Genomic DNA, 55,899 nt, shown 5'->3' with positions numbered 1-55,899 from the left:
CGCCGGGGTGAACTGCGAGTCAATCTGCTGGCCCACCGAGTCGGTGAGGTAGACCGAGAAAATAAACGTCACGAGCACCGCGTTGAAGGCGGCCGAACCCCAGTCCCACAGGGCCCAGGCAGCCACGGTGAGGCGGTCAGTGCGTGTCGAGGCTTGCGTCATGCTTCATTATCGTAGGCAAAAACACCTGCCGAGTGGATGGAGTTGCACTTAACGCGACGTCAACTTTTAGGCTCAACGACATGCGTAACGACTACAGCATCGGCGATGTGGCCGGCATTTTGAAAGTCACCACCCGCACCCTGCGGCACTGGGATGACATCGGCCTGCTTAGCCCCCAGTGGCGCACCGGGGGCGATCACCGCCTCTACACCGAAGATGACGTGCAACGCGGGATGGACATCCTGATTTATCGCAGCGTCGGGATTGAGCTGAAAGACATCGCAGTGCTTCTCGACGCCCCTTCCGCAGCCACCCTGGCCCGCCTCCGCGCCCAACACGAGGCCTTGCAGAAGCGGCGAGCCGACGTCGACGCCATGTTGTACGCAGTGGAAAGACTAATTGAGGAGACTGAAATGGATAAGAACCTAAGCCCCAGCCAAAAAGTGCGGAACCTGGGTGACGCATGGCCCCAACTGCAGGAAGAAGCCCACGAGAAGTGGGGAGACAGCAAAGAATGGGCGGCCAGTGCGGCCGTCGCAGATTCGATGGGAAAGAAGGACTGGGAGGAATTCTCAGTGGACCATGAGAACTTTGCGGCCGAGCTAGAGGAGGCCGCGGACGCAGGACTTGAACCGGGCGGCGAGGAGGCGAAGGTAATCGTCGACAAGCACCGCGCCCTCATCGCCCAGTGGTACCCGGTGTCGAGGTCCAAGCAGGTGATCCTGGCGCGCATGTACTGCGAGGACCCGCGGTTTAACGAGACCTACCGCGGTAATGCCGACTATTTGCGTCAGCTGATTGAGGCGCAAGCGCAGGCGGAAGGGGTGGATCTGGACAATCTCGCCTGGGACTAGTCGGTTCACAGCGCACGTACAGACTCCGCTCAGTACCCTTGGAAGCCAGAGTGCAATACTTCTCACCTTGAATGAGATATCCCTGGCGCCACCAGGCGTTAAGAGAAGCGGAGAAAGGACCAAAGCGGGACCATGGATGATTCGAAGGACGTCAAGGTACTTGTCGTCGATGACGAGCCCAATATCGTTGAGTTGCTCACCGTCTCCCTAAAGTTTCAAGGTTTCGACGTACACAGCGCCAACTCCGGCAACGAGGCCCTGCGCATCGCGCGTGAGATCAATCCAGACGCTTACATCATGGACGTCATGATGCCGGGCATGGACGGCTTTGAGCTGCTGGGCAAGCTACGCGCAGAGGGCCTCGACGGCCCCGTGCTCTACCTGACCGCCAAGGACAGCGTGGACCAGCGCATCCACGGCTTGACCATTGGCGCGGATGATTACGTCACCAAGCCCTTCAGCCTGGAAGAGGTCATCACCCGCCTGCGCGTGATTCTGCGCCGCGGTAACGCGGTGGATGACCAGGACGGCGACGCCACCATGACCTATGCCGACCTCACCCTCAACGATGACACCCACGAGGTCACCAAGGCGGGGGAGATCGTGGAGCTTTCGCCCACCGAGTTCAACCTGCTGCGCTACCTCATGCAGAACCGCGAGGTGGTGCTGTCCAAGTCCAAGATTCTGGATAATGTCTGGCACTACGACTTTGGTGGTGACGGCAACGTGGTCGAGTCCTACATTTCCTACCTACGCCGCAAAATTGATACCGGCGATACCCCGCTTATTCACACCGTCCGCGGTGTCGGTTACGTGCTGCGCATGCCGCGCTCGTAGGCTCATCCACTATGAGCGAACCCACCGCGAGTATTCAGGCCCCACAATCCGGGGTGACGCTGGTGCGGGATAAAGCCCCGCGCCGGCGTATGCAGCGCCCCAAAGCGCTGCCCCTGCGCACGTGGCTACTTGTCCTCATGGTGCTGGTATCGGGGCTTGGCCTGGCCATGTCCTCCCTGGCGGTGTCGTCGATCATGCGCAACGTGCTCTACACCCGAGTGGACACCGAGCTTAACGACGCCCACAGCTCCTGGGCCAGCAACCTCGACGAGTCCTTTTATATGCCGCAGGACGGAAGCCGCCGACCCCCGACGGATTATGTGGCGCTGGCGTACTATCCCGATGGCTCCGTGGTGACCACGCGGCCGATCGCGGCGTTGCCCGATGCACGCAACGTGATCGTCGGTGGGGAACCCACCACCGTGCGCTCGATTCAGGGCGAAACCGAATGGCGGGCCGTGGCCAAACTCCAACGGGATGGTTCCGTGGTGGTCGTCGCCAAAGACATGACGACGGAAAACTCCATCCTGAAAGGGTTGGCGATTGTCCAGGTGATCATCGCGGCCTTGGTCATGCTGATCATCGCGGTGGTGGGCATGTGGCTGATCCACCGGGCGCTGCGGCCGCTGCGCGTGGTCGAGAAAACGGCTTCCCAAATCGCGGCGGGCAACCTGGACAAGCGCGTGCCGGAGTGGCCGCTGCACACTGAAGTGGGGCAGCTTGCCGCAGCGCTCAACGTCATGCTGGGGCAGCTGCAGAATTCCGTCGTCGATGCGCAGGAAAAAGAACAGCAAATGCGCCGCTTCGTCGGCGATGCCTCCCACGAGCTGCGCACGCCGCTGACCAGCCTGCGCGGCTACACGGAGCTGTACCGCTCGGGGGCTACCCAGGACGCGGAGTTTGTCTTCAGCAAGATCGATGCCGAGTCTAAGCGGATGTCGTTGCTCGTGGAGGATCTGCTGGCCCTGACGCGCGCGGAGGGCTCACGCCTGGACATGCGCGAGGTTGACATGCTGGAACTTGTGCTGTCAGTGGGTTCCTCGGCGCGGGCGGCTTTTGCGGGCCGCACCATCAACGTCAACAACGAGGCCTCCGGGATTCCAATGGTCAACGGAGACCCGGATCGCCTACACCAGGTATTGCTTAACCTGGTGTCCAACGGTATCCGCCACGGCGGCGAGGAGGCGTCGGTGACGCTGACCTTGCGCGACGACGAGGAGCACGTGCTTATCGACGTTGCCGATGACGGCAAGGGCATCTCCCCCGAAGACGCGGCCCATATCTTTGAGCGCTTCTACCGTGCAGACACCTCGCGCACCCGCGATACGGGTGGCTCGGGTTTGGGCTTGGCCATCGTGAAATCACTCGTCGAGCAGCACGGCGGTTTAATCTCCGTGGATTCGGAGCTGGGCAGCGGCTCGGTGTTTACCGTCCAGCTGCCCAAGGCGGCAGCTAGTGCCTAGCTGCCGAAAGGTAGCAGTCAGCTCTTAGCTGTCGCGGCGGCCATCCTCGTCCGTGCCGAGGTGCTGGCGGATGCGCGCGGCGGCCTCGTCCATGGCGGCGGGGTCGGTGGCGTCGGCAGCGAAGGCCTTGGCGAAGTCGTAGTCTTCCATCTTCTCGGTGGGGAAGAGGTGGATATGGGTATGGGGAACGTCGAAGCCAGCGATGATGTAGCCCGTACGCGGGGTGTCGAAGGCCGTCTTGATGGCGCCACCGATCTCCAGGGCGATCTCGTTGAGGTGTGCCCAGGTTTCTGAATCGAGGTCAGTCCACTTATCGACCTCCTCGACCGGCACCACCAAGGTGTGGCCATAACGCAGCGGCTCGATGGACAAAAACGCCACGCACTTCTCGTCGCGGTACACAAAGCGAGCAGGCAGCTCGCCCTCGATGATCTTTGTAAATACGGAAGACATGGCCCCTAGGCTACCGCCAGTTAAGATAGACGGCATGCGCATTCTCGTTATTGGCTCGGGCGGCCGCGAACACGCCCTGCTCACCGGCCTGAAAGCTGACCCTTCTGTTACCGATCTGCACATTGCCCCCGGTTCCCCGGCGCATAAGATGCAGGCCACCATCCACCCGGAGTATTCCCAGGTGGACGATCCTGCACGTATGACGGAGCTGGCAGTGGACATCGCAGCGGACCTCGTCGTCATTGGACCGGAGGTGCCGCTGGTGAAAGGCGTGGCGGATGCACTGCGTGAGCGCGGCATTGCGGTCTTCGGGCCGTCGGCAAGCGCGGCACAGATCGAAGGTTCCAAGGCCTTTGCTAAGGACGTGATGGCGGCCGCCGGCGTGCGCACCGCCCGCGCGGAGCAGCTCGCCCCCGGCACCAGCGATGAGGACATCGAGGCCGCCCTCGATCGTTTCGGCCCGCACTTCGTGGTTAAGGACGACGGCTTGGCCGGCGGCAAGGGCGTGGTGGTGACCGAATCCCGCGAGGAAGCCCGCGCGCACGTTGACGCCGTCCATGTAGCCGGCAACCCGGTGCTGCTCGAGTCCTTCCTCGATGGCCCTGAGGTTTCCCTGTTCTGTCTCGTGGATGGTGAGACCGTCGTGCCGCTGCTGCCGGCGCAGGACCACAAGCGTGCCTATGACAACGATGAAGGCCCCAACACCGGCGGCATGGGCGCTTATACGCCGCTGCCGTGGCTGCCTGCCGACGGTACCCAGCGCATCGTCGACGAAGTTTGCGTCCCCGTGGCCAAGGAAATGGTCAAGCGCGGCACGCCGTACACCGGGCTGCTGTATGCAGGACTGGCCTGGGGCAAGGAAGGCCCGGCCGTCGTCGAATTCAATTGCCGTTTCGGTGACCCGGAAACGCAGGCGGTCTTGTCCCTTCTGAAGTCCCCACTGGGAGAGGTCCTGCACGCCACCGCTACCGGACAGCTAGCGGAGCTGGCGCCGCTGGAGTGGGAAGACGGCTATGCCGTCACCGTGGTGCTGGCCGCCGAGGGCTACCCGGCTTCGCCGCGCAAGGGCGATCCGATTGCCTCGCCGGATCTTGATGATCCCACCCGGGTTCTGCACGCCGGTACCACCACGGGGGAGGGCGGCTACGTCTCCAACGGTGGTCGCGTTCTCAACGTTCTCGGTCGCGGTGCCACCCTCGCTGATGCCCGCGCAGCCGCCTACGAGGTTCTCGGCGGCATCGAGCTGGAGGGCAGCTTCTTCCGCACGGACATTGCACTGCCGGCGGAGAAGGGTCAGATTAGCATCTAATCCCCTGATAATGCCTCCTTTGGGGTGCGGCGTGGAATAATGAGCGACGTGGCTGAAAAGAAGAACATTTCCAACGTCCTGTCCGCTCGATACGCCTCCCCAGAGATGGCTGAAATCTGGTCCCCGGAACACAAGATTATTCTGGAGCGCCAGCTGTGGATTGCGGTGATGACGGCGCAGAAGGATCTTGGCGTCGACATCCCTGCCTCGGCTATCGCCGCTTACGAGGCGCAGGTTGAGAACGTCAACCTCGCCTCCATCGCGGAGCGTGAGCGCGTTACGCGCCACGACGTCAAGGCGCGCATCGAGGAGTTCAACGCCCTAGCCGGCTGCGAGCACATCCACAAGGGCATGACCTCGCGTGACCTGACGGAGAACGTGGAGCAGCTGCAGATTCTGCGTTCTTTGGAGCTAACCCGCGATAAGGCCATCGCGGTGGTTTCGCGCATCGGTGAGCGTGCCGCGCAGTACCAAACGCTGGTGATGGCGGGCCGCTCCCACAACGTCGCTGCCCAGGCCACGACCCTGGGCAAGCGTTTCGCCTCCGCTGCCGACGAGCTCCTGCTGGGCATCGAGCGCGTGGAATCGCTGCTGAGCCGCTATCCGCTGCGCGGCATCAAGGGCCCGATGGGCACCTCGCAGGACATGCTCGACCTCATGGGCGGCTCCGAAGACAAGCTCGCCGCGTTGGAGACCCGCATTGCGGATCACCTGGGCTTCTCCCGCGTGTTCAATTCGGTGGGTCAGGTTTACCCGCGCTCCCTCGATTTCGATGCCGTGTCGGCGCTCGTTGAGCTCGGCGCTGGGCCTTCCTCGCTGGCCACGACCATTCGCCTGATGGCCGGCAACGAGACCGTGACCGAAGGTTTCAAGGAAGGCCAGGTCGGCTCCTCAGCCATGCCGCACAAGATGAATGCCCGCTCCTGCGAGCGTGTGGGCGGCTTCCAGGTCATTCTGCGCGGTTACCTGACGATGGTGGCGGATCTGTCCGGCCAGCAGTGGAACGAGGGTGACGTGTTCTGTTCGGTGGTACGCCGCGTGGCGCTGCCCGACGCCTTCTTCGCTATCGACGGCATGTTTGAAACCTTCCTCACCGTGCTCGACGAGTTCGGCGCTTTCCCGGCCATGATTGACCGCGAGCTGGAGCGCTACCTGCCGTTCCTCGCCACCACCCGCATCCTCATGGCGGCGGTGCGCGCGGGCGTGGGCCGTGAGACCGCGCACGAGGTCATCAAGGAAAATGCCGTCGCCGTGGCGCTCAACATGCGTGAGAATGGCGGGGAGCAGGACCTCATTGAGCGCCTGGCTGCCGATGAGCGCCTGCCGCTCGATGCCGCCGCCCTTGAGGCCGCGCTGTCGGACAAGCACGCCTTCATCGGTGCTGCCGAATCGCAGGTAAGCCAGATCCTGGGCCGCATCAAGGCGATTGTTGACCAGCACCCGAAGGCCGCGGCCTACACCCCGGGCGAGATCCTCTAGCCCACGCGGCCAGGGGGGCATCCAGTGATCTGGGGCGACCGGGCGTGGTACGTTTTCGCAGACAATCCCTCTCAAACGCGAGTTTTCGGGGCGCTATTTACGAAAACGTACCTCGTTGGCCCGGTCCATGTACGTTTCGATCAAATAAGGTTGCCCAGATCGAATTTTCTGGCCCTTATTTGATCGAAACGACCATCTAGTCACGTTCTGCTTTATCCGGCGCGTTGTCCGCGCCCTTCGTTGCGGACTCGATGGCGCTGCGGGTTGTACCCCAGGCTTGCCGGGCGCGGTTGGTTACGGTTTCGCGGGCTTCTAAGGTGCGTTGCTGCGCAACACCAGCGGCTTCGCGGGCCATGTTGGTGCCGGTGGCAGTCAGCTCGCGGAAGGCATCGATGCGCCGGACGGGCTCTAAGCCCTCGGTTCCTTCGACAGCAAGGTTGGCAGCGTCGGCGAAGTCACGCAGTTGGGCAAAGAAGTGGTTGACCTCCGCTACGGCGCGGGGAGAGTTCCAGTCGATGGCTTTGCGCAGCGTCGAGAAGCTGCCCAGCTCGTGGGCAATGTGGGCGATGCTGGTGAGGTCTTCCAGCAAACGAGCGGCGCGCCTCTGCCGCGCCCGAGCAACAGCCGCGGCGTAGTCTTTGGCCACCTCGCCCTCCACGGCATTGGCGCGGCTGAGCTGAAGCACATACATCTGGTTCTGCAGCTGCACGGTTCGGGCAAGCTCGTAGAACCACGAGCCTGCGTCGTCGTTAGTCTTCTGGAAGGTCGCGCGCACCTTCCCGGGCGAAGTCTTTGACCTCGCCATCGTCTCCGCCACGGCCCGCAGGTGTCGCAGTACCTGGCCTTGCAGCTTAGCCAGGTCCGCAGTGAGGTGGGCGATGGTTGCCCACTGCGTATCGGTCACCTCAGCGGTGTCCTCGAGGACGAGGGCGGCCTCCGCCAGCATCTCCGCCACGCCATCAATCTCACCAGCCAGCGAATCCTTCTGGAAGCGCAGCACCTCATCGAGCTTGGCGTCGATATGTTCCAGGTAAGCCTGCATCTGCTCCATCTGCTTCTCGACGGCCGCCTGCTGCATCATCGACGCCAGCACCATCGGAGCCGCCGGCGTGAGCAGGCCGGCCTTCTCAAACTGCAGGTGCTTCAGCAGGCTTCCACCGTTGTGCGAAGCAACGCCGCGGCCGACATCCTTGGTGCGGATTACACCGGCGCGGATATCCCCCGGCTTGATGCCCAGGCGCTTGAGGTACGCAGCGGACTCAGCATCGAGCTTGAGCCAACGTCCAGATTCCTTCTGGTAGTCCTCGATACCTGTGAGCACCTGGCTCGCACGGCGGAGGATCTGGGGAGTGACGGGAGAGAGCTCCGCCTGGTCGGAAAGCCGTTTCAGCTCGGATTCGGGGCCGATAACAAGTGCGCCTTCCTCACCGGTAATGACGGTTAGCTCGGCGTCGCTCTCAGCCATTAGGCCATCCCGGGGAGGCGCAGAACCGGCAGCTCAAAGCCGCCGAAAGAGGCGCCGTTGGAGGCGAGGTAGCCGCCGATCACCAGCACGGTGAGCACCGTCATGACGCCGAGGACCGCCGCGCCCGTGGACGAGGTTTGCTGCTGCGTCGTCTTGCCCGGGATGGGTAGCTCTGGCACCGGCTGGATGCCCTCCTGCGCACCGCGGCTGCGCAGCTCTTCCACGCACTCGGCAAAGGACTGCACCTGCGCTGCGTTGAAGGCATCGACGGCCTCTTTTTCCTGCGCCTGGTTTTCTGCCAGAGCGGCGCGCAGCTTAGGGCTGAAATCGCTACCCGTCGACAACAACGGTGCCGGTCCCTTCTCAGTCCGGGACTTCGCCGCATTGATGGAGTATTCGGCATCCCCCGGCAACAGCACCGATTCATCCTCCACCAGGTCCTCCGGGGCGGACGCGCCGACCATGATGATGACCATATCCGCGCCCGTGTAGCCGGCCTTGCCCAGCGCGGCCACCGTCGCCGCGTAGCCCGGAGCCTTGCTGATATCGCGCGAGGTGTACGCGGAGAAGTCCAGCTTCGGGAACTGCGCTTGAATCTTCTCCGAGGTCGCGCGGATGGTGTTGATGTAGCCCGCCCGGACATCGCGGGCTAGTGCGCGATCCGTGGCCGACGCCGACATCGTGCACAGCCACTGTCCGTGGGCGGACTCGCGCACGGAGATGTCGGCTGCGTGCGCAGCGGGCACAGACAGGGCGGCGCCCACCAGCGCAGCGGAGGTCAAAAGGGAGGTCAGGCGAGAGTGCACGGGCTTAGCTCCTCGGGATTGGGACGTATCTTGAAGCAGTCTAGACGGGTCTAGAATGTATGTCATGCGTCCAGAACTTTCTTCCTATGCCCACATCGCCTCCGGCAAGGTGCGCGATATCTACGAAATCGATGACAACACCCTGCTCATGGTGGTCTCCGACCGCATTTCCGCCTATGACCACGCTCTCGAGCCGGCCATCCCCGACAAGGGCCGCGTGCTCACGGCGACGTCGAAGTTCTTCTTCGACGCCATCGACTTCCCCAACCACTTGTCCGGACCGCTCGATGACGAGCGCATCCCCGAGGAAGTCCTTGGCCGCGCAATGGTCGTGCAGAAGCTCGACATGCTTCCTTTCGAGTGCGTCGCCCGCGGCTACCTCACCGGCTCCGGGCTCAAGGAGTACAAGGCATCCGGCAGCGTGTGCGGGGTCGAGCTGCCCGAGGGGTTGACCGAGGCTTCCCGCCTGCCCGAGCCCATCTTCACCCCAGCCACCAAGGCGGAGCAGGGCGAGCACGATGAAAACGTCTCCTTCGATGTCGTCGTGGACAAGCTCGGCCGCGAGCGCGCCGAAGAGCTGCGCGATGCCACCCTGCGCATTTATGCCAAGGCCGCCGCGTTGGCGGAGGAGAAGGGCATTATTTTGGCGGATACGAAGTTCGAGTTTGGCGTCGATAAGCACGGCACTTTGGTCTTGGCCGATGAAGTCCTCACACCGGACTCCTCGCGCTACTGGCCGGCCGATACGTACGAGGAAGGCAAGGTTCAGCCTTCCTTTGATAAGCAGTACGTGCGCGATTGGCTCACCAATTCCGGCTGGGACAAGGAGTCCACGCCGCCGCGGCTGCCAGACGACGTTGTCCAGGCCACCCGCGCGCGTTATGTTGAGGCCTTTGAGCGCCTGTCCGGAACCACTTTTTAAGGAGGCTGAATGAACGCACCGATTGCTGCTAAGCGCCCGGTGACGCGTGAGTTTCACGGCCGCAGCTTCGTCGATGACTACGAGTGGCTGCGCGCGAAAGAAGCCCCGGAAACCCGGGAGTACCTCGAGGCGGAAAACGCCTACACGAAGGAGCGCACCGCACACCTGGAGACCTTGACGGAGAACATCTTTACCGAGGTTAAGTCCCGTATCAAGCAGACGGACATGTCCGTGCCCCAGCGCCGCGGTAAGTACTGGTACTACGGCCGTACCGAGGAGGGCAAGGAGTACGGCTACAGCTGCCGCATCCCGGTGTCGGAAGGCTCCGATCCGTGGACCCCACCGACCATCCCAGAGGAGGGTGCGCCGGAAGGGGAGCAGGTGCTTCTCGACGTCAACGCGCTCGCCGAAGACCACGACTTCTTCGCCCTGGGTGCGTCTACGGTGAGCGATTCCGGGGACTTGCTGGCCTATTCGGTCGACGTGGCCGGCGACGAGCGCTTTGAGCTTTTCATCAAGGACCTGCGTTCAGGCGAGCTGTTGGAGGATCGTCTGGAAGGCATCTTCTATGGTGCGACGTGGGTCGGGGAGGAATTCATCTTCTACACCACCGTGGATGACGCGTGGCGGCCGGACACCGTGTGGCGCCACCGCGTTGGCACCCCACAGTCGGAGGACGTCGTGGTCATGCGCGAGGAGGATTCGCGCTTCGGCATCGGCGTGGGCACGACACGCAGCGAGAAGTACATCATGATTGTCTCCGGCTCGAAGACGACGAATGAGGCGTGGGTGCTCGAGCAGGACAACCCGGAGGGCGATTTCCGCTGCCTGTGGGCGCGCGAGACCGGCGTGGACTACGACGTCGACCACGCCGTGGTGGGCGGCACCGATTATTGGGTGGTCACGCACAATGCCACCGGCCCCAACTTTGCCTTAGGTTACTGTCCTGTCTCCGATGACCTTCCAGCCTTGCGCGAACTCACCGTCCTCATGCCACACGATGACACAGTGCGCATTGAGGGCGTGGATTGTTACCGCGACCAGATTATCGTGGGCTATCGCCGCGGCGGGATCGGCCGTGCAGCGGTGATGGATGTGCGCCAAGGGTGGGCGCGCTTCGACGAGCTTCACTTCAACGAGGAGCTCTACACCGTCGGCGTGGCCGGTAACCCCGAGTGGGACGCGCCGGTGCTGCGCGTGAGCTATACCTCCTTCATCCAGCCGGCCCAGCTCTTTGATTACCGCGTGGCGACCGGCGAGTACACGCTGCTGAAGGAACAGGAAGTCCCTGGCGGCTATGACAAGGATGAGTACGTGGCTTACCGCGTCTGGTCTGAAGCACCTGACGGGACGAAGGTGCCGGTGTCCATCGTGCACCGCGCGGACCTCGACCGCACGCAGCCGAACCCGACGCTGCTGTATGGCTACGGCTCCTATGAGGCGAACATGGACCCGTATTTCTCGGTCTTCCGTTTGTCTCTCATGGACCGCGGCATGATCTTTGCCATGGCGCACGTGCGCGGTGGTGGTGAGATGGGCCGCAACTGGTACGACGACGGCAAAATGCTGGCGAAGAAGAATACGTTTACGGACTTCATCGCGGTGGCCGATGACCTCATCGCGCGCCGGGTGACCACGCCTGACACCTTGGTAGCGGAGGGCGGTTCCGCCGGTGGCCTGCTCATGGGCGCGGTGGCCAACATGGCACCGGATAGGTTCAAGGCCATCGAGGCGAACGTGCCGTTCGTGGATCCGTTGACGTCTATTCTGATGCCGGAGTTGCCGCTCACGGTGGTGGAGTGGGAAGAATGGGGCGACCCGTACCATGACCCGGAGGTCTACGACTACATGGCCTCCTACTCGCCGTATGAAAATATTGCGCCGCAGGAGTATCCCAATATCCTGGCGTTGACCTCGCTCAATGACACCCGCGTGCTCTATGTGGAGCCGGCGAAGTGGGTAGCCAAGCTTCGCGACGTCGCCACCGGCGGCGAGTTCCTCCTCAAGACGGAGATGGCCGCCGGCCATGGTGGTGTGTCTGGCCGCTATGCCAAGTGGCGGCAAGCAGCATTCGAGTATGCGTGGCTGATTAACCAAGCTACGGGGGCGGAGGCTTAAGCATCACCCCCGCTCGGCGCGCGGCGGCGCGGTGGCTATGCGATAATTTTCCTTATGCATGGCCACCTTTTGGTTTCGATTTCCAGTATCTTCGACGACACCCGAAGGCAGGCCGCTGACCTGCTGGAGCAGTTCGATAAAGCGGATATCCCGGTGTCCTTGCTCGTAGCGCCACACATCGATGGCAATTGGCACCTAGCTAAGGATGAGTCGACGCGATCGTGGTTGCGTGATCAAGCGGAGGGCGGCCGCGTGCTCATTCTCAACGGCTTCGACCAAGCAGTTCAGGGCCGCCGCGCGGAGTTCGCGAACTTGGATGCGCACGAGGCACGTCTGCGCCTGAAGGGGGCGACGCGGCAGATGGCAAAGATCGGTTTCGAACCCACTATCTTTGCGCCGCCGCGCTGGCGCATGTCGGAAGGCACGCTCACTGTCCTTCCCGAGTTTGACTTCGACTTCGCCGCCTCTACCCGAGGTATCCATGATTTGCGCTCTGGCGAGCTCCACCAAGCCCGCAACCTGTCCTTTGGTGAGGGTTTTGGTTCTGCGAAGTGGTGGCGCCGCAACATCATCCGCGCCGCGGAGCGCTCCGCCGAGCGCGGCAATACCGTGCGCCTGTCCATTTCGGGACGCAACCTTGATGACCGCAAGGTTGTTTCCGATTTCCTCAAGGCTGCCGAGCGCGCCATGGCAGCAGGTGCCCGCCCCGCCGACTATTCCGTTTTCACGCACGCCGAATAGCCCACCAACCTCTTTTTCTTTGGGGTGTGGCCGAATTAGACGCGGTGTAGGTTTGTGAACCCGTCGGGTGTGCTGGCTGCGTGTTTCACGAGCGCAATCCCCGAATTGCGGTAGCGGACGTAGGTTTCAATTGCCCCACCCGCAATCGGAGCGAGAAAAGCCTCTCTTATGAGGGGCTTGACCTGGCTGAGCAGAGACGAACTTAGCGAGTATTCCGGCGTCGCGGGTCAGTGAGTTAGTGGCAGGAAGCTCCGTCAGTAATGCTGGCGGGTGTCCGGCTGCACTGTTGGCGGCGTCTAGCGCGTACTCGGTACTACATGGGGGTGTTGGAGGCGCCACGACTCGGTGGCGTTGCGTCAACTTCTACTTGGAAAAGCTAGTTCTTGTGGCTAACTTCAAACAGATCATCGCGATGTGCATTGAAGGTGATGGGGTCTTTACAGGTTTACAGCCAACTGCCCGTGTAAACACATGCAGATAAGCGTTTGGCGCTCTTGGGGCAGAGGTTTAAAAGCGTTCATTTGTTTGAAAATGATGTTTTGCTGCTGTCATTAAATGCGCCAGCTTCTCATACGGGCGCGTACGAAAGTACGGTTCCCTCTCGAATTAGGTGTGGTTCATTGAAAAGCGTGTGCCCCCAGGAGGTTTCCCTGGGGGCACACGCGTGTTTCTCTTAGCTCTTTAGAACCAAGAAAGTTAGGGCCAATCTACTTAACAACAATCTTTACCATCACCGGCTCGTCATTCACGGTTACTTCCTGACTACCCTCGAGCGCTCGCGCGGAGGAAAGACTGGAAAGCCCTGAACAAGATGCGTTGATGGTATGCGAACCAGGTTCCAACGCGTAGAAGTACACGCCTTTGGCATTAGTCGTGTGTACCTTTTCCTGCGAAAGGCCAATAAGCTTACATTCGCCTGCCGAGTTACCACTGGAGGTTACAACGCGAATCGTTGATTCTCCTGCATTAGGCTTGGACTGCCCATCGTTGGGGAGGCCTTGGCCGACACTGATTGCAACAACTAGGGAAATAATGCCCAGAACGGTACCAATGAGTCCGAGAAGGTTACTGGGGTTATTAATGAGAGCTTGAACCTGAGCTGGAACCGGGATCTGTGGTTGCATTGTTTTGGATCTCCTTAATGTCATTGAAGGTATTTAGCATGCTTGGGCTGATACGTAGGGCACTGTTTTCAGGGCAGCCGAGATCGCTGATGCCATGCGTGTGAATGCCGATGGCAGCGTTGTCTGTGGTATAGACTGGCGAGCCGCTTTGTCCGCCCGTGGTGTCCAAGTTATAGCAGAGTCGAGTTTGGGTTCCTGGTTGAAGGATTCCGCTCATTGTCCACAGTTGTCCGTAGTCGCGAATCAGGCCCTCGCCTTTTTCTCCTGGAAATCCGGTGACAGTTGCTTTTTGCCCGGAGAAAGCGGAAGAAGTATCGCTCGGTTTAATTCCAAACCAGCTGGAAGAAATCGGCTTTGCAAACTTTACAACTCCCCAGTCGTGATCGGCGGACCCGGTAGTGGGGTATTTGGCGGATACCCACTTTTGGGACGCAAAGGTATAAGACCACTGGCTCCAATCTGATGGACGGAAAATGAGCTTTGGAGTCCATCGCTGCTTATCTTTTTCGTAAAGGCAGTGGGCAGCCGTAATGAGAGTATCTGGTGAAATCATCCAGCCAGTACAATGGTTAAAGCCGTCTCGCTGGATCTGGACGATAGCCGGGTTGGGAGATGCCTTTTGCCGATCATCGGTACCGATAATCGAGTAAGTCCCTACCGTGGTTTCGCGGTCTTGGGAGGTCGCCGTGTTTGGAAATCCGGAAAGTCCAACTGCCTCCGTGCCAGAGTTGAGGTCATCGTTATCAGTTGCAATTGGCAGGAATAGCTCCTCGCCTGTTTCTGACACGCCCACCACAGAGTCGTGAAATGCTTGGGTTTGAGCATTTGCTACGGTGGGGGACAGACAGGTTATTGTAGCCACTATTGCTGCGATAGTAGATTTCCGAAGAGAGAACTTCATGAGTATCCTTTGCAGGTGAGAGATGATGATGTGTGGGGTGAACTGGGGTAATTCCCATTCACCTTGCAGTGAATTATGAGGCATCGAAAAGGGCCGTGCAACCGTCAGGCGGTTTGATGTTGCCTCGTGTTCCCCCAAATAGGGGAGGGGTGGCCTCTTGTTTCATCGGGTCCGACTGGCCGGCTGCGCTGGGGATCCTATATAGGTTGCCAACCTCGTGGGTGGGTTAGTCGGGGTTGGTTTTCTCTGCGGGAGCTATATGGACCTGTTGTCTCCGGGCATGACTTGAAAGCTTATCCATGACGGACAAAACTTGGGACCCTTCAGACTGGTGGCTCGATACCCACACCGAAGAACCTGTAGCGCCACTGGAGTTAGCCAAGTAACAAGACTTCGAACGCCAAGGAGAAAAGCACCACGCGCTACCTGGGCGAAAGAAGAACTCAAACGGCGCGGCCACCCAAACGGCGACCAGCCACATACGACGCCCACATCGACTACGAATGGAACCCCAGCCTAGGCGTAAGAAAAGGCTGGGGCGGGGTTCCTAAATCCACACGAAATGTCCGTTACGCTCGGAGAAAAATGACCTTGAGTCCAAGGCTTACATACAAAACGCACACATTAAACTCGGGAGAGCGCTCTATTCAGACTCGGTTGGGACACAGGCAGCGGCAATGATGCCGAGGACTGCCAGCAGGCCGATACCACCAGCTGCGTACTGAGCCTCGCGTGGGATGTTGCGCGTGACGTTGTACGTCAGCGACTCAATTTGCTTCTGTACCGGCTCAAGGCCCGGGATATTGAACTGCGCGCTGATGTTCCCGAGGAAGGCCAGTGGGATGGCGAGGGCTGCTGGGATGGTGAGGCCGAGGACCGTCGGCAAGCAACGCTCACTCACAGAGGAACCACCTGCCGGGGTCGCCGGCTTGTCGCCGGACTTGACGGTTTCTGAGGTGCCGTCGGTGTAGGTGATGACGAGGTTACCGTCGGCATCCGTGGTCACGGACTTAATACCGCGGCCGTCCTTGCCGTCTTTACCGTTTGCGCCATCGCGGCCATCGGTGCCGTCGCGGCCTGGTGCGCCATCGAAGCCATCGCGGCCCGGCATGCCCTGGTCGCCCTTCGAACCGGCGAGGGTACCGAGAATCTCAGAGGTGCCGTCGGTGTAGGTGACGACCACCTCGCCCTTGTCGTTGGTAGTCACGGACTTGATACCACGGCCGCCTTTACCGTCGGCGCCGTCCTTACCGTCCTGGCCGGCATCGCCCTTGTCGCCCTTGTCGCCGTCTTTACCGTCCTTGCCATCGGAGCCGACGACCTTGCCAGCATCCTCGGTGGTGCCGTCGGTGTAGGTGATGATGAGATGTCCATTGTCGTCAATGGTGACGGACTTGATGCCGCGGGCTTCGTCAGTCGGCGCTGGGTCCTCGGTCTTGTCACAGTCCTTAAGATCGTCAGCAGAGCGGGAAACCTGGGCAAGGTTGAAACCCACCTTGACCGGGTCGTGGTCGGAGGAGCGGTAGGGGTTATCGGCCTCAAAGACATCGCCGCCGGTGTAGTTGCGGCGAGAGTACTCCATGGCAATCGGCTCATCGGAGTTGATGTTCCAGGTCTGTGCAGCCTGGGCATCGACGTGCTCGTTGGCCAGGATGTGGTCCAGGGAGCCAATGCGGCCGGAGAACTGGTAAGAGGCCACTGCCTGCCACTCAGACTCCGGGTTGAGTTCCTCAACCGGGATGGTGTAGCCAGCGTTGCGGAAGATGGAGATGGCGTCTTCCTTGGAGTAAGCGTTCAAGTCACCCATGACGAAGGTGGCCTTCTCCTGCCACTGCGGCTGCTTGGACAAACCATCGAGGACAGCCTGGGCGTGGGCATTGCGCACGTTGGGGTTGTTGCCCTGGCCGTCGCCGGTGTCCTTGTCGCCGTTAGCCACCGAACCCTTGGACTTGAAATGTTTGGTGACCACCACGAAGGAATCTGGGCCCTCAGGAGCGCACTTGTCAGCAACCGGCTTGAACTCCGCAGCGAGCGGGGTGCGGGCGGTGCCCTTGAAACGCTCGTCCTCCAGCAAGGTGGCCTCACCTACTGGCTGGACGCGGTCCTTCTTGTAGATGATCGCAGTGCGGATGACATCCGAGTCCGCCGCGGAGTTCGCCGGGGCCTTGACGTAATCCCACTTTTCGGATTCCGCGCGGGTGTTGAGTTCATCTACGAGGTACTTCACAGCATCGTCGTAGGAGCCACCCACGGTATTCGCGGCGTTCTCAATCTCCGACAAGCCAATGACGTCGGCATCGAGGCCCTCCAGCGCGGTGAGGATCTTGCCCTTCTGGTCGTTGAACGCAGACTCCGACCACGCGCCGCGGAAGGTGCCGCTATCAGAACCCACACCGTTACCGAAACGGTCCTTGTACGCCTTCGCGCCGTTGTCCTCACCTAGGTTGATGAAGAAGTTCAGCACGTTAAACGCCGCCACGGTGTAGTCGCCTTCCACCTGCGGGGCCTCCGGACGGGCCGGGTCCCACGTAATCGGCAGGTCTGCGGTGGCAGAGTCACCGGTAATCATCGTGGTGGGCTGGAAGCGCCATTGGTTGTGGCCGTAGCCCAGGATTACGCCGGAGTCCGCAAACTCCACCTGGTTGGTGGTGCGGATGGTCTTCACATCCGAGCCGTTCTGCATGATGTAGGGCAGCTTCGTCGAGGCGCCATCACGGGAGAAGTCGCGCGTGGAACCGTCGTCCAAGATGACGTACTTTGCCGCGTTAGCGGCTTCCATGTTCTTTTGTTCCTGGGTGCCCGGGGAGACAATATCGGTGGGCTGACGCAGCGCCTCAGTGCCCGGCGCTAGCCCGAGCTCGCCGAAGCGGTTGAGACCGTAGTTATCAGTCACGGTGTGCACGCCAGGCTTGAGCAGCATGGACTCGAGCTTCTCTCGCGCCGCATCGCCTTCCGGCAGGGCATCGATGGCCAGCGGGGTGACGGGGGAGAGGGCGTCGTCAAGCGTGGATCCAGTGCTCAACGAGATTTGAGTCTGCCCGTAGTACTCATCAACGGTGCCGGTGACCTCGACGGAATCCCCAATCTCTGGGTAGAAGCCGGTACCACCGGTGTAGACGAAGACGGCCTCGGAGGCCTCGGTCGGCGCGGTCTTTCCCGTGCCCGGGGTCTGGATGGTGAAGCCGTTGAGGGACTTCTCACCCTTCCACACCGCGGTGACGACGCCCTGCGTGGTGACGTTCTGGCCCTTGAGTGGGGACTCCGCGCCGGTGCCTTGAATCCCCGGGATGGTGACGGTCGCGCCTGGCTCGGTCGGGGTGGGGTCCGGTTGCGGGGCTGCACCGCCGGCCGACTTCGGCGTTGGCGCAGCCGCAGAGAAGTCCGCGGAGTTGTCGTCGGTATCGGTCCCCTCGGTGTCGCGCTGGGCGGAGGTGGAGTTGTTCAAGGCTTTGGTGGGGGAGCCCTCGCTGAGCGACGCCGCCCCGTACCCCACGAGGTCCACCTCGGCCCCGGAGGCGTCGTAAAGCTTCACCGAGCCCTTGGAGCCGGACATGGACAGCTTGCCCTCGTGATCCGGGGTGGGCAGCGGATCGCCTGCGCCGCCGCCACCTTCCTGGATGAGGAAGTAACCCCCGGCCGGGATGGAACCGGACAGGTCGTGCTTGCCGCCCGAGTTGCCGGAGGAGGAAAAATATTCGACGGACCAGCCGGAGAGGTCAATGGCGCTATCCGTCGGGTTGTAGAGCTCGATGAAGTCATGGGTAAAAGCGGCACCCTTGTTGCCGCCGCCACCATAGACCTCCGAGATGACGGCAGTGGAGCCATCCACCGCGGCGCCGGCCTGGGGGACAACGACGCAGGTAGACACTAATGCAGCGATGGCGAGAGAGCCGATGCGTGTGAGGCGCATGAGAGGTTCCTTTAATCAGCGAGAAAATGACAACGCATCTGGTTCTACCTGCCTTCGCCGCCACGGGATACCGGAGGACAACGCGCGAGCTGGGGGTTAAGCCGGGATTCCCCAAGAATTCTTCAGCCGTTTGGTTTGAATTCACCACCCCCAAAGATTCCGAATCTTTCCCGCTGGCGGGATAGACTGGCGGGGCACCTATACTCACGCACAGTAAGGCAGAATTTTCATGGCTCGTGTAGTTGTCAATGTCATGCCCAAGGCCGAGATTTTGGACCCGCAAGGTCAGGCCGTCGTCCGCGCGCTGGGCCGCCTGGGGGTTGCTGGTGTCAGCGACGTGCGCCAGGGCAAGCGCTTTGAAATTGAAGTCGATGATTCGGTCAGCGCCGAGGAACTCGAGAAGGTTGCGTCCACCCTTCTGGCGAACACCGTGATCGAGGACTACGAGGTTATCCAGTAATGAAGATCGGCGTTATTACCTTCCCCGGCACGCTTGACGACGTCGACGCGGCCCGCGCCGCCCGCACCGCCGGCGCCGACGTCGTGTCCCTGTGGCATGCGGACGAGGACCTGCGAGGAGTGGACGCCGTCGTTGTTCCCGGCGGCTTTTCCTACGGTGACTACCTGCGCTCCGGCGCCATCTCTGCGCTGGCCCCGGTCATGCGCGCGGTGGTGGAAGCAGCGAATAAGGGCATGCCGGTGCTCGGCATTTGCAACGGCTTCCAGATTTTGACGGAGGCCGGCCTGCTGCCCGGCGCCTTGACCCGCAACCAGGGGCTGCACTTCCACTGTGTGGATACCTACCTCGAGGTGGCGAACGCGCAGACCTCCTGGACCAGCGAGTTTGAGCAGGGCCAGCGGATCCTGATTCCGGCTAAGCACGGCGAGGGCCGCTTCCAGGCGGACGCGGAGACCGTGGAGCGCCTCGAAGGCGAAGGCCGCGTGGTCTTCCGCTACACGGATAACTTCAATGGCTCCATCAACGACATCGCCGGTATCACCAACGAGGCCGGCAACGTGGTGGGACTCATGCCGCACCCGGAGCACGCCATCGATCTTCTCACCGGCCCGTCCACCGACGGTCTGGGTTTGTTTGTGTCCGCCCTCAAGGTCGTCGCTTAACCCGCGCCGACGGTTATAAGGAGAAACAATGACCGTACACAACGACACCGTCGAGCAGGCGGCCGCGCAGCCCGAGCTGGAGCAGCCCTACCGCGAGTTGGGCCTGAAGGATGACGAGTACGCGCACATCCGCGAGATCCTGGGCCGCCGCCCCACCGACGCCGAGCTGACCATGTACTCGGTGATGTGGTCGGAGCACTGTTCTTATAAGTCCTCCAAGACGCACCTTCGCTACTTCGGCGAGACCATGACCGAGGAGATGGGCTCCAAGATCCTCGCCGGCATCGGTGAGAACGCCGGCGTGGTGGACATCGGAGACGGCAACGCGGTGACCTTCCGCGTGGAGTCCCACAACCACCCGTCCTACGTGGAGCCGCACCAGGGTGCGGCCACGGGTGTCGGCGGCATCGTCCGCGACATCATGGCGATGGGTGCGCGCCCGATTGCCGTGATGGACCAGCTGCGCTTCGGCCCGGCTGATGCCCCCGACACCAAGCGCGTTTTGCCCGGTGTTGTCGGCGGTATTTCGCACTACGGCAACTGCTTGGGCCTGCCCAACATTGGCGGCGAAACCGTTTTTGATGAGTCCTATGCGGGCAACCCGCTGGTCAACGCGCTGTGCGTGGGCACGCTGAAGGTGGAGGACCTCAAGCTCGCTTTTGCCTCCGGTACCGGCAACAAGGTCATGCTCTTCGGTTCGCGCACCGGCCTCGACGGCATCGGTGGCGTGTCCGTGCTGGCTTCTGACACCTTCGAGGACGGCGCCGAGCGCAAGCTGCCGGCCGTGCAGGTGGGTGACCCGTTCGCGGAGAAGGTTCTCATCGAGTGCTGCCTGGAGCTGTACAAGTCCGGCATCGTCGTGGGCATCCAGGACTTGGGCGGTGCGGGCCTGGCCTGCGCCACCTCCGAGCTGGCCGCCGCCGGCGATGGTGGCATGGAGATCAACCTGGACAACGTCCCGCTGCGCGCAATGGATATGACCGCTGCAGAGATCCTCGCCTCCGAGTCCCAGGAGCGCATGTGTGCCGTGGTGACCCCGGAGAACGTGGAGAAGTTCAAGGAGATCTGCGCGCATTGGGATGTCACCTGCGCTGAGATCGGTGAGGTTACCACCGGCAAGCACCTCATTATCCGCCACCAGGGCGAGGTCGTCGTGGACGCCCCGGCCGGCACCATCGCGGACGAGGCCCCGGTCTACGACCGCCCCTATGCCCGCCCGGAGTGGCAGGATGCGCTGCAGGAGTTCCAGGGCGTCGAGAAGCAGGACCTCACCGTGGCGCTGAAGAAGCTCGTGGCCTCCCCGGCGCTGTGCTCGCGTGATTTCATCACCAACCAGTACGACCGCTACGTGCGCGGCAACACCGTGCAGTCCCACCACGCGAACGCTGGTGTGCTGCGCATCGACGAGGAGACCGGCCGCGGTATCGCGGTATCGGCTGATGCTTCTGGGCGCTACACCAAGCTGGATCCGAACATGGGCACCCGCCTGGCGCTGGCGGAGGCCTACCGCAACGTCGCTGTGACCGGTGCACGCCCGGTCGCCATCACCAATTGCCTCAACTATGGTTCCCCGGAAAACCCGGACGTGATGTGGCAGTTCCGCGAGTCCGTGCATGGGCTTGCCGACGGTGCCGTGGAACTCGGCATCCCGGTCTCCGGCGGCAACGTCTCCTTCTACAACCAGACCGGCGAGGAGCCGATCTTGCCGACGCCCGTCGTGGGCGTCCTGGGCGTTATCGACGACGTCCACAAGTCCATCGGCAACGAGCTTGGTCTCGTGGAGGAGCCGGAGGTCCTCGTATTGCTGGGTGAGACCAAGGATGAGTTCGGTGGCTCCATCTGGCAGCAGGTCAGCGCTCGTGAGCAAGGAAATGAGTCGGGGAATGGTTTGAATGGTCTGCCGCCGCAGGTGGACCTGGCCAACGAGCAGCGCCTCGCGGACTTCTTCGTGGGCAACGAAGGCTTGACCGCTGCACACGACATCTCCGAGGGTGGCCTTGCCGTCACCGCATTCGAGATGGCCAAGCGCAGCGGCGTGGGCTTGAGCCTGGACCTGTCCAAGGTCCATGAGGATGCCTTCGTGGCTGCCTTCTCCGAGTCCGCCTCCCGCGTGCTCGTGGCAACGACCGCGGACCGCGTCGACATGCTGCTGCAGCGCGCCGAGGAGTGCGGCGTTCCGGCCGTCGTCGTGGGCCAGACCACCGACAACGGTCAGCTGGAGCTCGGCGGCGAGTCCATCGCCGTTTCTGAGCTGCGTGAGGCCTGGGCAGCAACCCTGCCGGACCTCTTCGGCCACGCGGTCGGGGCCAACTCCGTCGTGGAGTAAACCACACGCACTGCAATCGGGCAGGGTTCTCGCCAAGGCGAGGCCCTGCCCGCGCTGTCTAATTGCTCCAATCAGCGTTGTAGACTATTAGCAATAGCTGCGTACGGGGCTGGGGAATAGAGATGGAAGACGTGAAGAGAGAAAGGACTTTGTATGTTTTTCTCGATGAGTCGGGGGATATGCAGTTTGGTGCAAAAGCCTCCACGCACTTCCTAATCACAGCATTTTGCACTTTCGATCCAGCAGGCACTGCGATGAGACTGCAAGCGCTGAAGTATGAACTTATGGCAGCGGGGAGCGAAGACCTTGAGTTTCATGCAACAGAGAATTCGAAAGGAACGCGAAAGCGGGTAATAGACCGAATTAATGAGCTCGATCGGTGCCGTGTCCACACGATTTGGGTGGATAAGCGAATGACGCATCCGACTTACCAGTCTCCACCGCAGCTTTTAGGGCTTTTTGCTGGTGCAATGGGGAAGTGGATTAATGCGGTGTGGGGAGACTCAGAGGTAGGCGAAGTAATCTTAATTTTCGACTCTGTTCTTACTGGCAAGGAAAGATCGGCGTTTGAAAAGAGGATAAAGCCTCTGTTGAAAGGTTTACAGCTAAAGTTTCGTGTGCTCTTTCATCCAGTAAAACAGGATTTGAACGGTCAGATTGCTGACTACTTTTCTTGGTCATGGTTTCAGAAAATGGAACGAGGCAAGGGACAGTACGTTCAAGCACTTTCGCGGCGGCACAATTGGGATCAATTCAATATGTTTTCGGCGGGAAAGACCTATTATTGGAGTGGTCCGGTCCGAAAATAAGCGACCGCCCCACCTACCGGCGTAAGCCGGAAAGCCTTCAGGGGCTCTTTCGGTGGGGCGGAACCTTTCGCCTTGAGTTTAGACCTTCATCGCGTGGGGAGGCAAGGGGGGTAATTTGGAAATGCCGGAGACGGGAGCGAGGGGCTGATCCCGCAGTGAGGCGGTAATCTCCTAGGAACCAACTACCTACGCGCCGATGGTGCGGGCGATGGTCTGGTCCCAACTCAGCTTCATTTGGCGGGAGAAGAGGCCGAAGGTGTGCGAGCCTTGGGGGCTGAAGTAACGGTTCACGCGCACCCCGGCGTTGCGGGCGTTGCGGGTGAATTCCTCCGAGCAGTGGTTGGCCACCATCTCTATCGCGCGGGGCCCGAGCCACTGGCTGGGCTTGTTCGTGCCATCGATGGGGCCCGGGGTGCCGGAGGCCGAGCCCACGAAGACCTCGACGTCGCGAAGGCGGCCGGGATTAGCGTTGGGGTCGTGGTCGAACCACTGCGGGGAGCCCGGCAGGCCCCACGCGTTGAAGGAGGAGCCGCCGCCGTAGGCCATCATCGCGGTGGAAGTGGGGAAGCCAATCGCGCCGGAGCGCACCGGGCAGCCGGAGTAGGAGGCCGCGGCCTTGTAGCGCTGTGGGGCGTGGCCGGCGATGTCGAGTGCAGCACCGCCGGTGGAGGAAACACCACCAATGGCATCGCGGCCGGTGCCGTGGAATTCGGCGTCGATCAGCGGGGGCAACTCAGTGGTCATGTAGGTGTTCCACTTGTTGACGCCCAAGATGGGATCCTCGTTATCCCAATCGGTGTAGAGAGAATAGGCGCCGCCGAGTGGCATCACCACGTTGACGTTCTTGCCCACGGCCCATTGGCGAATATCGGTGTGCGTCATCCAGTTCATGCCCGCTTGGCCGCCCTCCACGCCGGGCAGCAGGTAGAAGGAGGGGCGCGGCTTATCACTCTCGGGGAGCAGGACGTTATTGGAAATCACCGCACGGTTGGCCGGGGACCACACGTCCACCACCCAGTGGTTGCCGCCCATGTGGCGCTGTGAGGTGATGAAAGGCTCGTCGCCCAGCCAGGGCTGCGGGTTGGTCACGCGCGAGGAAACCTCGCCGATCGTGCTGGACTGAGCGGAGGCGGAGCCGACGCCTGCCGGCGCCGCCCCCAGCGCCACCATGGCGGCTGCGAGCCACGCCGTGGTGCGGCGAGGAACTGAGACATAGGAAAACACAAATAGTGAAGTTTACTTTGTCGGCGCCTTCGAACTGCACATAGCGGCAGAAAACCTTGCGGTAACTTTCGCTTAGCCCTTGTCCGCTGCAGCGCCCCGCCGTATAGTTACGGGTACGTAAGTTTTGAGGGTGAATGCGTTATTCGCATGACCCTCATTTCAGACAAGGCAAGGGCCCTCACTATGAACGCACCCAGTGCTCACATATCCTCCCCGCAAGAGTTTCCAGTTGAAGACAGCTCTATGCGCGAACACAGCACGATGGAGCAGCTCATCCAGCGCACCTATTGGATGGCGGACCGTGGTCCGCGTCCACTGACGCGCGGCTGGGGCCATTTCTTTGCCGCGATTGCTTCCCTCATCGCATCGACCGTCCTCATCACCTTTGGGTGGATGACGCTGCCGTGGTGGCAGGGGCTCGCGGTGACGGTCTACTGCGTGGGAGTGGTGGGGCTCTTTACGGTCTCGGCCCTGTACCACCGCTGGCCGTGGGTATCGATGCGCGCGGTGCAATGGTGGCGGCGTGCTGACCACGCGACGATTTCTGTGTTTATCGCGGCAACGTATACGCCGCTGTGCGCCATCGTGCTGGAGCCGACGCAGGCGCTATGGATGCTAACCGCGGCGTGGGTGGGCGCCATCATGGGCGTGGTCTTGAATTTGGTGTGGATCAATCATCCGCGGTGGTTGGATGTGGTGGTCTACCTCGTCCTAGGCTGGCTCATCCTGCCGCTACTGCCGAACCTGTGGCAGTCCGCGGGACCGGCTGTAGTGTGGCTGCTGTTCGCAGGTGGGGTGGTCTACTCGCTGGGTGCGTTGATGTACGGCTTCAAGTGGCCGGGGCGCAACGCGCGCTGGTATGGCTACCACGAACACTTCCACACCGCGACGATTGCCGCGGCGGTGGTGCACATGGTAGCCATCTGGATGGTTGTGGTGGGCTAGCCCTATACAGGGCTAGCGTTGCGGGGCCATTTACTCGGCATCGGTGAGATCTTCGGCGAGGGGGAATTCGAGAGCGACGTCCTGGCACAGAACGCGCGCTGTCGTCGAGCCATTCCACTCGGGATCGAAGCCCACGGCGCGTAGGGCCTCGACGAGTTGCTCGCCGACCTTGATGGTTGCTTCTTCGTTTTCCTCCATCGCGGAGAAACCGAAGTACAGCTCGCCGTCGTAAATAACTCGGCTGATGTCCTGTCGGTGGCAGTAGGCATAGCCGCTGCGGCCTTCCTTCTCAGCGAGCTTGGAGCCTACCCAGACGCCGTCTGAGAGATCCCAGGCCTCGTTGAACGTGAAGGAGATATCGCGCTGAGCAAGCTCCTCGCGCAGGGCTTCGAGGCGCTTAACATCCTCCGACTTTTCTGTGACCAACCGGCCGTATTCTGCGGCAACTTCGTCGATGATGGTGTCAAAATCCTCTGGATAAGGTTCCTCGTAGCTGGCCTCCCATTCGGAGGGGTCATCGAGGACTTCAATGTAGTCGTTGTGGATGTCCTGGCGAGATTCGCCGTGGCAGAGGCGCAATGCGATGTCATTGCGAAGCGGGCTTGGCTCAAGGAGATCATCGGAGGGTGGGAAGGAACTGGAGAACATCGGATGCTGTGTGGTCATAGCTCAGAGAGTAAACAGTCCCTATCGCTACTGGCAGAAAACTAGGGAGAGCACCCCGCCGGATGGCGGAAGTGCCCTCCCTATGCGTGGAGTGACTAGACGTGGAGCGGATCCACTCCAGCCTCGGTGAGCATCGGGATGTTGTGTACCTCAGGCGGAACGCCGAAGGCATCGACGAGCACGACGGACCACGGTGCCAGCGAATCCACGAGGTCGTTGATGGCGGCGCGGGCGGCCTTGATGCGGCCTGCCGGGATCAGGTTGTGTTCCTGGTACCAGCCCGCGTGCTGGACCAAGGTGTCGAAGACGAAGAGGTGGCGCAGCTGCTCAAAGACCTGGCGTGCCAGCGAACCTTCCTCAAGGCGCTCCTCGGCCTCAATCATGGCCTGGACCAACAAGGTATCCACGCGGGCCCAGCCGGCGGCGATGAGGTGATCCTGGCACTGGTCCATGATGGCGGCAGCCTGCACCTTATCAGCCTTGCGGGCCGGCTGGATGCGGCGCACGAGGGAGAAGAGGATGGACTGGGCGCGGTCGTCGATGAGCTTGGCCTGGTAGGTGGCGTCGAAAAGCGAAGCTTCTGAAGGATTCACGCGGTCCACGAGGCTTTGCAGGCGGGTGGTGAATCCATAGCGGCGACGAACCACATCGGTGGCGGTGGAGGCCGCGTATTTCACGGTGTCCCACGGGCTCATGTCATTCATCGCGCGGCCATAGGCGGTGAGCAGGTTCTTGCCCACCATCTGGATGAGCACGGTGTTATCGCCCTCGAAGGTGGCGAAGACATCGGAGTCGGCACGGTAGGTAGTCAGGCGGTTCTCCGACATGTAGCCAGCGCCGCCGCAAGCCTCGCGGCATTCCTGGATGGTGCGGGTGGCGTGCTGGGTCTGCGCAGTTTTGATGGCCGCGGCCAGGGATTCCATCTCGCGGGAGGCGAACTTCTGCTCCTCGGTCGGCTCCGTCACTGACCAGGTGCCAGCCTCGTGCTGATCGTTTTGCTCCTGGTAGCGCTCCAGAATCTGGTTGTAGAGCAGGTGCAGCGCATAAGTGCGGGCCAACGGAATGAGCAGACGGCGGCGGTGCTGGCGGTGCTCGATGAGGCGCTTCTCAGCGCCGGTCGCGCCCTCAAACTGGCGGCGGCGGTTGGCGTAGCGGATGGCGATGTCCAGGGATGCCTCGGTGGCCGCGCCCGCCGCACCGGAGACGCCGATGCGGCCGCGGATGAGAGTGCCCAGCATGGTGAAGAAGCGGGCATTCTTGGACTCGATGGGGGAGGTGTACTTACCCTTCTCATCGACATCGGCGAAGCGGTTGAGGAGGTTCTCGCGCGGCACGCGGACATTGTCGAAGCGCAGGGTGCCATTGTCGACGCCCACCAAACCACCCTTGTGGCCATGATCGCCCAAGGTCACGCCCGGCAGCTCGTTGCCTTCTTCATCGCGGATCGGGACGATGATGGCGTGCACGCCGTGGGAGCGGCCATCGCTGTCAGGGGTGATCAGCTGGGTGAAGACGACGGCCGCACGGCCGTCCTTGGCGGCGTTGCCGATGTAGTTCTTCACCGCGGAATCGGAGGGGGTGTTGATGACGAACTCGTTGGTCTCTGGGTCGAAGGTGGCGGTGGTTTCCAGGGACTGCACGTCAGAGCCGTGGCCGCGCTCGGTCATAGCGAAGCAGCCTGGCAGCTCCAGGCTGGCGGCTTTCTTGACCCACTCGAGGTGGCGTTCAGTGCCGAGCTGATCCAGGGCGCCGCCCCACAGGCCCCACTGCACGCCGGACTTAATAGCCAGTGAACCATCAACCCAGGCTAGGCCCTCCAGGGTGAAGGTGGACAGGTTCGGCTTACCGGAACCGCCGTTGGCGCGGCGCAGGCCGTGGTTGAAACCGCCGAAATCGCGGACCTTGGAGAGGTTGTCAAAGGTGTGCTGGCGCTGCTCTGCCATCGGCAGGTCCGGCTTCGGGAAGAGCGAAGGGTCGTTGAGGAAGGTGCGCAGCTCCTGGCGGAAGGCGGCGTGGGGGCCGTCGAGAAGCGCAGCCAGTTCTGTGGCCACTGAGGGCTTCGGGGTGGTGGGCAGGCGGTGCGGGCTGCGGGCCTCGGCCTTGGGGGCGTCGGTCGTGGCTTGATTGTTGAGTTCTGGTGAGACGGGTTTCGTGTCCGAGGAGGACTTGGTGAGTGCCATGGTGGGGTTCCTTTCTGGGGAGGGAAGTTTCTTAACGCTCGACGATGGCTGCAACACCCTGTCCACCGGCCGCACAGATGGAGACGAGGGCGCGCCCGCCACCGTTTTCTTCGAGAATCTTGGCGGTGGTGGCGAGGATGCGGGTGCCGGTGGCGGCGAAGGGGTGCCCAGCGGCAAGGGAGGAGCCCTTGACGTTGAGCTTGGCGCGGTCGATGGGGCCCAGCGCAGACTGCAGGCCGAGGCGCTCGCGGCAGTAGGTCTCGTCCTCCCATGCGGACAGGGTGGCGAGTACCTGGGAGGCGAAGGCCTCGTGGACTTCGTAAAAGTCGAAGTCCTGTAGCGACAGGTTGTTGCGCTCCAGCAGGCGCGGGACCGCGTATGTGGGGGCCATGAGAAGCCCGTCGGGGCCGTGGACAAAATCGACCGCCGCGGTCTCGGAATCGACGAGGAAGGCGCGGGGCTCGATATTGTGCTCGGCTGCCCACTCCTCGGAGCTCAGCAAGGCGACGGAGGCGCCGTCGGTCAGCGGTGTGGAATTGCCCGCGGTCATGGTGGCCTGCGTGCCGTGCTGCTCGGCATCCCGCTTGCCGAAGACCGGCTTGAGCTTGGCCAGGGCCTCCAGGGAGGAATCCGGGCGCAGGTTGGTATCGCGGTTGACGCCGAGGAATCCGGTGGTGAGGTCATCGAAGAATCCCTCTTCCCAGGCCTGATGGAGGTTCTGGTGGGAGGCGAGCGCCAGCTCGTCCTGGGCTTCGCGGCTGATGTTCAATTCGCGGGCGGTGATGGCGGCGTGATCACCCATGGAGAGTCCGGTGCGCGGCTCACCGTTCTGTGGCTGTTCCGGGGCCAGCTGCGAGGGACGGATAGAGCCGATGAGCTGGGCGCGCTGCGCAGCGGTCTTGGCGCGGGTGAGGTTGAGCAGCGTGCGGCGCAGCGTGTCATTGACGGCCAGCGGGGCATCCGAGGTGGTGTCCGTGCCTCCTGCGATGCCGGCGGAGATTCGGCCCTGGGCAATGGCATCACCGACGTGGATAGCTGCCGCCAGGGAGGTGCAGCAAGCCTGCTGCATGTCGAGTGCTGGAGTGGTCGAGTCGAGCGCGGAACCGAGGACCGACTCGCGGGTGAGGTTGAAATCGCGGGAGTGCTTGAGCACGGCACCGGCGGCGACGAGTCCGAGGCGTTCGTCGTGAAGCCCGTAGCGCGCCACGAGGCCGTCGAGCGCACTGGTGAGCATATCTTGGTTGGACGCGTGAGCGTACTGCTTATTGGAGCGAGCAAAGGGAATGCGGTTGCCACCCAGGATGGCTACGCGGTGCGGGGGGTTGGTCATCAAAAACTCCTTCGCGAGTGGTCTGGTGCGAATCGCCCCAGTGGGAGGGGGTGGAAATCCCACCGAGCGTTTCGCATCACAACTAAGGTGATATTGTTAGTTCTATCACTCAATTAACGGGCCTTGCAACTAGCAAAATAATGCTCGCAAGGTTGTGAAGATCTCAGAAAGGAATGCGTCACCTTATGCCGCACGTCACCATTGCCGAGAAGCTCATCAACTCTCCGCTTGCCGCCAAAGCGGGTGTACCCCAGGGCCACCCCCTGCGTCGTCATAAAGTAGGCGAACCGGCGCTCGATGGCCCCATCGTCATTGGCGGCCAGGGACGCATCGCCGACTTTCTTCGCTCCCAGCTAGCCGTGGATTACCAGATCATCAACGCCTCTGCGGAGGCCCCGCGCGCCGCCCTCGTCTTCGATGCCACCGGCCTAGAGACCCCCGAGCAGTTGCGCGAGCTGTATGACTTCTTCAACCCACAGATGCGCAACCTCCTGCCGTGCGCGCGCCTCGTGGTTGTCGGCACCACCCCGGAGGCTGCAGATACTATCGACGCCCGGATTACCGCGCGCGCACTCGAAGGCTTTACGCGCTCCTTGGCCAAGGAGATGCGCAAGGGCGGCACCGTGAACCTGGTGTGGGTAGATCCTGCGGCCACCGCGGAGGTGGAGTCCACCCTCCGCTTCTTCCTCTCCGGGAAGTCGGCCTTCGTGGATGGCCAGGTGGTCCGCGTGGGCGCGGTGAGTGAGGGCTCCCCCGCACGCGGAGGTGAGTCAGCGAAGTGGGAGAAGCCGCTCGACGGGCGCCTCGCGGTGGTCACCGGTGCTGCTCGCGGTATTGGCGCTACCATCGCCGAGGTGCTGGCCCGCGACGGTGCCAGCGTCATCTGCATCGACGTCCCGCAAGCTAGCGAACACCTGGCGAAGACCGCGAACAAGGTCAAAGGCACCGCGCTGCCTCTCGATGTCACTGACCCTCAGGCCGCGGACAAGATTGCCCAGCACGCCCAGGAGCGTCATGGTCGAGCTATTGACGTCATCGTCCACAACGCTGGAATCACCCGCGACAAGCTGCTGGCCAACATGAACGAGGGGCAGTGGGACGCTGTCCTTGCTGTTAACCTGCTGGCACCGGTACGCATTACCGAAAACCTCCTCGAATCCGGAGCCCTCGCGCCGGGGGCGGCCGTGGTTGGTGTGTCCTCCATGGCCGGCATTTCCGGCAACCGCGGCCAGACCAACTACGCCACGACGAAGGCAGGCATCATCGGGCTCGTTGATTCCTTGCGCTCCGTCTTGGCGGAGAATGGCTCCACCATCAACGCTGTTGCCCCCGGATTCATCGAAACCGCCATGACTGCGGCGATGCCCACTGGGCCGCGCGAAATCGGCCGGCGCCTGAACTCACTGCAGCAAGGTGGTTTGCCTGTCGACGTCGCGGAGACCGTCGCCTTTTTCGCTGCCTCGGCCTCCGCCGCGGTGAGCGGCAACACGGTCCGCGTGTGCGGCCAGAACCTCATGGGAGCATAAATGAACGTCACCACACTCAACGAGATTCCTGACCTTCCCGCCCTTTACCGCTCACTCATGGTAGGCGCGGTGCCCATCCCCGGGCTGGGGGCCGGCAAGCGCAAGGTCGACGACCCGCAGACCGCCTACCGCGTCGAGGGAGTGCGCGTCGATACCGCGCACCTGGCTCGCTACTGCCAAGCCACGGGCCTGCGCCTGGGCAATGAGTTGCCCGCCACCTACCTGTATGCGCTGGCCTTCCCACTCGCAATCAAGGTGATGGCGGCACAGGACTTTCCTTTTCCCGCAGTCGGCGTGGTGCACCTGTCGAACCGCATCGAGCAGACCCGCCCGCTACGCGTCGACGAAAGCTGCGACATCTCCGTGCACGCGGAAAACCTCCGCCCGCACCGCAAGGGGCTGGTCATCGATATGGTGACCACGTACAGCGTGGGTGGTGAGGAGATCTGGCGCCAGACTTCGGTTTTCCTAGGCCAGGGCGCGAAATTCACCAAGGACACCCCGCGGCAGGTGCGAACGCGCCCTGAAGCCGAGCGCTTCCTCGACTTCCCTGATGATGAGGCGGGAACGCCCACGGCAACGCTGCGCTTTAGCCCCGAGAGCACCCGCGTTTATGCCGCGGCATCCGGCGATAAGAACCCCATCCACGTCTCCACCGTGGGCGCCAAGCTCTTCGGTTTTCCCGGGCCCATCGCGCACGGCATGTATACGCACGCCCGGATGTTGTCGGTGCTCGACGGCACCCTTTCAAGTGCTGTACGCATCAGCGCGGACTTCTACAAGCCGGTTATTCTTCCGGCGACGACGGGCGTGTTTGTGGCTCCGAGTGTCGCCACAAACACTGAGGCCGGAGCGCGCGTCGCTACAAACACTGAGGTCGGAGCGCGCGACGTCACGTTGCGCAAAGCCAAGGATCCGAGCACCCTCCACGTGGCGTGCCGGGTTGAGCCTCTGAACTAGCTGCGTGGTGCTGGATTAGCCATAGGCTAATCCAGCGGCTAATCCACGTGCTGATGCTGTGGCGCCACCACCAGCGGCTTCGGGGAGTACTTGCCGCGCAGGCCGCGGAGAATACCGGCGTGCTCCCACAGGCGCTTGTCTTCTTCGGTGCGGGGGACAAACTGGCGGGCGGCGAGCGGCTGCCAGTCAGCGTCCATGCCCATGTAGGCCACAGTGGCGTGGATGGCGGTTTCTAGTTTCTCGCGGCCACCGCGCGGGTTACCCGCGCGGACGTGGATCGACATTTGCATCGAGCGGGTATCCGTGCGCATCATGCGGGCATCGACCTCGATGAGGTCTCCGATATGGATAGGCCGGTAGAAGCGAATGCCGCCGGCATAGACCGCCACTGTGTGCTCGCCTGACCACTCCATGGTGCAGGCAGCGCCGGCCTCATCAATCCATTCCATGGCCGTACCACCGTGGACATTGCCGCCCCAGTTGACGTCAGTGGGCTTAGCCAAGAAGCGGGTGACCATTCGAGGGGCATCGGAAGGGCCATCATAAGTCTGCTTTTCCATCTCCGCTTCGATGGCTTGGCGCAGCTCGATGCGGGATTCCGCGGCTTCCCACACACGCTGGTGCTCTACGGTGTCCGGAACCAGCGGCGGCACGGCGACCGACTTACCTGTTTCCGTGTCCTTGGCCACGAAGATGACGAGGCAGTCGCACGCGCGGGTAAAAATGCCATCGCGCGGGTCGGCGGAAAGCACCTCGTTGACGATGTGCATGGAGGAGCGCCCCGTCATCGCAATGCGCGAGCGCACCTCCACGAGGTGGCCTGAGGGGATGGGGCGCGTGAAGTGAATGTGGCCCACATAGGCCGTCACGCAGTACGTACCCGACCATTGGACCGCACAAGCATAGGCGGCCTTATCAATCCATTCCAGGACGCGGCCGCCGCCGATGCCTTGGGCGCCGGCGATGGTGAGATCGGTGGGGGCGGCCATAAACCGCAGGGTGATGGAAGGGGACTTCTCGTGGGGAACGGACTTCTTTTCTTCCGACGAGCTTGATGGCATGGTTGGTGACATGGATAACAAAGTATCAGGGAGCGTGGTTACCGTATGAAGAAGGCCGTTGACGCCGCCACGACCCGCGCCGCCGTCGAGGCAGTGGCGGAGTGGATCCGTGACCCTGAAGGCGTGGAAAAACCAGGTCGCCCCGCGCTTGCGGCCGCTACACGCACCACCGCCCGCCTGCTGGAGGCGGACGCGCCGGGGCACTCCGTGGAGCTGCGGGTCCCCCCATTCGTGGCAGTGCAGTGCATCGACGGGCCTCGCCATACCCGGGGCACCCCTCCGAACGTGGTGGAGATGGATCCCCTGACGTGGCTGCAGCTGGCTACCGGTGTAGTGGGGTGGGAGCAGGCGCTTGGCGACGGCCGCGTGGACGCCTCCGGCTCCCGTGCCCACGAGATTGCTGCCTGTTTGCCCGTGATTCCGTTAGTTTTCACTGGCCGGAACGGCTAGGATTAGCGCCGTGGTAGCTGAACACGTCCAGAGCATGACTAAGCCCCTGTCGACGGATCCCAGCCTGGATCCGGAGCCCCGCGAAGAATGCGGAGTTTTCGGTGTTTGGGCACCAGGCGAAGAGGTTTCCAAGCTAACCTACTTCGGCCTCTTTGCCCTCCAACACCGCGGCCAAGAGGCCGCGGGCATCGCGGTGGGGGATGATGACCGCATCGTGGTCTTCAAAGACATGGGCTTGGTGTCCAATGTCTTCGATGAATCCATCCTGACCTCTCTGCACGGAAACGTGGCTGTTGGCCACACGCGGTACTCCACCGCGGGCGGCAAGGAATGGTCGAATGTGCAGCCGATGTTTGGGACGTCACCCAGCGGCGTTGACATTGCACTCGGCCACAATGGCAACTTGGTGAATTACGTGGAGCTGCGCGCCGAGGCCGTGGAACGCGGGCTCATCAAGCCGCACGAAGAATCCGTCTCTGACTCCATGTGCCTGTCCATCTTGTTGGCGGATGGCGTCAGCGAGAATAATTCAGTCTTCGACTCGGCACTGCAGCTGTTGCCCAGGGTTAAGGGGGCATACTGCCTGACCTTTACCGACGGGCACACGCTGTATGCCGCTCGCGATCCGCACGGCGTGCGCCCGCTTGCCCTCGGCCGCCTCACCACCGGCTGGGTGGTGGCGAGCGAAACCTGCGCCCTCGATATCGTGGGCGCGCAGTTCATCCGGGAAATTGAACCTGGCGAGCTCGTCGCTATTGATGAGACCGGTATTCGCTCCGAGCGCTTCGCGGAACCCAAGCGCCACGGCTGCGTCTTCGAATACGTCTACCTGGCGCGGCCGGATACGAACATCAAAGGCCGCTCCGTCAATGCCACGCGTGTGGAAATTGGGCGTCGCCTAGCGCGCCAGTACCCAGCGCCCGACGCGGACATGGTGATCCCCGTTCCCGAGTCCGGCAACCCGGCCGCCGTGGGCTATGCCCGCGAATCTGGGCTGACCTTTGCACATGGCTTGGTCAAGAATTCCTACGTGGGCCGCACCTTTATCCAGCCCACGCAGTCTCAACGCCAGATGGGCATCCGCCTCAAGCTCAACCCGTTGCGGGAGGTCATTGACGGCAAGTCCATCGTGGTGGTGGATGATTCGATCGTCCGCGGCAACACGCAGCGCGCCCTGATCCGGATGTTGCGGGAAGCCGGCGCTGCCGAGGTCCACGTGCGCATCGCCTCCCCGCCGGTAAAGTGGCCGTGCTTCTACGGCATCGACTTCGCCTCCCCGGGTGAACTGATTGCTAATGCCAACCCCTCCGATGACCCGGAGGAAGTGGCGCAGACCATCTGCACGGCAATCGGTGCAGATTCGCTGGGCTTCGTCTCCACCGATGAGATGGTGGCGGCCACCGAGCAGCCCCGCAGCGAATTGTGCTGTGCCTGCTTCGATGGCGAGTACCCGCTTGGACTGCCCGCCGGAAACCCCAATGCTGAGGCCGTGCGTACCCTGCAGGGCTCGACGACAACTAACGATTAAGGACTAAGTCACTCATGAGCGAGAACACGTATGCTGCCGCCGGCGTCAACATTGAGGAAGGCGACCGCGCAGTTGAGCTAATCACCCCGCACGCCAAGCGTGCCTCCCGCCCGGAGGTCATGGGCGGGCTGGGCGGTTTCGCCGGCCTGTTTAAGCTGGGCGAGTACAAGGAGCCGGTCCTCGCGGCCGGGTCAGACGGCGTGGGCACCAAGCTGGCCGTGGCTCAAGTCATGGATAAGCACGACACCATCGGCATTGACCTGGTTGCCATGTGTGTTGATGACCTCGTCGTGTGCGGCGCCGAGCCGCTCTTCCTCCAGGACTACATCGCCGTGGGCGAGGTTGTTCCGGAAAAGGTCGCGGACATTGTCAAGGGCATTGCTGAGGGCTGCGTGCAGGCAGGTGCAGCGCTGCTGGGCGGCGAGACCGCTGAGCACCCGGGCGTCATGGGCAAGGATGAGTACGATGTTTCCGCCACCGCGGTCGGTGTGGTGGAGGCCGATGAGCTCCTCGGCCCCGACAAGGTACGTGACGGCGACGTCCTTATCGCTATGAAGTCCTCTGGCCTGCACTCCAATGGCTATTCCTTGGCGCGCTACGTGCTGCTGGAGCAGGCCGGCCTGCCGCTGGACGGCTACATGGAAGACTTGGGCCGCACCCTCGGTGAGGAGCTTTTGGAGCCTACCCGCATCTACGCCAAGGACTGTTTGGCGCTGGTATCGGAGTGCGCGGTGTCGACCTTCTGCCACGTCACCGGCGGTGGCCTCGCGGGCAACCTCGAGCGCGTGATCCCGGAGGGCCTGACCGCTGAGGTTAATCGCTCGACGTGGACTCCGGGCCAGATCTTCAAGACCATCTCCTCCGTGGGCAAGGTCGCCCTCGAGGAAATGGAGAAGACGTTCAACATGGGCGTTGGCATGATCGCCGTCGTTGCGCCGGAGGATCGCGAGCGCGCGTTGGCCATGATGACCGCCCGCCACGTTGAGGCATGGGAGCTGGGCACCGTCCGTGTCGCCGAAGAAGGCGAGCCGCGCGTCCTCATGACCGGCGAGCACCCAGGGTTCTAGGTTCTGAAGAAAAGGAACAGGGCCGGAGGCGCCCCTCACTAAGAGGGGAGGCATCTCCGGCCCTTCGCTTACGTGCTGTGCATGTACAGAATGGGGAAGTGATTCGCGCGCTTAGCGCTCCTCGGAATCATCCTCATCCCACTCGTCCGAGTCCCAGCGATCCGCATAGTCCTCGTAATCCGCGTACTCCGAGTATTGATCCTCGTCCTCATCGCTGGAGCGCTTGGAGTTCTGTGAGGCGAGTTCACGCTGGAGCGAATCCAGATCCATCTCGGGCGAATTGTACTTCAGCTGGCGTGCAACTTTGGTCTGCTTTGCCTTGGCGCGTCCGCGTCCCATGTGCATGACCCCCTTGAGGTGTGTAGGGCGGTCCAGGGATTCTTGGCCGCCCCATCGTCTTAGTCAGATATGTGTATGTTCCTGTAAGACACCATAGCCTGTGTGACGAAAAAATTCCGAACTACCCCCTAGCGGTGTGCTGAAAAGTGCTCCACCCTGCGGCAAATAGTCCATTGTGTAATGTGCCACTATTTTCCGCGCAGGCGATCCACAGCGGCACGGCCGGCCTTCGGGCCTTCATCGGCAGGGATGGAATCCGGCTCGATCGATGCTGCTACCGGACCAATGGCCAGCTCTCCATGGTCGAGGGCGCTGCGCTTTACTAGACCAAGCGCGATGGGGCCATACTCACAGTCCTCCACCACGGTGCCGAGCCTGCCCACGCGACGCCCGCCCGACGTGATGTCCGCTCCGCTCTTCGGTTGCTCCGGGGCGGAGCCGTCGAGGTAGAGCAGCACCAATAAACGGGGAGAGCGCCCAAGGTTTTCTACGCGCGCGACGGTCTCCTGCCCGCGGTAGCAGCCCTTGTCCAAGTGAACGAACGCGGGCTGCTCCTCGCTGCGCCGGATCCAATGCGGAACCTCGTGGGCGATAGTCTTTGCATCGAGATCTGCGGCTAGTTCGGGCTCGCGTGCCCGCACGCGCTCGGCGGTAAAAGCCATGAGCCCCGCTAAGCTTCCGCCCTGGGCCTCCAACTCTTGCACCGCTGCGTCTAGTTTGTCCCGCGGCACGAGGAAGTCCTGGCGCGGGCAGCCCGGCCAGTGCACGGGCCTTTCCACCAGAGCTGTGGAAGGTTTGTCCAGCGCTTGACCGAGCACGCTGATGACCGCCACGTCCGCTTCCTCTACGGTGACCTGGGACCAGAACACCATGGCGGTGAGGAAATCTCGCAAAGACTCGAACTGCGCCGCCGGCACATCGAGGTAGAAGGTTTCCCCGTCGAAAGATAGATCCATGTGGTGCAGGACGTGGCCCTGAATATTGAGGTCAAGGGCACCTGCGGAAAAGCCGGCGTCCACGTCATCGAGCTTTTGGCTCAGGAGGTTATGCAGGAAGGCCTGGGCATCGGGCCCAGAAACCGCGATGACGTGGCGATGGGAGCGGTCGATGATGGCTGAACCTGTTTCCACCGCGCGCTGTTCGACGAGGGGGGTGCCGTAGTGCCAGGGGACCCCGGAGACATCGACGAGCGTGGTGCCCTGGAACTCAGCGGCTCCGGGCCGGGAAAGAAGTGGCGAAGAGTAACTCACGCCCTCCGATGGTAGGGCATAATCGGGGCTATGAGCCTTCAGTGCAGAAAAGAGCCGGTCATCTACGTCGTGGAGCCGTTTGGGGGATCGGTGCGGCGCCACATGCCGAACCTACCGTTGGTCTACTGGGATGATGCCGCGGTCACGCGCGGAGACGGGATTTTTGAATCCCTTCTAGTGCGTGATGGCAAGGCGGCGAACCTTCACCGCCACGCGGAGCGCTTCCGACACTCCGCCCAGGCTCTGAATTTGCCGGAGCCGCCGATGCACAAGTGGGAGGAAGCCACCGCGCTGGCTATCGCCGATTTTTATGGCCCCGCCGGCGCGGGGGACACGGGTGAATCGCCGCTCGAAGCCAAGTGCACGTGGACCTATACCCGCGGCCGGGCCTCCACCGGGGTGCCCACGGCCTGGGTCGCGGTTCAGGAAATCCCGGAGGATGTGGTGGCGCAGCGTGCGAAGGGCGTCAAGGTCATGAGTACGCCGCGATTGTGGCAGGTGGCGGAGGAGCTGCCGGCCAAGACGTTGAACTATGCGGCAACCATGGCCACACTGCGGCTGGCCCGCGAGCGCGGATTTGATGATGTGATCTTTACCGACCCCGACACGGGGCAGGTCTTGGAGGGGGCTACCTCAACCGTGGTGGCGGTTAAGGGAACCAAGCTGCGCACCCCCGCGGGTAAGGGGATACTCCCCGGAACCACGCAGGCCGCGCTGTTTGAATACGCCTCAGAACAGGGATATCGCTGCAAGGCGAAGGAGCTCAACCTGAGCTACCTCGAGGAGGCTGACTCGGTGTGGCTGGTCTCCTCGGTGCGCACAGCGGTGCGGGTGACGCGCCTCGATGACACGAAGCTCAAGGCGCCGGCGAACGCAGAAGAAATACGCGCGCTGATCGACGCCGCCCTGGCCCGCTAGATTCCCTTATGCGGCTAGCTCGCCTGCTAGCTAGCCTGCCACACGGGTGAGCTCGGCGGACATGAAGGGGCGCATTTCGCCGTCGACAAGCCGCTCATCTACCCAGCCCAGGTTGTTGTTCGGCATCAGGCCGTACATGCGCTTGCCGGGGCCGATGTTGGCGGGGCCTGTCTCCGTGACCATGGTGGAGGCGGACTCCAGCTGCCAGGCGCGCTCGTTGAACAGGGAGCCGTAGAAGATCTCGTTGACACCATTGGAGGAGGTGTAGGTCATCTCAATCTCGTCCTTGAGAGAGATGCGCCAGAATCCGGATTCGCGCGCGTCCGGGCCCGCCGGGTTGCCCTCGGAATCGATCCTCCAGGTGCGGGAGGTGTAGGTCAGGTAGTTCTCACCGTCGTGAGCGATGATGAGCTGCTGGCCAAAGGCGTACTGTTCGCCGTCGGTGCTGTGGGCCTGGCCTTCGCCCTGCCAGACACCGACGAGGGGGAGAAGCCCCAGGAGGCCATCGTGCAGTGACGGGCCCTGACGCAGGTTTGCCGTCTCATCGGGCAAAGGGTTCTCTGCTACATCAACGGTGGGGATGTTGCGGGAGGCAGCATCCTTCCATGCTTCCGCGGCTTGGTTGACGGCTGCGTTGCCATCAATCTTGCCGTTCTCCGGCTGGGTGTTTTCCGGGTGATTCTCATTATTCGTCTGTTCGCTCATGCTGCCCCAGCGTAGTCGTGGGGGCGCCGCGGAAACCACTAGGCTCCAGTAGTCTAGGGGGTCATGCGCGCATTGCTGATCTCAAACCCGAACTCCACGAGCCAGAATTCGGCCCTTTTCCGTGAGGTTCTGCCCGTCATTCGGGACGTGGAGGGGCTGCAGCTGCTTGCTCGCTTTACGCATTATCCGGGGCACGCGGAGGATATAGTGCGGGGCATGACCAGGGAAGACTTCGATGTCATCTTGGTTTTCGGGGGAGATGGCACGGTGAACGAAATTGTGAACGGGCTGTTGGGCCCCGCAGATTCCGCGGAACGTCCCAGCCCCCAGGACATTCCGGCTCTCGCGGTGATTCCCACGGGCTCCGCCAACGTCTTCGTCCGCGCCCTCGGCTTCCCCAATACTCCAGTCGAGGCAGCACACGTGCTGGCTCGGATGCTGGAACGCAATACGCGCCGCACCGTGTCCTTGGGAGTGTGGAATGACCGATGGTTCGCGGTTAATGCTGGTTTCGGATTGGATGCCGACGTGCTCGCTCGCGTGGACCGTGCTCGGGAAATGGGCTTTGCAGCTACCCCGTTGCGCTATTTGGCCGTGGCCTTTCAGGCCTATCAGCGCGCCCGCATTCGCCCACCGCGCATTAGCGTGCGTGCGCGCTCCGGCTCGGGAGACACCTTCTCGGCTGATGACGTGCCCGTCATGTTCACCTCGAATACCAACCCGTGGACCTTCCTCGGACCGCTGCCGGTGGTGACGAATCCGCGCAACTCTTTCGACCAAGGCCTTGGCCTCTTCGGGGTGTCAGACCTCGGTGGCATTGATGGTCTTGTGGGCGTGCTCCACCTCTTTGGCGTGGATCACCGCCACTGGCTGAATAAGGTCACGGATGCCCGAACGCTGCACTTTGAGGATGCCGTCGAGGTGGATTTGGTGTGCCCGAAGCCGCACCGCTTCCAGGCAGACGGAGAGTCGGAGGGAACCTTCACGGAGGTGCATCTGGAATCGGAGGCGGACGCGTTGGAAGTCTTCGCTCCTACCGATCCGGCCCCGCCCATACACCGCAACGTCCGCAGGATCCTGCGCGACCTCGTTCGCATCAACTAGTTTTGGCGCCAACTCGGCGGCGTCGTCGGTGCGCTGCCTACTTCGTTGGCGGTGTCCTGTGCCTTTTGCGCTGCATCCTCGACGGCCTTTTCCTCCGATCCATCGATTTCGAGAGGGGAGAGCTGCGCCGTCTTCAAAGTGATGTTGCGGCGCTGCACCTCGAACGTAATGGAACCGCCGTGCAGCTTCACGGAGGTGGCCTGGGCAGGCAACGGTAGTTGACGGGTATCCAAGACCAACCCGAATGCTTTCTTGAGGCGCTCATCATCGGTCCCGTAGACGCTCATGCGAAATTCCGGCCCAACGAGGCGCAACGTTACCGTCGCCGTGGACTTGGTGGTGTCTCCCGGCAGCGTGCCGGTGAGCTCCGCTTCGGCAGACGGGCCGCCGGTGGGGGACATGTCATCTGGGTTGGCGATGGATAGGTCCGTAATGCCCAGCAGGCGGCCGAGGGCTACTCCGTCGATGCTAATGCTGCGCGTGTAAGTGGAGACCGGTGCACCTTCTAGGTCCCCGCTGAAGAGCTGTTCGGGACGAATGGTGATATCGCGCAGCGTCGTGGAGGCGTTGACCATCCCGAGCTTGGGCACCTCCACGTCGGAGGAGTTGACCTCGAGGTAAGGAACCTCTTTGGTCAGAGCGCCGAGGGTAAAAGGAACACCGCCGATGTACACATTGGGGCTGTTTTCCAGCTGGGAACTGGCTTTCGCCTTCTGTGCCACGGTGTGCTCGGCATGCATCGCCACCGCGGAATCTGCCAGCCATGCGGTCAGAACCACTCCCGCGACGGCGGCGAGTCGGACGACGGGGCGGCTGAGGTAGATGACGGTCACCCTTCTATTACTACCGCACGTAAGCTGGGAAACATGAATATTGGGACCCTTACCCTGCCGCAGAATCCGGATTTGGCACAGCGCGTGGAGGAGCTGGCCACACGCGCCGAAACGCACGATGGTTATGCGCCGTTCTCCGAGCAGTTTGTGGTCGGCCTGCGAGATGGTCGCCTTGGGCACCGCCACCTGCTCGCACTTGAAGACGGTGAGATAACAGGTGTGGCTGCCGTCGAAGGGCAGACGGTAGAGCTCGTCGTCGACGTCGAACACCGCGGGCGCGGGGTGGGGCAGGCGCTTGTCGACGCCCTCCCAACCTCCCCCCAGATCTGGGCTCATGGCAACCTCCCGGCCGCCCAGGCGCTGGCGAAGCGCAATGGGATGGACGTCGTCAGGCGCCTGCTCGTCATGGCGATTGAGGGACGGGACCTACGCGCGGCGGAGGAAGCGTCCGCAAAGGTCGAAGGCCTAGAGATCTGCACGTACACGGAGTCGGTCGAGCGTTTCGGGCGCGAGTACGTCGAGGCGGAGTGGTTACGAGCCAACAACGAGGCTTTTTCCTGGCACCCAGAGCAAGGTGGGTGGGACCTGGAGCGTTTACACCGCGGGATGGAAGCCGAATGGTTCGATCCGGCCGACGTGCTCTTCCTGTGGGATTCGCACGGTGGTGAGCACAGTGCCCCAACCATGGCCGGCTTTCACTGGCTGAAATGGCATGAGGAGGACATCCCAGCCTTCGGTGAGGTCTATGTTGTGGGGCTGAGCGAGGACTATCGCGGGCGCGGGCTCGGCGGCCCGTTGCTCACCGCTGGCTTGCAGCGCATGGTCGCTAAAGGAGCGGACAAGGTCATCTTGTACGTCGAGGCGGACAATGAGCCGGCAGTAAAGGCCTATGAGAAGCTCGGCTTTGGTACTGCGGAGGAGCACTGCGTCTGGGCGAAAAGTGACTAGTCTCACCGCCTTTTGGTACAAGTTAACCGATTGTTCACCTCTTGATCCCTGTGGGGTTAACCCTCCGCATATAGCTTTACTTCCCGTGAGTTAATCGCGCTTGCCTTTGGAGAGGGTAGGGGGCGATTTCCTCGAAAAATCATTCTCTTGTATCCGTACCGGAAAGGTTCCCCGTGATTCGCAACTTCAAGCGCACTGCCGCTATCTTCGGCATCGTCGCCGCCACCTCCACCGCTCTCGTTGCCTGCTCCGAGTCCAACGAGTCTGATTCCGCCGATGGCGGCTCCGACTCCGTAGAGGTCTCCGGTGACCTCTCTGGTGAGGGCGCTTCCTCCCAGAAGTCCGCAATGTCCGTCTTCGAGAAGGCCTTCCTGAACGAGTACCCGGATGCTAACTTCTCCTACACCTCCTCCGGTTCCGGCGCTGGTGTGAAGGCCTTCAACGGTGGCACCGTTGACTTCGCTGGTTCCGACTCCGCCCTGAAGGAGGACAAGGGTGAGGTTGAGGCTGCTAAGGAGCGTTGCGACGGCAACGATGCATGGCACCTGCCGACCACCATCGGCCCGGTTGCTATCGCCTACAACCTGGGTGACACCGAGGTCAACCTCTCCACCGACACCCTGGCTAAGATTTTCAAGGGCGAGATCACCAAGTGGAATGATGACGCCATCAAGGCTGAGAACGAGGGCACCGACCTGCCGGACAAGAACATCACCGTTATCTTCCGCTCTGATGAGTCCGGTACCTCCGACAACTTCCAGAAGTTCCTGACCGCCGCTACCGGCAACTGGGACAGCGAGGGCAAGCAGTTCCCGGATGCTGTTGGTGAGGGCGCTAACGGTTCCTCCGGTGTGGCTGACCAGGTCGCTTCCATCGAGGGTGCTATCACCTACGTTGAAGCTGGCTACGCTCACCAGAAGGAAGCCGATGGCGTCAAGATTGCCAAGATTGACTTCGGCAACGGCCCGGTTGAGCTCAACGCTGAGTCCGTCGGTGTTGCTCTGGACCACCTTGCTTTCAAGGACACCGGCTCCGAGCACAACATGGTTGTTGACTCCGACAAGCTCTTTGCTTCCAACGACGAGGGCGCCTACCCGCTCATCCTGACCACTTACAACATCGTCTGCTCTGCTGGCTACGATGAGGAAACCTCCGCTCTGGTGAAGGCATTCTTCAACACCGTTCTGGACAACCAGAATGACGAGCTGGAGAACGCAGGCTTCATCCCGGTTGCTGGTGACCACCTCGAGCGCCTGAAGGCAGCTGTCGACGCTATCCAGTAAGCGCGTTAACTGCGGGCCTTAGTGCCGTAGTTGCCGTTTAAATACACACTTCCGCCCCCAATCCGCCGTTAACGAGCGCTTTGGGGGCGGTAGCGTGTCCCGCATTTTTTATTGATCCCGTTGAAAAGGATTCCCTAGTCTCATGGCAGACAATAATCTCACCACAGCGTCATCCGCGAGGGAGGATGCCGTTTCGGCGATTCGTCCTAGCGTGCATGCATCCGACGCAGGCGCTGCCCCTACCCCAGCCGTTAAGACGGGCGTCAAGCGCCCGGGCGATCGTGTCTTTGAATTCCTGTCCACTGCGTCCGCCACGCTGATCACGGTGATGATCGCTGCCATCGCAGTCTTCCTTGTGTGGCAAGCGGTTCCCTCGCTTGCCGTCAATGAGGGCGGCATCGTAGGTTTCTTCACCTACGGCGAGCGTTGGGAAACCAATGATACCGACGCAATGAAGTTCGGTATTCCGACCATGTTCGGCCATACCGTGCTGATTTCCATCGTGGCACTCATCATCGCGATGCCGGTGGCACTCGGTATTGCTATCTTCTTGTCCAACTACGCACCGGCCAAGCTGGTGAAGCCGCTGGGCTTCCTCGTCGACATGCTCGCTGCCGTGCCGTCCATCGTGTACGGCCTGTGGGGCTGGCAGGTTCTCGGCCCCGCATTGTCCGGCTTCTACACGTGGCTGCACTCCTGGGCAGGTGGCTTCTTCCTGTTCAAGGTCTACGACAACTCCCCGCACTTTGCGACGGGCCGCAACGTCCTCACCGGTGGCATCGTTCTGGCAGTAATGATCCTGCCGATCATCGCCGCTACCGCCCGCGAGGTCTTCGTGCAGACCCCTCCGGGCCAGATCGAGTCTGCCTTGGCACTCGGCGCCACCCGCTGGGAAGTTATTCGCATGACGGTCCTTCCTTTCGGTATGTCCGGCTATATTGCCGGCTCGATGCTGGGCCTGGGCCGCGCGCTGGGTGAGACCATGGCGCTGTACATGGTTGTCTCCCCGTTGGTCGACTTCCGCTTCTCGCTGTTCGATGGCGGTACCACCTTCGCCACCGCCATCGCCTTGGCGGCCGCGGAGTTCGGTAATGAGATGCGTGCCGGCGCCTACATCGCTGCAGGCCTCATGCTGTTCCTTCTGACCTTCGTGGTCAACGCAATTGCCCGTTCCATCGTGAAGAGCAAGTAAGGAGGGAACAGAGATGACTACGACTACAACCTCTAACTCTGTCCCGGCTTCTTCCGGTCCGACCTTCCTGGATATTTCCTCGAGCCGTAAGACCACCAACAACATCGCCACCGCTCTCGTGTGGGCGACGATGATCATCGCCATGATTCCGCTGCTGTGGGTCCTCTTCGAGCTCATTGTTCGCGGTTCCGGGGCTGTCCTGAGCCCCGAGTGGTGGACCGAATCTCAGCGCGGCATCTTGGATACTGAAGCCGGCGGTGGTGCACTGCACGCCATCATCGGTACGTTCGTTCAGACCATCATCGCGACCGTTATTTCGGTTCCGATTGGTATCTTTACCGCGATTTACCTTGTGGAGTACTCCCGCGGTGGCCCCCTGAGCCGCCTCACCACCTTCATGGTGGACATTCTGTCCGGTGTGCCCTCCATCGTGGCCGCACTGTTCATCTTCGCCATGTGGATTACGCTGTTCGGCTTCAAGCGCTCCGGTATGGCTGTGGCGCTGTCCTTGGTACTCCTGATGATTCCGATTGTGGTCCGCAATACGGAGGAGATGCTCCGTGTGGTCCCCATGGACCTGCGTGAGGCTTCCTATGCCCTCGGTGTACCGAAGTGGAAGACCATCGCCCGCATCGTTCTGCCGACCGCTCTCTCCGGCATCGTCACCGGCATCATGCTCGCCGTGGCCCGCATCATGGGTGAGTCCGCGCCGGTGCTGGTGTTGGTGGGCTCTACGTCCTCCATCAACTGGGATGCCCTCAAGGGCGCGCAGTCCTCGCTGCCACTGATGATGCTGGATATGTACAAGTCCGGTGCTGATCCGGCTGTCTTGGACAAGCTGTGGGGCGCCGCCCTCACGTTGGTTGTCCTCATCGCGATTCTCAATATCGGCGCGCGCATCGTTTCGGCGAAGTTCTCCGTCAAGAAGTAACCGTATTCACTTTCCACCTACCCCCAATAGGAGCACTACTCATGTCCAAGCTTGAGCTCAACGACGTGAACATCTACTACGGTGACTTCCACGCCGTACAGAATGTCAACATGCAAATTCCGGCGAAGGCCGTCACCGCCTTCATCGGCCCCTCCGGCTGCGGTAAGTCCACCGTTCTGCGCACCCTCAACCGTATGCACGAGGTCATCCCCGGCGCCTACGTCAAGGGTGAGATCCTCTTGGATGGACAGAACATCTACGGCTCCAAGGTTGACCCGGTGTCTGTCCGCAACACCATCGGCATGGTATTCCAGAAGGCCAACCCGTTCCCGACCATGTCCATCGAGGACAACGTTGTCGCCGGCCTGAAGCTGTCCGGTGAGAAGAACAAGAAGAAGCTCAAGGAAGTCGCCGAGAAGTCCCTGCGCGGCGCTAACCTCTGGGACGAGGTGAAGGACCGTCTGGATAAGCCGGGCGGCGGCTTGTCGGGTGGTCAGCAGCAGCGCCTGTGCATCGCCCGTGCGATTGCCGTGGAGCCGGAGGTTCTCCTCATGGATGAGCCGTGCTCGGCGCTGGACCCGATTTCCACCCTGGCTGTTGAGGACCTCATCCACGAGCTGAAGGAAAACTTCACCATCGTTATCGTGACCCACAACATGCAGCAGGCAGCCCGCGTGTCCGATAAGACTGGTTTCTTCTCTCTAGAGGCCACCGGCAAGCCGGGCCACCTCGTCGAGTTCGATGACACCACCAAGATCTTCGAAAACCCGTCCAAGAAGGACACCGAGGATTACATCTCTGGCCGCTTCGGCTAAATGCCACTAGTGCCCAAAGCCGGCGCCCTCTCTCACCTGTTTAAGGTCTAGGAGAGGCGCCGGCTTTCTTGTGCTTCGGATCGAGCCGGGTGGATCACCCACGCCCACACGCCTGCCTAGTTGCGGAATTGGCGCTCGAGCTCCGCCATGCGGGCTTCCATCTCGGCGTCGCGCTGCTCCTGGTCGCGCTTGCGCATATAGCGATCCGGGTCCAAGCCCGTGGCCAGGTAGATGATGCGCCCGGCAGCGGCGGCACAATGATCTGCGAATCGCTCGTAGTAGCGTGACAGCTGCGAAGTCTCCACGGCTTGGCGCACCGTTCCCTTCCACTCCCGCTGGGTCAGCATGCGCAGCAGGTGATGGTTGATGTCATCCACGGCATCGTCATCTTCGGTCAGGCGCAGCGCGAGCTCCGGATCGCGGGTGATGAGGATGTCTTTGAGCCCTGCAGACATGTCGAGGACGAGGCGGGTGTACTCCTCGAAATAGCCCATGATTTCTGCCGGTACAACCGGCTCTGGGTGGCGGCGACGCGCGCTCGTTGCAATGTGCTGGGATAGGCGGCCCATGCGGTAGAAATCTTCCACAATATAGATGGAGGAGATCACTTGGCGTAGGTCCTTGGCCATAGGGTTCTCCAAGGCCAGAAGGGACACCGCACGGTCTTCACAGCGCGTGCGGACCTCATCCAGTTCATCGCGCAGCGACACGGCCTCCTCAGCTGGTTGCAGGGAAGCCTCGATTAATGCCTGGGAGGCAAGAGTCATCAACCTATGGACGGTCGTGCTCATGATGATCAGATCATGGGCAAAGTTATCCAACTGTTCACGGTAAGCTGCGCGCATGCCACGTACTTTAGCCCAACTATTGGTCTAGTGCCTGTCGGGCAACACGATCAAGGCAGGTTCTGCTCCTAGCCTCCGGAGTGCATGATCTCCGCGCCTTCCGGAACCGTGGCATCTTCCGGATCATCGAGCCACCCTTCGGGCAGGACCACCTTGGCGGGTGAACCCTGGCGGCCGCGGGCGCCATCGGCGTCGTCGGCAAGCGCGGGCGAGTCCGCCCACGGCGCCAATAGCTCGCGCAGATCCTCCAAGGAATTGACGCGAGAAAGCCCCGCGCGTACCTGGCCGCCCACCGGAAAGCCTCGGAGGTACCACCCAATATGCTTGCGAATATCGCGGCTGGCCTGGCGCTCGCCTTCGTGCTGTGTCAGCAGTTCGGCGTGGCGAATCATAATCTGCGTGACTTCCCCCAAAGTGGGCTCCGGCGGCACCGGCTCACCCCGCAGGTGGGCGGAGAGCTCCGCGAAGAGCCAGGGGCGGCCCAAACAGCCGCGGCCTACGACGACGCCGTCGCATCCCGTTTGCTCCATCATGTCGTGCGCATCGGTTGCCTTGAAGATATCGCCGTTACCCAAGACGGGAATGCCAGTATCCGCTAGGTGTTCCTTGAGGCGGGCAATCTCTCCCCAGTCGGCGTGGCCGGAGTAGCGTTGGGCCGCCGTGCGACCGTGGAGAGCGACGGCCGCGGCACCCTCAGCAACGGCGATCCGGCCGGCGTCGAGGTGCGTTTTGTGCTCGTCATCGATGCCGACGCGCATCTTGACGGTGACTGGAATGTCCGTGCCCTCCGTGGCTTTGACGGCCGCAGCGACAATGTTGCCAAACAAACGGCGCTTATAGGGCAGGGCAGAACCACCGCCGCGGCGCGTGACCTTGGGAACCGGGCAGCCGAAGTTCATGTCGATGTGGTCTGCGAGGTTCTCGTCCACGATCATCTTGGCCGCCTTGTACGTGTACTCCGGATCGACGGTGTACAGCTGCAGTGAGCGCGGCTGTTCTTCGGGGGCAAACGTGGTCATGTGCAAGGTCTTTGGGTTGCGCTCAACGAGGGCGCGTGCGGTGACCATTTCACACACGTAGAGGCCGGAGACGGTTCCGGTCTTCGCTATCTCTTGCTCGCGGCACAGCACGCGAAAGGCCACGTTGGTCACGCCCGCCATAGGGGCGAGGACAACGGGGGAGTTGAGCTGGATGTTTCCGATAGCAAGAGTCACGCCGCCAATTGTGCGCGGAACAAGCCTAGGGTGGCAAATTCTGATGAAAAAAGTGAGGGGTGCACACGGTTTGGGGCAGAGTGCGGTAAATTCGCCACCGATTCGCTAGTGTGGTGCATGTAACTAATAGGAAAGGACCGTAACCTAGGTCTTTTCTGCACATAAAAGGAGGACTCATGTCTGAGAGAATTGCATACGCGCCGTTTGAGAAGCTCGTTATGAGCGCTGACGAGGCAGCTAAGTTCGTCAATCACGGTGACCGTGTGGGAATCTCCGGCTTCACTGGTGCTGGCTACCCCAAGGCCCTGCCTACCGCCATCGCGGAAAAGGCAAAGGCGGCTCACGAGGCGGGTGAAGAGTTCAAGATTGACGTCTTCTCCGGCGCTTCGACTGCCCCGGACTGCGACGGCGTGCTGGCTGAGGCTAACGCCATCCGCTTCCGCTCCCCGTACAATTCCGACCCAGTTCTGCGTGGACGCTTCAACGACGGCTCCGCGCTGTACCAGGACATCCACCTTTCGCACTCCGGTCAGCAGGTAGAGGAGGGCTTCTACGGTGACTTCCAGGTAGCCATTATTGAGGCCGTGCGTATCGACGAGAACGGAAACATCGTTCCGTCCTCGGCCGTGGGCAACAACCTCGAATACATTGAGGCCGCCGACAAGATCATCATCGAGGTGAATGAGTGGCAGTCCCTCAACCTTGAGGGCATGCACGATATCTACCGGATTGAGAAGCTGCCGAACCGTCAGCCCATTCCGATCACCAAGCCGGCCGACCGTGTTGGCACCACCTACATTGAGATCCCAGAAGAAAAGGTCGTGGCAGTGGTCAAGACCGACGCTCCGGACCGCAACGCACCGTTCAAGGCTCCGGATGAGGTCTCCGAGAAGATTGCTGCGAACTTCATCGAGTTCCTCGAGGGCGAGGTCGCTGCTGGCCGCCTTGAGTACGACAAGTTCATCATGCAGTCCGGTGTGGGCAACGTCCCGAACGCTGTGATGGCCGGCCTGCTGGACTCCAAGTTTGAAAACATTCAGGCGTACACCGAGGTTATCCAGGACGGCATGCTCGATTTGATCGACGCCGGCAAGATGACCGTCGCCTCCGCTACCTCCTTCGCTCTGTCCCCGGAGTACGCGGACAAGATGAACGCTGAGGCTGAGCGCTACGCCAAGCACATCATCCTGCGCCCACAGCAGGTGTCCAACCACCCGGAGGTTATTCGCCGCGTTGGCTTGATCTCCTCCAACGGCATGATTGAGGGCGACATTTACGGCAACATCAACTCCACCAACGTCTCCGGTTCCCGCATCATGAACGGTACCGGTGGCTCCGGTGACTTCACCCGTAATGCTTACATCTCCACCTTCGTCTCCCCGTCGGTGGCCAAGGATGGCGCAATCTCCGCCATCGTGCCGTTCGTGTCCCACACCGACCACACCGAGCACGACACCATGGTCATCATCACCGAGTACGGTGTGGCGGACCTGCGTGGTCTCGCTCCGAAGGAGCGCGTGGAGAAGGTTATCGCCGTGGCGCACCCGGACTACCGCCCGCTGCTTGAGGAATACTACGAGCGTGCCAAGGCTAATAAGTTCCAGCACACCCCGCACGATCTGAAGACCGCCTTTGACTTCCAGGTGAACTTCATGGAGAAGGGTGACATGCGCGGTTAATCGCTCATGCCGCTCGGTCGTGGCCCTTACCGCTGGAGGTGAGGGCCATTTCCTTTTCCTTAGTGTCACCTACTAAGATGGATGGGCGTTGGGCCTTTAGCTCAGTTGGTAGAGCTACGGACTTTTAATCCGCAGGTCGCGGGTTCGAGCCCCGCAGGGCCCACAGAAAGAGCCGCCTTCGGGCGGCTCTTTTGCGTTGTAGGGTGGCCCACTCAGCAGGCTTTGCTCCTCTAGCTCTTCACGAGCTTCCGGATGGCCCGCATGGCCTCCTCTAGCTTCTCTGTGGCTACTTGCCCGTCCTCGGCGGCGGCTCCTGCCACGCAGTGCTCTATGTGGTCTTCTAGCAGCGCTAGGGAGACGTTCTCGAGCGCTGAGGTGACCGCGGAGATCTGCGTGATGATGTCGATGCAATATTGGTCTTCCGCAATCATGCGGTGGATGCCTCTGGTTTGGCCCTCGATGCGCTTGAGACGCGCTAAGTATTTTGCCTTTTGCTCGCTATCGGAGTTGTAGCCGTGAACGCCGGGCTCGTGGCAGGAGCAAGTATCGCGCTGGTCAGCCATGGTTTTCCGCCTTTCTGCCGGGGCGATTTGGTTAAGTAGGGATGTCTCCAGTATATTTTTACAAAGTTGCCTCAAGGCAACGGGCCCCCATCGTCTAGCGGCCTAGGACACCGCCCTTTCACGGCGGCGGCACGGGTTCGAATCCCGTTGGGGGTACCAACACTAACGTGTTGGTACATAAGTCAATATGTATGGCCCTGTGGCGCAGTTGGTTAGCGCGCCGCCCTGTCACGGCGGAGGTCGCGGGTTCAAGTCCCGTCAGGGTCGCCATACCAAGCCTCGGAGCGGTGTTTGTAGAAACACGCTTCGAGGCTTGAATTGTTTTGCTTGTCATAGCCCACTCAAGGCGGGGTCGGGACCGATAGGTCTAGGTGCTGTGTGGCAGTCACGTGGACGATACTTCTTTACTCCTAAAAACCGTAGATGACATGCTGATTTGGTGTGTTTCTCAAGCTTTGTGTAGAGTACTTATTCGTGCCCAGCGCACAAGAGATAATTGAAAATGGCCCTGTGGCGCAGTTGGTTAGCGCGCCGCCCTGTCACGGCGGAGGTCGCGGGTTCAAGTCCCGTCAGGGTCGCCGAAGTCCTTGTGGCTTCTGGCCAGATAGCTCAGTCGGTAGAGCACACGCCTGAAAAGTGTGGGGTCGCCAGTTCGATCCTGGCTCTGGCCACAAGAAAGCCCCCTCCAGTACTGGAGGGGGCTCTTTTGTTTCCTTGTTCCCCCGGAGTTGCTCTAGTGGTCTGCTGCTTTTTGGTTTAATGGGGCACCATGACTACTTCAGTTGCGCACCAAACCGATCGATCCCGCTTCGTCATCACCGTCGATGGCGAGGAAGCAGGCTTCGCTGAATACAGTGACTCCGCCACCACGCGCGAATTTACGCACACGGAAATTTTTGAGTCTTTTCAAGGCCAAGGCCTGTCCAAGCCTCTGATCAAGGCGGCGTTGGATGATGACTCGACGATAGCCCGCCAAGTCATCCCAACGTGCAGCGCCGTGGCGCGGTTTATTGAGAAGAACCCTGAATACCAGCGTCTGACTAACCGTGAGGGCAACCTCTAAATACGGAGTCGGCCGCCCTTAGATGTAGAAGTCTGGGTCCACCAGCTTGATGCGCTCATCCTTCTTGCGAGGACGGTTCTTAGCGGGAATACCCGTAGCGGTGTGATGAGGGGGTACATCCTTCGTCACCACCGCATTGGCGCCCACTGCGGAGCCCTCACCGATAGTGATGGGGCCCAGCACCTTGGCGCCGGCGCCGATGGTCACGTTGTCCCCGATCGTTGGGTGGCGCTTTGTCTGCGTGAGAACCTGGCCGCCGAGCGTGACACCGTGGTAAAGCATAACGCCATCGCCGATCTCGGCAGTCTCACCAATGACGATTCCCATTCCGTGGTCAATGAAGAAGCGCCGACCAATTGTGGCGCCGGGGTGGATCTCAATTCCGGTGAAGAAGCGGTTCACCTGGGCCAAGATGCGTGCCGGCCCGCGCCAGCCACGCTTCCACATGCGGTGGGCAATGCGGTGCGCCCAAATAGCGTGGAGGCCGGAGTAGACCACGGCGTTCTCGACGTCGCCGCGCGCGGCCGGATCATGCTCGCGCGCGTTGGCGAGGTCTTCACGAATCATCTTCAAGATGTGCATGCAAACCATCCTATCTAGAAAGAAAAAGCGCCCCCTAGCACAGAGGGCGCTTTTATTCGGGGTGCTCACCGCAGTGCGCTTTGCGACGCCCCGCGGAAAGCCACGCTGGGAACTCTAAGCCTCGCGGATGTCCTCGAAGAGGATGGTGGAGACATAACGCTCACCAAAGTCCGGGGCGACAACCACGATGGTCTTGCCCTTGAACTCTTCGCGTGCAGCCAGCTTGAGAGCAGCGGAGACGTTGGCACCGGAGGAAATGCCGACGAGCAGGCCCTCCTCGGTGGCCAGCTTGCGGGCAGTGGAGACAGATTCCTCGGTGGTGGCGGTGAGAACCTCGTTGAGGATCTCGCGGTCCAGAACCTCCGGGACGAAGTTAGCGCCGATGCCCTGGATCTTGTGCGGGCCTGCCTTGCCCTCGGACAGGACGGGGGAGTCGGAGGGCTCTACAGCTACCAAGTAGGTATCCGGGTTCTGGGAGCGCAGGTAGCGACCAACGCCGGTGACGGTGCCGCCGGTGCCGACGCCGGCTACGAAAGCATCAACCTTGCCCTCGGCGTCCTCCCAGATCTCGGGGCCGGTGGTTGCCTCGTGGATCTTCGGGTTTGCTTCATTAGCGAACTGGGAAGCCAGGATCGCGTTGGGGGTTTCGGCAATAATTTCGTTGGCCTTCTCTACGGCACCCTTCATTCCGGCAGCGCCCGGGGTCAACACGATCTCAGCGCCATAAGCGCGCAGCAGCACCTTGCGCTCGTTAGACATGGTCTCCGGCATGGTCAGGATGACCTTGTAACCCTGGGCTGCGCCGACAAGCGCCAAGCCAATACCGGTGTTGCCGGAGGTGGCTTCAACGATGGTGCCGCCCGGCTTCAGCTCGCCGGCTTCTACGGCGGTGTCGACAATCGCCTTGGCGATGCGGTCCTTGACGGAATTTGCGGGGTTGAAGGACTCAACCTTCACGAGCACCTCGGCGCCGAGGCCCTCGGTCAAACGGTTGAGGCGGACCAGCGGGGTTCCGCCGATGGTTTCTAGAATGTTGTCGTATACAGCCACGATGTGGACTCCTTGTAAATAACTTCCGATGTACAGCAGACACCTTACACCCCGCTACTAGACAAAGTAGTATATAAATTCTGAACAGAGCATTCGGGCATGGTATGTGGGATTTGGGGTGACGGAGTAGGGCGCGGTGCGATTTAGAATTACCCCCGTCGGACGGTTATACTTCGCAAATAGTGTTCACCTACCCCCGTTTCAGGCGGGGAATGTGGGTGCACCTGCTGGTTACCCCCGAGTAAGAGAGAGCCTCATGGAGCCGCACCGACTCAAGGATGATGACGAAGCCGTACGCGCAGCGCTATCGTCGCTGAAGACCGCAACGGGAATTCCCGTTACGATGTACGGAACCTTGCTGCCGGATAATCGTTTGCAGATTACCCACTGGGTAGGTCTGCGCACCCCGGCCTTGCAGAACTTGGTGATTGACGCGAATGTGGGCGTCGGCGGGCGCGTTGTCAGCACTCGCCGCGCTGTAGGTGTATCCGATTACACCCGCGCCACGACGATCAGCCACGAGAACGACCGTTACATCCAGGATGAGGGACTGCACTCCATCGTGGCGGTGCCGGTGACTGTGCAGCGTGAGATCCGCGGCGTTCTTTATGTTGGTGTTCATTCGCCGGTCCGCTTGGGTGACAAGGTCATCGAGGAGGTCACCATGACCGCCCGCTGCCTCGAGCAGGATTTAGCGGTTAATTCCGCACTGCGCCGCGCCGATGGGGGCAAGGGCGGCGCCGCTCGCGGGCACGTGATGAACGGCGCCGAATGGGAGCAGGTGCGCTCGACGCACTCCAAGCTGCGGATGCTGGCTAACCGCGTCAACGATGAGGACCTCCGCAAGGAATTGGAAGCCCTCTGCGACCAGATGGTCTCCCCGGTGCGCGTGAAGCAGACCACCAAGTTGTCTGCGCGCGAGCTCGATGTTTTGTCTTGCGTGGCGTTGGGGCACACCAACGTTGAGGCGGCAGAGGAAATGGGCATCGGAGCCGAAACGGTGAAGTCTTATCTGCGTTCTGTCATGCGCAAACTGGGGGCCCACACCCGCTATGAAGCGGTCAATGCGGCCCGTCGTATCGGCGCGCTGCCCTGATTGTAGGTAAGTTGGGTGGGCGTGAAAGACCAATTTATTGTCTCCGGTGGGGCGCGCCTGCAGGGCACCGTCAAGGTGGACGGTGCCAAAAACAGTGTGCTGAAGCTGATGGCTGCGGCACTGTTGGCGGAGGGCACGACCACGCTGACCAACTGTCCTGAAATTCTTGATGTTCCCCTGATGCGCAAGGTCCTCGAAGGTCTCGGGTGCTCAGTGGAGATCGATGGCCACACAGTGCGCATCACCACTCCGGCCGAGCTGCACTCCAACGCGGACTTCGACGCCGTGCGGCAGTTCCGCGCGTCCGTGTGCGTGCTAGGTCCGCTGACGGCGCGGTGCGGTCACGCCAAGGTGGCTTTGCCGGGTGGAGATGCCATTGGCTCCCGCCCCTTGGACATGCACCAGTCCGGACTCGAAAAAATGGGTGCGAGCACGCGTATTGAGCACGGTGCCGTCGTAGCGGAGGTTGACCACCTGCACGGCGCAAGCATCAAGCTCGATTTCCCCTCTGTGGGCGCCACAGAGAATATTCTTACCGCTGCCGTGCTTGCCGACGGCGAAACTCAGCTCCACAACGCCGCCCGCGAACCGGAAATCGTCGATCTGTGCCTGATGCTTAAGGAAATGGGTGCTGACATCACTGGTGAAGGTACGTCCACCATCACGATTCGCGGTGTGGACAAGCTTCAGCCGACGGAACACGAGGTCATCGGTGACCGCATCGTGGCCGGGACGTGGGCCTATGCCGCAGTCATGACGCGCGGAGATATTACGGTGGGCGGCATCGCTCCCAAGCACCTGCACCTGCCTTTGGAAAAGCTCAAGTCGGCCGGTGCCGATATTGAGGACTATGTCAACGGCTTCCGCGTGCGTATGGATGGGCGCCCCACCGCCGTGGACTACCAAACGCTGCCTTACCCAGGCTTTCCAACGGATCTTCAGCCCATCGCTATTGGACTGTCCGCGGTTGCGGAAGGTACTTCCATCATTACGGAGAACGTGTTCGAGTCCCGTTTCCGATTCGTCGATGAGATGTTGCGCCTCGGCGCCGACGCTCAGGTGGATGGCCACCATGTTGTCATCCGCGGCCAGGAGCGGTTGTCTTCAACGCATGTCTGGAGCTCCGACATTCGCGCGGGCGCCGGTTTGGTGCTCTCTGCGCTCTGTGCAGATGAGACGACTACCGTCCACGATGTTTTCCACATCGATCGCGGATATCCCAACTTTGTAGAGAACCTGCAAACGCTGGGGGCGACCATCGAGCGCACTCAGGAGGAAGAGCTCTACTAGGCAGCAGTGCTTGGCGACGTCCCCATGTAACACACCGTTTCGGTGAACTACCTGGGGATTTGTTGTTTGTTGGGGGTGTGCGTATATTTATCGAAGTCGCCGCGAGGTAGCCGGGAGGTTAACTGGTGGTAGATGTTCGGGCAATGTTTGTTTGGCGGGTTTGACTTTGGTTGAGCTTGTTGGGTAAGGTTGTTCGGGCCGCCGCAGGGAGGTTAACGTTTGGTTAATTTTTGTTGTGGTGTGCGGATGATGTTTGAGAACTCAATAGTGTGCCAATGTACTTTTTGTGTTGGTTGATTTTATCATTTTGGCTGCGATACGCCGTATGCGTATCGCGGTTGGTGTATGCCGGATGGCGCTTTTCCTTTAAGCGGCGTCATTGTAAATAATATTAAGTTGTTTGGGCATATTGATTTAAATCTTCTAACTAGGCCAGCCTCCTTTTGTGCCCCGTCGGGTTG

50 protein-coding genes, 5 tRNA genes and 1 pseudogene (1 of these 56 only partly in view) are annotated in these 55,899 nt (G+C 61.5%); 35 read left to right on the top strand and 21 right to left on the bottom strand.

All coding sequences use genetic code 11. From position 1 onward, the window contains the following. Positions 1-162, bottom strand: partial view of an MFS transporter gene (locus HMPREF2635_RS04630; RefSeq protein WP_070546754.1) — the 5' end (the start) only. The gene continues 1,128 nt to the left of window position 1, outside the view; 162 of the gene's 1,290 nt are visible here — the first part of the coding sequence; the start codon lies at positions 160-162; its stop codon lies off the left edge, out of view. Between the two features lie 80 nt (positions 163-242). Between HMPREF2635_RS04630 and HMPREF2635_RS04625 the strand changes: the two genes are divergently transcribed. From HMPREF2635_RS04625 to HMPREF2635_RS04615, 3 genes are all read left to right on the top strand, one after another. Beyond that, a complete protein-coding gene (locus HMPREF2635_RS04625; RefSeq protein WP_070546752.1) occupies positions 243-1,016 on the top strand; it encodes a MerR family transcriptional regulator in 774 nt (257 codons plus the stop codon). 132 nt (positions 1,017-1,148) lie between these two features. Further along, positions 1,149-1,853: a response regulator transcription factor gene (locus tag HMPREF2635_RS04620; protein WP_046649284.1), complete on the top strand. Its 705-nt coding sequence runs from the start codon at positions 1,149-1,151 to the stop codon at positions 1,851-1,853. Between the two features lie 11 nt (positions 1,854-1,864). After that, complete coding sequence (locus HMPREF2635_RS04615; RefSeq protein WP_070821332.1) at positions 1,865-3,316, top strand: sensor histidine kinase; 1,452 nt, start codon at positions 1,865-1,867, stop codon at positions 3,314-3,316. Positions 3,317-3,340: 24 nt separating this feature from the next. Here HMPREF2635_RS04615 and HMPREF2635_RS04610 read toward each other — a convergent pair whose 3' ends face one another. Continuing rightward, entirely contained in the window at positions 3,341-3,769 is a 429-nt protein-coding gene (locus HMPREF2635_RS04610) for an HIT family protein (protein ID WP_046649286.1), read from the bottom strand. A gap of 34 nt (positions 3,770-3,803) precedes the next feature. On the opposite strand from HMPREF2635_RS04610, the gene purD reads away from it, so the two are divergent. Both purD and purB read left to right on the top strand, forming a co-directional pair. Then, a complete protein-coding gene (gene purD / locus HMPREF2635_RS04605) occupies positions 3,804-5,078 on the top strand; it encodes a phosphoribosylamine--glycine ligase (RefSeq protein ID WP_070821331.1) in 1,275 nt (424 codons plus the stop codon). Between the two features lie 39 nt (positions 5,079-5,117). Next, positions 5,118-6,557, top strand: coding sequence for an adenylosuccinate lyase (gene purB / locus HMPREF2635_RS04600; RefSeq protein WP_070821330.1), 1,440 nt, complete (start codon positions 5,118-5,120; stop codon positions 6,555-6,557). 196 nt (positions 6,558-6,753) lie between these two features. Here purB and HMPREF2635_RS04595 read toward each other — a convergent pair whose 3' ends face one another. Both HMPREF2635_RS04595 and HMPREF2635_RS04590 read right to left on the bottom strand, forming a co-directional pair. Next, entirely contained in the window at positions 6,754-8,022 is a 1,269-nt protein-coding gene (locus HMPREF2635_RS04595; protein ID WP_070821329.1) for a hypothetical protein, read from the bottom strand. Continuing rightward, on the bottom strand, positions 8,022-8,828 hold the full coding sequence (locus tag HMPREF2635_RS04590; protein ID WP_070821328.1) for a serine/threonine protein kinase: 807 nt from the start codon (positions 8,826-8,828) through the stop codon (positions 8,022-8,024). Before HMPREF2635_RS04590 ends, HMPREF2635_RS04595 begins: the two co-directional genes overlap by 1 nt. Before the next feature lie 64 nt (positions 8,829-8,892). Between HMPREF2635_RS04590 and HMPREF2635_RS13265 the strand changes: the two genes are divergently transcribed. The 3 genes from HMPREF2635_RS13265 to HMPREF2635_RS04575 are packed head-to-tail and all read left to right on the top strand — an operon-like array spanning position 8,893 to position 12,609. Beyond that, positions 8,893-9,750, top strand: a complete 858-nt coding sequence (locus HMPREF2635_RS13265; RefSeq protein WP_070821327.1) for a phosphoribosylaminoimidazolesuccinocarboxamide synthase — start codon at positions 8,893-8,895, stop codon at positions 9,748-9,750. A gap of 9 nt (positions 9,751-9,759) precedes the next feature. Next, positions 9,760-11,868: a S9 family peptidase gene (locus HMPREF2635_RS04580; RefSeq protein ID WP_070821326.1), complete on the top strand. Its 2,109-nt coding sequence runs from the start codon at positions 9,760-9,762 to the stop codon at positions 11,866-11,868. A gap of 54 nt (positions 11,869-11,922) precedes the next feature. Then, the gene (locus HMPREF2635_RS04575) at positions 11,923-12,609 is read left to right on the top strand and encodes a DUF2334 domain-containing protein (protein WP_049154755.1); all 687 of its coding nucleotides are present in this window, start codon (positions 11,923-11,925) and stop codon (positions 12,607-12,609) included. Between the two features lie 707 nt (positions 12,610-13,316). Here HMPREF2635_RS04575 and HMPREF2635_RS13260 read toward each other — a convergent pair. Next, a complete protein-coding gene (locus HMPREF2635_RS13260) occupies positions 13,317-13,733 on the bottom strand; it encodes a hypothetical protein (protein WP_049154756.1) in 417 nt (138 codons plus the stop codon). Further along, positions 13,687-14,634, bottom strand: a complete 948-nt coding sequence (locus HMPREF2635_RS12925) for a trypsin-like serine peptidase (protein ID WP_158010531.1) — start codon at positions 14,632-14,634, stop codon at positions 13,687-13,689. Before HMPREF2635_RS12925 ends, HMPREF2635_RS13260 begins: the two co-directional genes overlap by 47 nt. A gap of 326 nt (positions 14,635-14,960) precedes the next feature. Between HMPREF2635_RS12925 and HMPREF2635_RS13255 the strand changes: the two are divergent. Next, positions 14,961-15,177, top strand: a pseudogene (locus HMPREF2635_RS13255) (IS256 family transposase); the annotation flags it as partial. A 100-nt stretch (positions 15,178-15,277) separates the two neighbouring features. On the opposite strand, the gene HMPREF2635_RS04565 reads toward HMPREF2635_RS13255, so the two are convergent. Further along, positions 15,278-18,544 (bottom strand): ExeM/NucH family extracellular endonuclease, encoded by a 3,267-nt coding sequence (locus tag HMPREF2635_RS04565; protein WP_246824849.1) that lies wholly within the window; start codon positions 18,542-18,544, stop codon positions 15,278-15,280. A 229-nt stretch (positions 18,545-18,773) separates the two neighbouring features. Here HMPREF2635_RS04565 and purS point away from each other — a divergent pair, with 229 nt between their 5' ends. The 4 genes from purS to HMPREF2635_RS04545 all read left to right on the top strand — a co-directional run bounded on the left by purS (position 18,774) and on the right by HMPREF2635_RS04545 (position 22,801). Next, a complete protein-coding gene (gene purS / locus HMPREF2635_RS04560) occupies positions 18,774-19,004 on the top strand; it encodes a phosphoribosylformylglycinamidine synthase subunit PurS (RefSeq protein ID WP_039676532.1) in 231 nt (76 codons plus the stop codon). Then, positions 19,004-19,666 (top strand): phosphoribosylformylglycinamidine synthase subunit PurQ, encoded by a 663-nt coding sequence (gene purQ, locus HMPREF2635_RS04555; protein WP_049154757.1) that lies wholly within the window; start codon positions 19,004-19,006, stop codon positions 19,664-19,666. The genes purS and purQ overlap by 1 nt, the downstream gene beginning before the upstream one ends. 28 nt (positions 19,667-19,694) lie before the next feature. Next, a complete protein-coding gene (gene purL / locus HMPREF2635_RS04550; protein ID WP_070821325.1) occupies positions 19,695-21,992 on the top strand; it encodes a phosphoribosylformylglycinamidine synthase subunit PurL in 2,298 nt (765 codons plus the stop codon). A gap of 122 nt (positions 21,993-22,114) precedes the next feature. Next, positions 22,115-22,801, top strand: coding sequence for a DUF3800 domain-containing protein (locus HMPREF2635_RS04545; protein WP_070821324.1), 687 nt, complete (start codon positions 22,115-22,117; stop codon positions 22,799-22,801). Between the two features lie 186 nt (positions 22,802-22,987). On the opposite strand, the gene HMPREF2635_RS04540 is transcribed toward HMPREF2635_RS04545, so the two are convergent. Next, on the bottom strand, positions 22,988-24,025 hold the full coding sequence (locus tag HMPREF2635_RS04540) for an alpha/beta hydrolase (RefSeq protein WP_070821323.1): 1,038 nt from the start codon (positions 24,023-24,025) through the stop codon (positions 22,988-22,990). Positions 24,026-24,268: 243 nt separating this feature from the next. On the opposite strand from HMPREF2635_RS04540, the gene HMPREF2635_RS04535 reads away from it, so the two are divergent. Continuing rightward, on the top strand, positions 24,269-24,970 hold the full coding sequence (locus HMPREF2635_RS04535; protein ID WP_070821322.1) for a PAQR family membrane homeostasis protein TrhA: 702 nt from the start codon (positions 24,269-24,271) through the stop codon (positions 24,968-24,970). A 30-nt stretch (positions 24,971-25,000) separates the two neighbouring features. On the opposite strand, the gene HMPREF2635_RS04530 is transcribed toward HMPREF2635_RS04535, so the two are convergent. The 3 genes from HMPREF2635_RS04530 to HMPREF2635_RS04520 all read right to left on the bottom strand — a co-directional run bounded on the left by HMPREF2635_RS04530 (position 25,001) and on the right by HMPREF2635_RS04520 (position 29,146). Continuing rightward, positions 25,001-25,636: a DUF6891 domain-containing protein gene (locus HMPREF2635_RS04530; protein WP_046649316.1), complete on the bottom strand. Its 636-nt coding sequence runs from the start codon at positions 25,634-25,636 to the stop codon at positions 25,001-25,003. 95 nt (positions 25,637-25,731) lie between these two features. Continuing rightward, entirely contained in the window at positions 25,732-27,816 is a 2,085-nt protein-coding gene (locus HMPREF2635_RS04525) for an acyl-CoA dehydrogenase family protein (protein ID WP_070821321.1), read from the bottom strand. 31 nt (positions 27,817-27,847) lie between these two features. Further along, entirely contained in the window at positions 27,848-29,146 is a 1,299-nt protein-coding gene (locus HMPREF2635_RS04520; RefSeq protein WP_070821320.1) for an acetyl-CoA C-acetyltransferase, read from the bottom strand. A 185-nt stretch (positions 29,147-29,331) separates the two neighbouring features. Here HMPREF2635_RS04520 and HMPREF2635_RS04515 point away from each other — a divergent pair, with 185 nt between their 5' ends. After that, on the top strand, positions 29,332-30,672 hold the full coding sequence (locus HMPREF2635_RS04515) for a 3-oxoacyl-ACP reductase (RefSeq protein ID WP_049157178.1): 1,341 nt from the start codon (positions 29,332-29,334) through the stop codon (positions 30,670-30,672). Next, a complete protein-coding gene (locus HMPREF2635_RS04510; RefSeq protein ID WP_070821319.1) occupies positions 30,673-31,632 on the top strand; it encodes a MaoC/PaaZ C-terminal domain-containing protein in 960 nt (319 codons plus the stop codon). A 38-nt stretch (positions 31,633-31,670) separates the two neighbouring features. On the opposite strand, the gene HMPREF2635_RS04505 is transcribed toward HMPREF2635_RS04510, so the two are convergent. Continuing rightward, on the bottom strand, positions 31,671-32,705 hold the full coding sequence (locus tag HMPREF2635_RS04505) for an acyl-CoA thioesterase (protein WP_070516645.1): 1,035 nt from the start codon (positions 32,703-32,705) through the stop codon (positions 31,671-31,673). A 33-nt stretch (positions 32,706-32,738) separates the two neighbouring features. Here HMPREF2635_RS04505 and HMPREF2635_RS04500 point away from each other — a divergent pair, with 33 nt between their 5' ends. From HMPREF2635_RS04500 to purM, 3 genes are read left to right on the top strand one after another with little or no spacing between them, the layout of a single operon-like run. Next, entirely contained in the window at positions 32,739-33,143 is a 405-nt protein-coding gene (locus HMPREF2635_RS04500; RefSeq protein ID WP_070516644.1) for a sterol carrier family protein, read from the top strand. Positions 33,144-33,177: 34 nt separating this feature from the next. Further along, positions 33,178-34,671, top strand: coding sequence for an amidophosphoribosyltransferase (gene purF / locus HMPREF2635_RS04495; RefSeq protein ID WP_210401588.1), 1,494 nt, complete (start codon positions 33,178-33,180; stop codon positions 34,669-34,671). A gap of 14 nt (positions 34,672-34,685) precedes the next feature. Further along, positions 34,686-35,738: a phosphoribosylformylglycinamidine cyclo-ligase gene (purM, locus tag HMPREF2635_RS04490; RefSeq protein WP_070821317.1), complete on the top strand. Its 1,053-nt coding sequence runs from the start codon at positions 34,686-34,688 to the stop codon at positions 35,736-35,738. Between the two features lie 111 nt (positions 35,739-35,849). Here purM and HMPREF2635_RS04485 read toward each other — a convergent pair whose 3' ends face one another. Both HMPREF2635_RS04485 and HMPREF2635_RS04480 read right to left on the bottom strand, forming a co-directional pair. Further along, positions 35,850-36,077, bottom strand: a complete 228-nt coding sequence (locus HMPREF2635_RS04485; RefSeq protein ID WP_070511197.1) for a DUF3073 domain-containing protein — start codon at positions 36,075-36,077, stop codon at positions 35,850-35,852. A gap of 188 nt (positions 36,078-36,265) precedes the next feature. Further along, positions 36,266-37,327 (bottom strand): CAF17-like 4Fe-4S cluster assembly/insertion protein YgfZ, encoded by a 1,062-nt coding sequence (locus tag HMPREF2635_RS04480; protein WP_070821316.1) that lies wholly within the window; start codon positions 37,325-37,327, stop codon positions 36,266-36,268. Positions 37,328-37,357: 30 nt separating this feature from the next. Between HMPREF2635_RS04480 and HMPREF2635_RS04475 the strand changes: the two genes are divergently transcribed. Beyond that, positions 37,358-38,245 (top strand): aminodeoxychorismate lyase, encoded by an 888-nt coding sequence (locus HMPREF2635_RS04475; protein ID WP_070680172.1) that lies wholly within the window; start codon positions 37,358-37,360, stop codon positions 38,243-38,245. Between the two features lie 30 nt (positions 38,246-38,275). Here the strand turns inward: HMPREF2635_RS04475 and HMPREF2635_RS04470 are convergent, their stop codons facing one another. Beyond that, positions 38,276-38,950 carry a heme-binding beta-barrel domain-containing protein gene (locus HMPREF2635_RS04470; RefSeq protein ID WP_070700865.1) on the bottom strand — a complete coding sequence of 225 codons (675 nt, stop codon included), beginning with the start codon at positions 38,948-38,950 and terminating at the stop codon, positions 38,276-38,278. Positions 38,951-39,013: 63 nt separating this feature from the next. Between HMPREF2635_RS04470 and HMPREF2635_RS04465 the strand changes: the two genes are divergently transcribed. Continuing rightward, complete coding sequence (locus HMPREF2635_RS04465; RefSeq protein WP_046649305.1) at positions 39,014-40,054, top strand: diacylglycerol/lipid kinase family protein; 1,041 nt, start codon at positions 39,014-39,016, stop codon at positions 40,052-40,054. On the opposite strand, the gene HMPREF2635_RS04460 is transcribed toward HMPREF2635_RS04465, so the two are convergent. Next, positions 40,051-40,887 (bottom strand): LmeA family phospholipid-binding protein, encoded by an 837-nt coding sequence (locus tag HMPREF2635_RS04460; RefSeq protein ID WP_046649304.1) that lies wholly within the window; start codon positions 40,885-40,887, stop codon positions 40,051-40,053. The two genes, HMPREF2635_RS04465 and HMPREF2635_RS04460, sit on opposite strands and share 4 nt — an antisense overlap. A 33-nt stretch (positions 40,888-40,920) precedes the next feature. Here HMPREF2635_RS04460 and mshD point away from each other — a divergent pair, with 33 nt between their 5' ends. The 5 genes from mshD to pstB all read left to right on the top strand — a co-directional run bounded on the left by mshD (position 40,921) and on the right by pstB (position 46,056). Then, the gene (gene mshD, locus HMPREF2635_RS04455; protein ID WP_070511021.1) at positions 40,921-41,835 is read left to right on the top strand and encodes a mycothiol synthase; all 915 of its coding nucleotides are present in this window, start codon (positions 40,921-40,923) and stop codon (positions 41,833-41,835) included. A 173-nt stretch (positions 41,836-42,008) separates the two neighbouring features. Further along, positions 42,009-43,118 (top strand): phosphate ABC transporter substrate-binding protein PstS, encoded by a 1,110-nt coding sequence (gene pstS, locus HMPREF2635_RS04450; protein ID WP_046649303.1) that lies wholly within the window; start codon positions 42,009-42,011, stop codon positions 43,116-43,118. A 142-nt stretch (positions 43,119-43,260) separates the two neighbouring features. Continuing rightward, positions 43,261-44,310 carry a phosphate ABC transporter permease subunit PstC gene (gene pstC, locus HMPREF2635_RS04445; RefSeq protein WP_046649302.1) on the top strand — a complete coding sequence of 350 codons (1,050 nt, stop codon included), beginning with the start codon at positions 43,261-43,263 and terminating at the stop codon, positions 44,308-44,310. Between the two features lie 13 nt (positions 44,311-44,323). Continuing rightward, a complete protein-coding gene (pstA, locus tag HMPREF2635_RS04440; protein WP_046649301.1) occupies positions 44,324-45,241 on the top strand; it encodes a phosphate ABC transporter permease PstA in 918 nt (305 codons plus the stop codon). A 41-nt stretch (positions 45,242-45,282) separates the two neighbouring features. Continuing rightward, on the top strand, positions 45,283-46,056 hold the full coding sequence (gene pstB, locus HMPREF2635_RS04435) for a phosphate ABC transporter ATP-binding protein PstB (RefSeq protein ID WP_046649300.1): 774 nt from the start codon (positions 45,283-45,285) through the stop codon (positions 46,054-46,056). Between the two features lie 116 nt (positions 46,057-46,172). On the opposite strand, the gene phoU is transcribed toward pstB, so the two are convergent. Beyond that, the gene (gene phoU, locus HMPREF2635_RS04430) at positions 46,173-46,901 is read right to left on the bottom strand and encodes a phosphate signaling complex protein PhoU (RefSeq protein ID WP_049157153.1); all 729 of its coding nucleotides are present in this window, start codon (positions 46,899-46,901) and stop codon (positions 46,173-46,175) included. A 68-nt stretch (positions 46,902-46,969) separates the two neighbouring features. Continuing rightward, positions 46,970-48,115, bottom strand: coding sequence for a tRNA dihydrouridine synthase DusB (dusB, locus tag HMPREF2635_RS04425; protein WP_046649299.1), 1,146 nt, complete (start codon positions 48,113-48,115; stop codon positions 46,970-46,972). A 176-nt stretch (positions 48,116-48,291) separates the two neighbouring features. On the opposite strand from dusB, the gene HMPREF2635_RS04420 reads away from it, so the two are divergent. Both HMPREF2635_RS04420 and HMPREF2635_RS04415 read left to right on the top strand, forming a co-directional pair. Then, the gene (locus HMPREF2635_RS04420) at positions 48,292-49,794 is read left to right on the top strand and encodes an acetyl-CoA hydrolase/transferase family protein (RefSeq protein ID WP_046649298.1); all 1,503 of its coding nucleotides are present in this window, start codon (positions 48,292-48,294) and stop codon (positions 49,792-49,794) included. Positions 49,795-49,884: 90 nt separating this feature from the next. Continuing rightward, positions 49,885-49,957: transfer RNA gene (locus tag HMPREF2635_RS04415), tRNA-Lys, on the top strand. A 67-nt stretch (positions 49,958-50,024) separates the two neighbouring features. Here the strand turns inward: HMPREF2635_RS04415 and HMPREF2635_RS04410 are convergent. Next, entirely contained in the window at positions 50,025-50,357 is a 333-nt protein-coding gene (locus tag HMPREF2635_RS04410; RefSeq protein ID WP_046649297.1) for a metal-sensitive transcriptional regulator, read from the bottom strand. Between the two features lie 83 nt (positions 50,358-50,440). On the opposite strand from HMPREF2635_RS04410, the gene HMPREF2635_RS04405 reads away from it, so the two are divergent. The 5 genes from HMPREF2635_RS04405 (at position 50,441) to HMPREF2635_RS04385 (ending at position 51,420) form a co-directional block, all read left to right on the top strand. After that, positions 50,441-50,516: transfer RNA gene (locus HMPREF2635_RS04405), tRNA-Glu, on the top strand. 34 nt (positions 50,517-50,550) lie between these two features. After that, positions 50,551-50,627: transfer RNA gene (locus HMPREF2635_RS04400), tRNA-Asp, on the top strand. Positions 50,628-50,861: 234 nt separating this feature from the next. Then, positions 50,862-50,935 (top strand) — tRNA-Asp (locus tag HMPREF2635_RS04395). 20 nt (positions 50,936-50,955) lie between these two features. After that, positions 50,956-51,028, top strand: a tRNA-Phe gene (locus HMPREF2635_RS04390). Positions 51,029-51,126: 98 nt separating this feature from the next. Next, complete coding sequence (locus HMPREF2635_RS04385; protein WP_049157635.1) at positions 51,127-51,420, top strand: GNAT family N-acetyltransferase; 294 nt, start codon at positions 51,127-51,129, stop codon at positions 51,418-51,420. Between the two features lie 18 nt (positions 51,421-51,438). Here HMPREF2635_RS04385 and epsC read toward each other — a convergent pair whose 3' ends face one another. Then, positions 51,439-52,002, bottom strand: a complete 564-nt coding sequence (gene epsC / locus HMPREF2635_RS04380; RefSeq protein WP_118779504.1) for a serine O-acetyltransferase EpsC — start codon at positions 52,000-52,002, stop codon at positions 51,439-51,441. Between the two features lie 114 nt (positions 52,003-52,116). After that, complete coding sequence (cysK, locus tag HMPREF2635_RS04375) at positions 52,117-53,055, bottom strand: cysteine synthase A (RefSeq protein ID WP_175973585.1); 939 nt, start codon at positions 53,053-53,055, stop codon at positions 52,117-52,119. Between the two features lie 253 nt (positions 53,056-53,308). Between cysK and ramA the strand changes: the two genes are divergently transcribed. Beyond that, positions 53,309-54,148 carry an acetate metabolism transcriptional regulator RamA gene (gene ramA / locus HMPREF2635_RS04370; RefSeq protein ID WP_046649294.1) on the top strand — a complete coding sequence of 280 codons (840 nt, stop codon included), beginning with the start codon at positions 53,309-53,311 and terminating at the stop codon, positions 54,146-54,148. 21 nt (positions 54,149-54,169) lie between these two features. Continuing rightward, the gene (murA, locus tag HMPREF2635_RS04365) at positions 54,170-55,438 is read left to right on the top strand and encodes a UDP-N-acetylglucosamine 1-carboxyvinyltransferase (protein ID WP_046649321.1); all 1,269 of its coding nucleotides are present in this window, start codon (positions 54,170-54,172) and stop codon (positions 55,436-55,438) included. Positions 55,439-55,899: the final 461 nt, after the last annotated feature.

The sequence above is a fragment of the Corynebacterium sp. HMSC035E02 genome, from assembly GCF_001836065.1.
In the GTDB taxonomy this organism is placed as follows: domain Bacteria; phylum Actinomycetota; class Actinomycetes; order Mycobacteriales; family Mycobacteriaceae; genus Corynebacterium; species Corynebacterium hiratae.
This window is presented reverse-complemented; position numbering and strand designations above follow the sequence as displayed.

Excerpts from the sequence above, each read along its gene's own strand:
- HMPREF2635_RS04625 (WP_070546752.1), top strand. The coding sequence starts at position 243 with ATGCGTAACGACTACAGCATCGGCGATGTGGCCGGCATTTTGAAAGTC.
- HMPREF2635_RS04620 (WP_046649284.1), top strand. The coding sequence starts at position 1,149 with ATGGATGATTCGAAGGACGTCAAGGTACTTGTCGTCGATGACGAGCCC.
- HMPREF2635_RS04615 (WP_070821332.1), top strand. The coding sequence starts at position 1,865 with ATGAGCGAACCCACCGCGAGTATTCAGGCCCCACAATCCGGGGTGACG.
- HMPREF2635_RS04610 (WP_046649286.1), bottom strand. The coding sequence starts at position 3,769 with ATGTCTTCCGTATTTACAAAGATCATCGAGGGCGAGCTGCCTGCTCGC.
- purD (WP_070821331.1), top strand. The coding sequence starts at position 3,804 with ATGCGCATTCTCGTTATTGGCTCGGGCGGCCGCGAACACGCCCTGCTC.
- purB (WP_070821330.1), top strand. The coding sequence starts at position 5,118 with ATGAGCGACGTGGCTGAAAAGAAGAACATTTCCAACGTCCTGTCCGCT.
- HMPREF2635_RS04595 (WP_070821329.1), bottom strand. The coding sequence starts at position 8,022 with ATGGCTGAGAGCGACGCCGAGCTAACCGTCATTACCGGTGAGGAAGGC.
- HMPREF2635_RS13265 (WP_070821327.1), top strand. The coding sequence starts at position 8,893 with ATGCGTCCAGAACTTTCTTCCTATGCCCACATCGCCTCCGGCAAGGTG.
- HMPREF2635_RS04580 (WP_070821326.1), top strand. The coding sequence starts at position 9,760 with ATGAACGCACCGATTGCTGCTAAGCGCCCGGTGACGCGTGAGTTTCAC.
- HMPREF2635_RS04575 (WP_049154755.1), top strand. The coding sequence starts at position 11,923 with ATGCATGGCCACCTTTTGGTTTCGATTTCCAGTATCTTCGACGACACC.
- HMPREF2635_RS13260 (WP_049154756.1), bottom strand. The coding sequence starts at position 13,733 with ATGCAACCACAGATCCCGGTTCCAGCTCAGGTTCAAGCTCTCATTAAT.
- HMPREF2635_RS12925 (WP_158010531.1), bottom strand. The coding sequence starts at position 14,634 with ATGAAGTTCTCTCTTCGGAAATCTACTATCGCAGCAATAGTGGCTACA.
- HMPREF2635_RS04565 (WP_246824849.1), bottom strand. The coding sequence starts at position 18,544 with ATGCGCCTCACACGCATCGGCTCTCTCGCCATCGCTGCATTAGTGTCT.
- purS (WP_039676532.1), top strand. The coding sequence starts at position 18,774 with ATGGCTCGTGTAGTTGTCAATGTCATGCCCAAGGCCGAGATTTTGGAC.
- purQ (WP_049154757.1), top strand. The coding sequence starts at position 19,004 with ATGAAGATCGGCGTTATTACCTTCCCCGGCACGCTTGACGACGTCGAC.
- purL (WP_070821325.1), top strand. The coding sequence starts at position 19,695 with ATGACCGTACACAACGACACCGTCGAGCAGGCGGCCGCGCAGCCCGAG.
- HMPREF2635_RS04545 (WP_070821324.1), top strand. The coding sequence starts at position 22,115 with ATGGAAGACGTGAAGAGAGAAAGGACTTTGTATGTTTTTCTCGATGAG.
- HMPREF2635_RS04535 (WP_070821322.1), top strand. The coding sequence starts at position 24,269 with ATGCGCGAACACAGCACGATGGAGCAGCTCATCCAGCGCACCTATTGG.
- HMPREF2635_RS04530 (WP_046649316.1), bottom strand. The coding sequence starts at position 25,636 with ATGACCACACAGCATCCGATGTTCTCCAGTTCCTTCCCACCCTCCGAT.
- HMPREF2635_RS04525 (WP_070821321.1), bottom strand. The coding sequence starts at position 27,816 with ATGGCACTCACCAAGTCCTCCTCGGACACGAAACCCGTCTCACCAGAA.
- HMPREF2635_RS04520 (WP_070821320.1), bottom strand. The coding sequence starts at position 29,146 with ATGACCAACCCCCCGCACCGCGTAGCCATCCTGGGTGGCAACCGCATT.
- HMPREF2635_RS04515 (WP_049157178.1), top strand. The coding sequence starts at position 29,332 with ATGCCGCACGTCACCATTGCCGAGAAGCTCATCAACTCTCCGCTTGCC.
- HMPREF2635_RS04510 (WP_070821319.1), top strand. The coding sequence starts at position 30,673 with ATGAACGTCACCACACTCAACGAGATTCCTGACCTTCCCGCCCTTTAC.
- HMPREF2635_RS04505 (WP_070516645.1), bottom strand. The coding sequence starts at position 32,705 with ATGTCACCAACCATGCCATCAAGCTCGTCGGAAGAAAAGAAGTCCGTT.
- HMPREF2635_RS04500 (WP_070516644.1), top strand. The coding sequence starts at position 32,739 with ATGAAGAAGGCCGTTGACGCCGCCACGACCCGCGCCGCCGTCGAGGCA.
- purF (WP_210401588.1), top strand. The coding sequence starts at position 33,178 with ATGACTAAGCCCCTGTCGACGGATCCCAGCCTGGATCCGGAGCCCCGC.
- purM (WP_070821317.1), top strand. The coding sequence starts at position 34,686 with ATGAGCGAGAACACGTATGCTGCCGCCGGCGTCAACATTGAGGAAGGC.
- HMPREF2635_RS04485 (WP_070511197.1), bottom strand. The coding sequence starts at position 36,077 with ATGGGACGCGGACGCGCCAAGGCAAAGCAGACCAAAGTTGCACGCCAG.
- HMPREF2635_RS04475 (WP_070680172.1), top strand. The coding sequence starts at position 37,358 with ATGAGCCTTCAGTGCAGAAAAGAGCCGGTCATCTACGTCGTGGAGCCG.
- HMPREF2635_RS04470 (WP_070700865.1), bottom strand. The coding sequence starts at position 38,950 with ATGAGCGAACAGACGAATAATGAGAATCACCCGGAAAACACCCAGCCG.
- HMPREF2635_RS04465 (WP_046649305.1), top strand. The coding sequence starts at position 39,014 with ATGCGCGCATTGCTGATCTCAAACCCGAACTCCACGAGCCAGAATTCG.
- mshD (WP_070511021.1), top strand. The coding sequence starts at position 40,921 with ATGAATATTGGGACCCTTACCCTGCCGCAGAATCCGGATTTGGCACAG.
- pstC (WP_046649302.1), top strand. The coding sequence starts at position 43,261 with ATGGCAGACAATAATCTCACCACAGCGTCATCCGCGAGGGAGGATGCC.
- pstA (WP_046649301.1), top strand. The coding sequence starts at position 44,324 with ATGACTACGACTACAACCTCTAACTCTGTCCCGGCTTCTTCCGGTCCG.
- pstB (WP_046649300.1), top strand. The coding sequence starts at position 45,283 with ATGTCCAAGCTTGAGCTCAACGACGTGAACATCTACTACGGTGACTTC.
- phoU (WP_049157153.1), bottom strand. The coding sequence starts at position 46,901 with ATGCGCGCAGCTTACCGTGAACAGTTGGATAACTTTGCCCATGATCTG.
- HMPREF2635_RS04420 (WP_046649298.1), top strand. The coding sequence starts at position 48,292 with ATGTCTGAGAGAATTGCATACGCGCCGTTTGAGAAGCTCGTTATGAGC.
- HMPREF2635_RS04410 (WP_046649297.1), bottom strand. The coding sequence starts at position 50,357 with ATGGCTGACCAGCGCGATACTTGCTCCTGCCACGAGCCCGGCGTTCAC.
- HMPREF2635_RS04385 (WP_049157635.1), top strand. The coding sequence starts at position 51,127 with ATGACTACTTCAGTTGCGCACCAAACCGATCGATCCCGCTTCGTCATC.
- epsC (WP_118779504.1), bottom strand. The coding sequence starts at position 52,002 with ATGCACATCTTGAAGATGATTCGTGAAGACCTCGCCAACGCGCGCGAG.
- ramA (WP_046649294.1), top strand. The coding sequence starts at position 53,309 with ATGGAGCCGCACCGACTCAAGGATGATGACGAAGCCGTACGCGCAGCG.